The sequence below is a fragment of the Candidatus Microbacterium phytovorans genome (assembly GCA_029202445.1).
GTDB lineage: Bacteria > Actinomycetota > Actinomycetes > Actinomycetales > Microbacteriaceae > Microbacterium > Microbacterium phytovorans.
The window spans coordinates 1713003-1769380 of the sequence record CP119321.1 but is presented as its reverse complement, the minus strand read 5'-3'; the positions used below and the strand labels follow the sequence as shown (position 1 = coordinate 1769380).

The 56378-nt window shown below is 70.7% G+C and carries 50 protein-coding genes; 33 read left to right on the top strand and 17 right to left on the bottom strand.

The annotated features are described in order from the left end of the window. Positions 1-52: 52 nt before the first annotated feature. The 4 genes from nusG to rplA all read left to right on the top strand — a co-directional run bounded on the left by nusG (position 53) and on the right by rplA (position 3784). Positions 53-1099, top strand: a complete 1047-nt coding sequence (nusG, locus tag P0Y48_08440; protein ID WEK12505.1) for a transcription termination/antitermination protein NusG — start codon at positions 53-55, stop codon at positions 1097-1099. 310 nt (positions 1100-1409) lie between these two features. Beyond that, positions 1410-2240, top strand: coding sequence for a DUF559 domain-containing protein (locus tag P0Y48_08435; GenBank protein WEK12504.1), 831 nt, complete (start codon positions 1410-1412; stop codon positions 2238-2240). A gap of 409 nt (positions 2241-2649) precedes the next feature. Continuing rightward, positions 2650-3081 carry a 50S ribosomal protein L11 gene (gene rplK / locus P0Y48_08430; GenBank protein ID WEK12503.1) on the top strand — a complete coding sequence of 144 codons (432 nt, stop codon included), beginning with the start codon at positions 2650-2652 and terminating at the stop codon, positions 3079-3081. 13 nt (positions 3082-3094) lie between these two features. Continuing rightward, positions 3095-3784, top strand: a complete 690-nt coding sequence (rplA, locus tag P0Y48_08425) for a 50S ribosomal protein L1 (protein ID WEK12502.1) — start codon at positions 3095-3097, stop codon at positions 3782-3784. 66 nt (positions 3785-3850) lie between these two features. Here the strand turns inward: rplA and P0Y48_08420 are convergent, their stop codons facing one another. Beyond that, positions 3851-4132, bottom strand: coding sequence for an acylphosphatase (locus P0Y48_08420; GenBank protein WEK12501.1), 282 nt, complete (start codon positions 4130-4132; stop codon positions 3851-3853). Positions 4133-4178: 46 nt separating this feature from the next. Between P0Y48_08420 and P0Y48_08415 the strand changes: the two genes are divergently transcribed. Next, positions 4179-4526: a DUF1801 domain-containing protein gene (locus tag P0Y48_08415; protein ID WEK12500.1), complete on the top strand. Its 348-nt coding sequence runs from the start codon at positions 4179-4181 to the stop codon at positions 4524-4526. Between the two features lie 45 nt (positions 4527-4571). Here P0Y48_08415 and P0Y48_08410 read toward each other — a convergent pair whose 3' ends face one another. Next, complete coding sequence (locus tag P0Y48_08410; protein ID WEK12499.1) at positions 4572-5222, bottom strand: LysE/ArgO family amino acid transporter; 651 nt, start codon at positions 5220-5222, stop codon at positions 4572-4574. Positions 5223-5292: 70 nt separating this feature from the next. Between P0Y48_08410 and P0Y48_08405 the strand changes: the two genes are divergently transcribed. Then, positions 5293-6174 carry a LysR family transcriptional regulator ArgP gene (locus tag P0Y48_08405; protein ID WEK12498.1) on the top strand — a complete coding sequence of 294 codons (882 nt, stop codon included), beginning with the start codon at positions 5293-5295 and terminating at the stop codon, positions 6172-6174. Between the two features lie 20 nt (positions 6175-6194). On the opposite strand, the gene P0Y48_08400 is transcribed toward P0Y48_08405, so the two are convergent. After that, positions 6195-7226 (bottom strand): NADP-dependent oxidoreductase, encoded by a 1032-nt coding sequence (locus P0Y48_08400; protein WEK12497.1) that lies wholly within the window; start codon positions 7224-7226, stop codon positions 6195-6197. A gap of 107 nt (positions 7227-7333) precedes the next feature. Then, on the bottom strand, positions 7334-8530 hold the full coding sequence (locus P0Y48_08395) for an ROK family transcriptional regulator (protein ID WEK12496.1): 1197 nt from the start codon (positions 8528-8530) through the stop codon (positions 7334-7336). A gap of 115 nt (positions 8531-8645) precedes the next feature. Here P0Y48_08395 and P0Y48_08390 point away from each other — a divergent pair, with 115 nt between their 5' ends. The 8 genes from P0Y48_08390 to P0Y48_08355 all read left to right on the top strand — a co-directional run bounded on the left by P0Y48_08390 (position 8646) and on the right by P0Y48_08355 (position 17242). Then, a complete protein-coding gene (locus P0Y48_08390) occupies positions 8646-9755 on the top strand; it encodes a Gfo/Idh/MocA family oxidoreductase (GenBank protein WEK12495.1) in 1110 nt (369 codons plus the stop codon). Next, positions 9752-11347, top strand: coding sequence for a sugar ABC transporter ATP-binding protein (locus tag P0Y48_08385; protein WEK12494.1), 1596 nt, complete (start codon positions 9752-9754; stop codon positions 11345-11347). Before P0Y48_08390 ends, P0Y48_08385 begins: the two co-directional genes overlap by 4 nt. Beyond that, positions 11344-12423 carry an ABC transporter permease gene (locus tag P0Y48_08380; protein WEK12493.1) on the top strand — a complete coding sequence of 360 codons (1080 nt, stop codon included), beginning with the start codon at positions 11344-11346 and terminating at the stop codon, positions 12421-12423. Before P0Y48_08385 ends, P0Y48_08380 begins: the two co-directional genes overlap by 4 nt. After that, positions 12420-13517: an ABC transporter permease gene (locus P0Y48_08375; GenBank protein WEK12492.1), complete on the top strand. Its 1098-nt coding sequence runs from the start codon at positions 12420-12422 to the stop codon at positions 13515-13517. Before P0Y48_08380 ends, P0Y48_08375 begins: the two co-directional genes overlap by 4 nt. Continuing rightward, positions 13517-14731, top strand: a complete 1215-nt coding sequence (locus tag P0Y48_08370) for a substrate-binding domain-containing protein (GenBank protein ID WEK12491.1) — start codon at positions 13517-13519, stop codon at positions 14729-14731. Before P0Y48_08375 ends, P0Y48_08370 begins: the two co-directional genes overlap by 1 nt. Positions 14732-15058: 327 nt before the next feature. Further along, entirely contained in the window at positions 15059-15940 is an 882-nt protein-coding gene (locus P0Y48_08365; GenBank protein WEK12490.1) for a sugar phosphate isomerase/epimerase, read from the top strand. Then, complete coding sequence (locus P0Y48_08360) at positions 15933-16949, top strand: sugar phosphate isomerase/epimerase (GenBank protein WEK12489.1); 1017 nt, start codon at positions 15933-15935, stop codon at positions 16947-16949. The genes P0Y48_08365 and P0Y48_08360 overlap by 8 nt, the downstream gene beginning before the upstream one ends. Continuing rightward, a complete protein-coding gene (locus tag P0Y48_08355; GenBank protein ID WEK12488.1) occupies positions 16946-17242 on the top strand; it encodes a Dabb family protein in 297 nt (98 codons plus the stop codon). Before P0Y48_08360 ends, P0Y48_08355 begins: the two co-directional genes overlap by 4 nt. A 4-nt stretch (positions 17243-17246) precedes the next feature. On the opposite strand, the gene P0Y48_08350 is transcribed toward P0Y48_08355, so the two are convergent. From P0Y48_08350 to P0Y48_08340, 3 genes are all read right to left on the bottom strand, one after another. After that, positions 17247-17705 carry a MarR family transcriptional regulator gene (locus tag P0Y48_08350; protein ID WEK12487.1) on the bottom strand — a complete coding sequence of 153 codons (459 nt, stop codon included), beginning with the start codon at positions 17703-17705 and terminating at the stop codon, positions 17247-17249. 10 nt (positions 17706-17715) lie between these two features. Next, positions 17716-19407, bottom strand: a complete 1692-nt coding sequence (locus tag P0Y48_08345; protein WEK12486.1) for an MDR family MFS transporter — start codon at positions 19405-19407, stop codon at positions 17716-17718. Between the two features lie 172 nt (positions 19408-19579). After that, positions 19580-20269, bottom strand: coding sequence for a YqaJ viral recombinase family protein (locus tag P0Y48_08340; protein ID WEK12485.1), 690 nt, complete (start codon positions 20267-20269; stop codon positions 19580-19582). 137 nt (positions 20270-20406) lie between these two features. On the opposite strand from P0Y48_08340, the gene P0Y48_08335 reads away from it, so the two are divergent. The 3 genes from P0Y48_08335 to rplL all read left to right on the top strand — a co-directional run bounded on the left by P0Y48_08335 (position 20407) and on the right by rplL (position 22608). Beyond that, positions 20407-21366: a DUF4349 domain-containing protein gene (locus P0Y48_08335; protein ID WEK12484.1), complete on the top strand. Its 960-nt coding sequence runs from the start codon at positions 20407-20409 to the stop codon at positions 21364-21366. A 292-nt stretch (positions 21367-21658) separates the two neighbouring features. Then, complete coding sequence (gene rplJ, locus P0Y48_08330; GenBank protein ID WEK12483.1) at positions 21659-22174, top strand: 50S ribosomal protein L10; 516 nt, start codon at positions 21659-21661, stop codon at positions 22172-22174. 44 nt (positions 22175-22218) lie between these two features. Then, positions 22219-22608, top strand: a complete 390-nt coding sequence (gene rplL / locus P0Y48_08325) for a 50S ribosomal protein L7/L12 (protein ID WEK12482.1) — start codon at positions 22219-22221, stop codon at positions 22606-22608. Between the two features lie 72 nt (positions 22609-22680). Here the strand turns inward: rplL and P0Y48_08320 are convergent, their stop codons facing one another. Continuing rightward, positions 22681-23736 carry a LacI family DNA-binding transcriptional regulator gene (locus tag P0Y48_08320; protein WEK12481.1) on the bottom strand — a complete coding sequence of 352 codons (1056 nt, stop codon included), beginning with the start codon at positions 23734-23736 and terminating at the stop codon, positions 22681-22683. A 237-nt stretch (positions 23737-23973) separates the two neighbouring features. Here P0Y48_08320 and P0Y48_08315 point away from each other — a divergent pair, with 237 nt between their 5' ends. From P0Y48_08315 to P0Y48_08305, 3 genes are all read left to right on the top strand, one after another. Further along, positions 23974-25311, top strand: coding sequence for an ABC transporter substrate-binding protein (locus tag P0Y48_08315; protein ID WEK12480.1), 1338 nt, complete (start codon positions 23974-23976; stop codon positions 25309-25311). 103 nt (positions 25312-25414) lie between these two features. Further along, positions 25415-26554 carry a sugar ABC transporter permease gene (locus P0Y48_08310; protein WEK12479.1) on the top strand — a complete coding sequence of 380 codons (1140 nt, stop codon included), beginning with the start codon at positions 25415-25417 and terminating at the stop codon, positions 26552-26554. Beyond that, a complete protein-coding gene (locus P0Y48_08305; GenBank protein ID WEK12478.1) occupies positions 26554-27510 on the top strand; it encodes a carbohydrate ABC transporter permease in 957 nt (318 codons plus the stop codon). Before P0Y48_08310 ends, P0Y48_08305 begins: the two co-directional genes overlap by 1 nt. A gap of 145 nt (positions 27511-27655) precedes the next feature. Here P0Y48_08305 and P0Y48_08300 read toward each other — a convergent pair whose 3' ends face one another. Both P0Y48_08300 and P0Y48_08295 read right to left on the bottom strand, forming a co-directional pair. Beyond that, entirely contained in the window at positions 27656-28312 is a 657-nt protein-coding gene (locus P0Y48_08300) for a DUF305 domain-containing protein (GenBank protein WEK15041.1), read from the bottom strand. Between the two features lie 76 nt (positions 28313-28388). Next, positions 28389-29120: a DUF3105 domain-containing protein gene (locus P0Y48_08295; protein WEK12477.1), complete on the bottom strand. Its 732-nt coding sequence runs from the start codon at positions 29118-29120 to the stop codon at positions 28389-28391. A gap of 211 nt (positions 29121-29331) precedes the next feature. Here P0Y48_08295 and P0Y48_08290 point away from each other — a divergent pair, with 211 nt between their 5' ends. From P0Y48_08290 to P0Y48_08270, 5 genes are all read left to right on the top strand, one after another. After that, a complete protein-coding gene (locus P0Y48_08290; GenBank protein WEK12476.1) occupies positions 29332-30657 on the top strand; it encodes a multidrug effflux MFS transporter in 1326 nt (441 codons plus the stop codon). Between the two features lie 34 nt (positions 30658-30691). After that, positions 30692-31321: a phosphatase PAP2 family protein gene (locus P0Y48_08285; GenBank protein ID WEK12475.1), complete on the top strand. Its 630-nt coding sequence runs from the start codon at positions 30692-30694 to the stop codon at positions 31319-31321. 4 nt (positions 31322-31325) lie between these two features. Further along, positions 31326-33254, top strand: coding sequence for a DUF853 family protein (locus P0Y48_08280; protein WEK12474.1), 1929 nt, complete (start codon positions 31326-31328; stop codon positions 33252-33254). A gap of 124 nt (positions 33255-33378) precedes the next feature. Next, complete coding sequence (locus tag P0Y48_08275) at positions 33379-34971, top strand: SDR family oxidoreductase (protein ID WEK12473.1); 1593 nt, start codon at positions 33379-33381, stop codon at positions 34969-34971. 9 nt (positions 34972-34980) lie between these two features. After that, entirely contained in the window at positions 34981-35577 is a 597-nt protein-coding gene (locus tag P0Y48_08270; GenBank protein WEK12472.1) for an N-acetyltransferase, read from the top strand. An 11-nt stretch (positions 35578-35588) separates the two neighbouring features. On the opposite strand, the gene cydC is transcribed toward P0Y48_08270, so the two are convergent. The 5 genes from cydC to P0Y48_08245 form a co-directional block, all read right to left on the bottom strand. Continuing rightward, complete coding sequence (gene cydC / locus P0Y48_08265) at positions 35589-37262, bottom strand: thiol reductant ABC exporter subunit CydC (GenBank protein WEK12471.1); 1674 nt, start codon at positions 37260-37262, stop codon at positions 35589-35591. Continuing rightward, positions 37259-38965: a thiol reductant ABC exporter subunit CydD gene (gene cydD / locus P0Y48_08260; GenBank protein WEK12470.1), complete on the bottom strand. Its 1707-nt coding sequence runs from the start codon at positions 38963-38965 to the stop codon at positions 37259-37261. Before cydD ends, cydC begins: the two co-directional genes overlap by 4 nt. Before the next feature lie 84 nt (positions 38966-39049). Beyond that, entirely contained in the window at positions 39050-40081 is a 1032-nt protein-coding gene (gene cydB / locus P0Y48_08255; protein ID WEK12469.1) for a cytochrome d ubiquinol oxidase subunit II, read from the bottom strand. Between the two features lie 9 nt (positions 40082-40090). Beyond that, the gene (locus tag P0Y48_08250; GenBank protein ID WEK12468.1) at positions 40091-41536 is read right to left on the bottom strand and encodes a cytochrome ubiquinol oxidase subunit I; all 1446 of its coding nucleotides are present in this window, start codon (positions 41534-41536) and stop codon (positions 40091-40093) included. A 99-nt stretch (positions 41537-41635) separates the two neighbouring features. Further along, a complete protein-coding gene (locus P0Y48_08245) occupies positions 41636-42259 on the bottom strand; it encodes an ArsR family transcriptional regulator (GenBank protein WEK12467.1) in 624 nt (207 codons plus the stop codon). Positions 42260-42487: 228 nt separating this feature from the next. On the opposite strand from P0Y48_08245, the gene P0Y48_08240 reads away from it, so the two are divergent. From P0Y48_08240 to P0Y48_08220, 5 genes are all read left to right on the top strand, one after another. Continuing rightward, complete coding sequence (locus P0Y48_08240) at positions 42488-45289, top strand: lamin tail domain-containing protein (GenBank protein ID WEK12466.1); 2802 nt, start codon at positions 42488-42490, stop codon at positions 45287-45289. 126 nt (positions 45290-45415) lie between these two features. After that, on the top strand, positions 45416-48112 hold the full coding sequence (locus P0Y48_08235; GenBank protein WEK12465.1) for a hypothetical protein: 2697 nt from the start codon (positions 45416-45418) through the stop codon (positions 48110-48112). Then, positions 48109-50808 (top strand): FtsX-like permease family protein, encoded by a 2700-nt coding sequence (locus P0Y48_08230; protein WEK12464.1) that lies wholly within the window; start codon positions 48109-48111, stop codon positions 50806-50808. Before P0Y48_08235 ends, P0Y48_08230 begins: the two co-directional genes overlap by 4 nt. After that, complete coding sequence (locus tag P0Y48_08225) at positions 50808-51815, top strand: ABC transporter ATP-binding protein (GenBank protein WEK12463.1); 1008 nt, start codon at positions 50808-50810, stop codon at positions 51813-51815. The genes P0Y48_08230 and P0Y48_08225 overlap by 1 nt, the downstream gene beginning before the upstream one ends. Next, positions 51808-52488: an ABC transporter ATP-binding protein gene (locus tag P0Y48_08220; protein ID WEK12462.1), complete on the top strand. Its 681-nt coding sequence runs from the start codon at positions 51808-51810 to the stop codon at positions 52486-52488. Before P0Y48_08225 ends, P0Y48_08220 begins: the two co-directional genes overlap by 8 nt. A gap of 169 nt (positions 52489-52657) precedes the next feature. Here P0Y48_08220 and P0Y48_08215 read toward each other — a convergent pair whose 3' ends face one another. Next, positions 52658-53686 carry an LLM class flavin-dependent oxidoreductase gene (locus tag P0Y48_08215; protein ID WEK12461.1) on the bottom strand — a complete coding sequence of 343 codons (1029 nt, stop codon included), beginning with the start codon at positions 53684-53686 and terminating at the stop codon, positions 52658-52660. Positions 53687-53813: 127 nt separating this feature from the next. Between P0Y48_08215 and P0Y48_08210 the strand changes: the two genes are divergently transcribed. Together P0Y48_08210 and P0Y48_08205 are read left to right on the top strand one after the other, a co-directional pair. Then, positions 53814-54773 (top strand): aldo/keto reductase, encoded by a 960-nt coding sequence (locus P0Y48_08210; protein ID WEK12460.1) that lies wholly within the window; start codon positions 53814-53816, stop codon positions 54771-54773. 35 nt (positions 54774-54808) lie between these two features. Then, positions 54809-55609, top strand: coding sequence for a methyltransferase domain-containing protein (locus P0Y48_08205; protein WEK12459.1), 801 nt, complete (start codon positions 54809-54811; stop codon positions 55607-55609). Between the two features lie 30 nt (positions 55610-55639). Here the strand turns inward: P0Y48_08205 and P0Y48_08200 are convergent, their stop codons facing one another. Next, complete coding sequence (locus P0Y48_08200; protein WEK12458.1) at positions 55640-55789, bottom strand: hypothetical protein; 150 nt, start codon at positions 55787-55789, stop codon at positions 55640-55642. 65 nt (positions 55790-55854) lie between these two features. Here P0Y48_08200 and P0Y48_08195 point away from each other — a divergent pair, with 65 nt between their 5' ends. Beyond that, the gene (locus P0Y48_08195) at positions 55855-56340 is read left to right on the top strand and encodes a GNAT family N-acetyltransferase (protein WEK15040.1); all 486 of its coding nucleotides are present in this window, start codon (positions 55855-55857) and stop codon (positions 56338-56340) included. Positions 56341-56378: the final 38 nt, after the last annotated feature.

The window sequence follows — 56378 nt, the reverse complement described above, 5'->3', positions numbered from 1 at the left end:
GCCCCACGCGCCGCACCTGACGGCATCCGACCAACCGACGGAAGAGAACCAATTGTCTGAGAAGTACACGGACGACGCCGACTGGGCGACCGCTGCCGAGCAGTCCAGCGAGGACGATGAGGCCCAGGAGGGCAACTACCTCGCCGACCAGGAGCGCTCCGTGGAACCCGCCGAGCACCTCGCGCTCCACGTCGTCGACGAGGACTCCGATGACGAGCCCGACGCGGACGCCGACCTGGACGACATCGACATCGACGACCCGGAGGCCGACGCCATCGTGAACGACGCACTCGAGATCGACAGCACCGACGAGGCGGAAGCCGCCGCCGAGGTTCTCACCGACTCGCTCGCCGAGGAGCAGGCCGAGGCTGCCGCCCAGGCTGCCGACGAGGTCGCCCCGTACGACGGACCCGAGCTCGGTGACGACGACGAGACCGCCGAGGTGGCCGACGCCGACGAAGAGACCGCTGACGAAGACCTCGACCCGTACGAGGCCTACCGTGCCGAGCTGCGCAGCCTTCCGGGCAAGTGGTACGTCATCCATTCCTACGCCGGCTTCGAGCGCAAGGTGAAGGCCAACATCGAGCAGCGCAAGTCGACGCTCGAGGTCGAGGAAGACATCTACCAGATCGAGGTCCCCATGGAGGACGTCGTCGAGATCAAGAACGGTCAGCGCAAGATGGTCACGCGCGTCCGGATCCCCGGCTACGTGCTCGTTCGCATGGAGCTCAACGAGGACACCTGGTCGGTCGTGCGCCACACGCCCGGCGTCACGGGCTTCGTGGGCAACGCCCACAACCCCACGCCGCTGCGTTTCGAAGAGGCCTTCAACATGCTGAAGTCCCTCGTGCAGGTCACCGAGGCGGCTCCCGCCAAGGGCGGCGCCGCCAAGGGCCAGGCCACGCAGTCGCGTGCGATCCCGGCCGAGGTCGACTTCGAGGTGGGCGAGACCATCACGATCAAGGAGGGCTCGTTCGCGGGTCTGCCCGGCACGATCAGCGAGATCAAGCCCGAGAGCGGCAAGCTCACGGTGCTCGTGTCGCTCTTCGAGCGCGAGACCCCCGTCGAGCTGTCGTTCGACCAGGTCACCAAGCTCTGACACACCGCTCTTCGCACGCGCCCCGTCCGGTTTCGGACGGGGCGCGTGTGTTTTGTGCGTGCGCGGGTGGCGCGTGCGCGGGTGGCGCGGGCGCGTGGGTCACGGGGGTGCGAGATCGCGGAGATGTGCGCGATTCGCGGATGCCGCGGCCGCATCCGGTCCGCGATTCGGCACATCTCCGCGATTTTGCGCAGCCGGCGCGTGCCGAGGTGGCGCACGCGCCTCCTCCCCAGCGGTGCAGATCGACATGTCCCTCACGGATGGCAATCGCGCCGCGATGCGGGAGGCGAAGGTCGCCCAGCATGAGGGAATGACCGATCTGTTGGCCGCCGTCCGGGATGCCGGGGGAGTAGCGCGCGTGTCGACCCTCCGAGCGCGGGGCCAGCCGCGTCGCGCGATCGATCATGCCGTCGCGTGCGGTGCCCTCGAGCGTCCTCGCAATGGCTGGGTCGCCGTACCGGAGGCGGACCCCCTGCTCGTAGCGGCGGCGCGAGCGGGTGTCGTCCTCACCTGCCTCACCCAGGCGCGGCGGCTCGGTCTCTGGGTGTTGCACGAGCCGGAGGTGCACGTGGCCGCGCCGCCGCATGCGCACGCGGGCGAGGTACGAGCGGGCACGCGAGTTCACTGGGCGCGGCCGGTGGTGCCCCGGCATCCGGATTCCCTTGTCGACCCCGTCGAGAACGTGCTGTCGCTGGTGGCGGGCTGCGTTCCGCACGAGGAAGCGCTCGCCATCTGGGAGTCGGCGCTGCGCCAGGGTGTGGTCACGCGCGAAGCGCTGCGGCGCCTGCCGATGCCGACGGCGTCTCGCATGCTGCTCGAGGAGTGCTCGTTGATCTCGGACTCCGGCCTCGAGACGTTCATCCCGCTGAGGCTGCGCTTCCTCCGGCTGCCGATTCGCCAGCAGGTGTGGCTGGCAGGCCATGCGGTGGACTTCCTCATCGGCGACCGGTTGGTGCTGCAGATCGATGGCGGTCACCACGTCGGTCCGCAGCGGCGCAGCGACATCGGTCACGATGCGAGGCTGACGCTCCAGGGCTATCACGTCATCCGCGTCGACTTCGCGCAGGTCGTGGCGGGGTGGCCGGAGGTGCACGACCTGATCGTCCGCGCCGTGGCCCAGGGCCTCCACCTCGCACGGTGAGTGGGGTGCGCGGGCGTGGCGTGGTGCGGGTGCGCGGGTGTGGGTGCGCGGGTGCGGCATGGGGTGGTGCGGGTGCGCGGGTGTGGGTGCGGCATGGGGTGGGGCGGGGCGGGCAAACCCGCGGAGATGTGCAGAATGACGGATGCCTCGCGCGGCAGCACTCCGCGATCCTGCACATCTCCGCGATCCTGCTCGGCAGGCGGCAGGCGGCAGGCGGCAGGCGGCAGGCAGCAGGCAGCAGGGGGCAGAGGGCAGGGGCGAGAGCGGATGCCGTGGCATCCGGGATCGGGTAGACTTGAGCGGTTGCGCGCGTGTCGCGCGACGACCCCACCACCGTCAGGAACCGCCTGATCCGTGGAAGCGCGCCCGCTGAGCATCCGCTCGCAGGCGCTCGACAGAAGGAAAGAGAATGGCACCGAAGAAGAAGGTGACCGGCCTGATCAAGCTCCAGATCAACGCCGGTGCCGCCAACCCGGCGCCGCCGATCGGCCCCGCGCTCGGTCAGCATGGCGTCAACATCATGGAGTTCTGCAAGGCGTACAACGCGGCGACCGAGTCGCAGCGCGGCAACGTCATCCCCGTCGAGATCACCGTCTACGAGGACCGCAGCTTCACCTTCATCCTGAAGACCCCGCCCGCGGCGGAGCTCATCAAGAAGGCCGCCGGTCTGCAGAAGGGTTCGGCCACGCCGCACACGACCAAGGTGGGCAAGCTCACCAAGGACCAGGTGCGCCAGATCGCCGAGACGAAGCAGCCCGACCTGAACGCGAACGACCTCGAGGCCGCCTCGAAGATCATCGCCGGCACCGCCCGTTCCATGGGCATCACGGTTGAGGACTGAGGGGAAGACGCACATGGCTAAGTCCAAGGTTTACGAAGCAGCCGCGGCCAAGATCGACCGCGACACGTTCTACACGTCCACCGAGGCTGTCGTCCTCGCCAAGGAGACGGGCTCGAAGAAGTTCGACTCCACCGTCGAGGTCGCCCTGAAGCTCGCGGTCGACCCGCGCAAGGCCGACCAGATGGTCCGCGGCACGGTCATCCTGCCGCACGGCACGGGCAAGACCGCCCGCGTTATCGTCTTCGCCACGGGCGCCGCGGCCGAGGCCGCGATCGCTGCGGGCGCCGATGAGGTCGGCGGCGCCGAGCTCATCGAGAAGGTCGCCGCAGGCTGGACCGCGTTCGACTCGGCCGTCTCGACGCCCGAGCTCATGGGCCAGGTCGGCCGTCTCGGTAAGGTGCTCGGTCCCCGTGGCCTCATGCCCAACCCGAAGACCGGCACCGTGACCCCCAACCCGGCCAAGGCCGTGGAGGAGATCAAGGGCGGCAAGATCGAGTTCCGCGTCGACAAGCACGCCAACGTGCACTTCGTCGTCGGCAAGGCCTCGTTCTCGGCCGAGCAGCTCGACGAGAACTTCAAGGCTGCGCTCGAGGAGATCATCCGCCTCAAGCCCTCCAGCTCGAAGGGTCGCTACATCCAGAAGGGCGCCGTGTCGACCACGTTCGGCCCCGGCATCCCGCTGGACGTCAACTCGCTCGCCTGATCCCACGGGTTCAGGAACAGCGCGAAGGGCCTCACCCACGGGTGGGGCCCTTCGTCGTGCGTGCCGTCAGCCGTCGGTGCGCACCTCGAACGTCGTCGCAGCGGATGCCGAGGCCTCGAGTTCGGTGACGCGCGCACGCGTCACCGACGATCCCGGCGGGCCCTCCGCCATCCACGCGACCACCTCGTCCACCTGCGACCCGGTGCCCTGCACCTCGGCCTCGACGGACCCGTCGCGGAGGTTCCGCACCCAGCCCGTGACGCCCGCCTCTCGCGCGACCAATCGCATCGTGTAGCGGTAGCCGACGCCCTGAACGGAGCCTTCGACGATGACGTGGACGCGTCTCATCGCTCCATCCTGGCATCCACTGGCGCGCCGGTGGGAGGATGCCATCATGGGCACGATCGATGACTACCTCGCCGCACTCGACCCCGCTGACGCCGCCGTGATCGGTCACGCGTATGACCTGGCGCGCGAGGTCGTACCGGATGCCGCGCAGGGACTCGGGTACGGGATGCCGGCGCTCATCCACCGCGGGAAGCCGCTCCTGTCGCTCATGCGCGCGAAGGCTCACATCGGCGTCTATCCGTTCAGCCCCGCGGCGATCGTGGAGATCGATGATCTCCTCGACGGTGTCGATCGAGCGAAGGGGACGATCCGTTTCGACCCCGCCGCTCCGCTTCCGGACGCGACGGTGCGAGCGCTCGTCGAGGCGCGGCGACGCGAGATCGACGGCGCCTGAGCCGTCCCCACCCGCAGCGCCAGACGGCGTCAGTGCCAGACGGCGTCAGTGCCAGACGAGGCTGACGGCGATCGCGATCATCACGACCGCGATGACACCATCGAGGATCCGCCATGCGCGCGGGGTGGCGAGCCACCGGCCCAGGTAGCGTGCGCCGACGGCGAGACCGAAGAACCAGACGACGCTGGCGATCACCGCTCCCGTGGCGAACCACCAACGCTGGTCGCCGTGCGTGCTGGCGACGGAGCCGAGGAGGAACACCGTGTCGAGGTACACGTGCGGGTTGAGCCACGTCAACGCCAGGCACGTCAGCAGAACGGGCGCGAGCCGCGTGGCGGTCGCGGTGCCGCCCTGCCCGTCCTCCGCGCGGTCCGCGCGCGGCGCCGCCGGCTCGACGCGCAGCGCCGCCCCGCTCGGGCGAAGGGCCCGCCGGGCGGCGAGCAGCCCGTAGACGAGGAGGAACGCGAATCCCGCCCACCGCACGACATCGACGAGCCAGGGCACGGCGTGGAGCACGAGGCCGAGCCCGGAGACGCCCAGCACGATGAGCGCGGCATCCGACACGGCGCACACCGCCGCGACGGCCAGGGCGTGCTCTCGCCGGATGCCCTGGCGCAGCACGAACAGGTTCTGCGCGCCGATCGCGACGATGAGGGAGAGGCCGAGACCGAGGCCGGCGACGAGGGAGGGGAGCACGTCGACGACGCTACGGTGTCGTCTGGGATGAAGTCCAGTTCATGATTCTTCAGTCGCGTAAGCTGTGCTCATGCATCTCTCGGCGGAGTGCGCTCGCACGCTCGCCGTCGTGCTCGACGAGGGCAGCCTGGATGCCGCGGCCCGCCGCCTGCACATCACGCCCTCGGCCGTGAGTCAGCGCATTCGCGCGCTCGAGGAGCAGGTGGGGCGTGTCCTGCTCGTGCGGGCGCGACCCGTGCGCCCGACCGACGCCGCGCACGCCGTGGTGCGCTACGCGCGGCAGCTGGCTCTCCTCGAGCACGACGCCCTGGCGGAGCTGGGTTCGGAGGACGATCAGGTGACGATCCCGCTCGCCGTCAACGCGGACTCGCTGGCGACCTGGTTCCTCGCTCCACTCGCGCGGCTGACGGCATCCCGCTCCGTCGTGTTCGATCTGCACCGCGACGACCAGGATTTCACGGCCGCGCTCCTGGAGGCGGGCACGGTGATGGGCGCGGTCACGTCGCGGGCGGATGCCGTCGTCGGCTGTCGTGTCGTGCCGCTCGGCGTCATGCGCTACGAAGCGGTCGCCACCGCCCCGTTCGTCGCGCGGTGGTTTCCGGACGGTGCGGATACGGCATCCCTCTCTCGCGCACCGCGCGTCGACTTCGACCGGCGGGACGACTTGCAGCGTCAGTGGCTCTCGGCCCGTGGTGCGGGAGGCGACGGCGGACCCCGTCACTTCGTGCCCGCCTCGCACGACTTCGCCGTCGCGATCGGGCTCGGTCTCGGGTGGGGTCTGCTCCCGGGCTTCCAGTCTGCCGAGGCGCTGGCCGACGGCCGGCTGGTGCGCCTGGGCGGGGCGCCGATCGACGTTCCCCTGTACTGGCAGCAGTGGAATCTCCGCTCCCCGCTGCTCGACGCCGTCGCCGACGAGATCGTCGCCGAGGGGCGCCGCGTGCTCGCGTCCTGACAGGGGCGACGAGGGTCGGGTCAGGCGTCGCCGACGCGCAGGACGATCTTGCCGCGCGAATGCCCGCGCTCGAGCTCGACGTGGGCCTCCGATGCCTCGGCCAGGTCGAAGACCCGGTCGATGTAGACCTGGATGGCGCCGGAGTCGAGCAGCCGGGCGAGAGTCGAGAGCACGCCTCCGTCGGGGACGACCTTGTACGACGTCGCCCGCACCCCGGCTTCGGCGGCCGCCTCGGCGTAGCCGGGCCAGGAGCCGCTGGGCACCATGATGTAGAGGCCGCCGCGCCGCAGTACCGAGAGCGAGCGGCTGCCGGTGTCGTCGTGGACGTTGCCGACCAGGTCGATGACGACGTCGACCTCTCCGACGACATCCTCGAAGCGGGTCGTGGCGTAGTCGATCGTCACGGCCGCGCCGAGTTCGCGCAGCCACGGGAGGTTCCGCTCCGAGCCGGTGGCCGTGACGTGCGCGCCGAAGTAGGCGGCCAGCTGCACGGCGAAATGCCCCACCCCGCCGGAGCCCGCGTGGATGAGCACGCGCTGACCTTCGTGCGCGTGGGCTGTCTCCACGACGAGCCCCCACGCCGTGAGCGCGGCCAGGGGCACCCCGGCGGCTTCCACGTGGGAGAGCGAGGAGGGTTTGCGGGCGACAGACAGCGTCGGTACGACGACGTACTCGGCGTAGCTGCCGCCGGAGCGCGGGAACGGCACCATGCCGAACACCTCGGTGCCGGGCGGCAGCGGGTGGGCCTCGTGCGGCGCGGAGATCACGATGCCGCTGAAGTCGAACCCGAGGGTGCTCGGATGCCGGTCGATCCCGCCGTGGACGCCGGCACCGGCGCGGGTCTTCGCGTCGATGGGGTTGGTGCCGGCCGCGACGACGCGCACCAGCAGCTCGCTCATCACGGGCGACGGCACGGGCACCGTGCGCACCTGCAGGGCGTCGGCTGCCCCGGGCGCGTCGAACACGATCGCCCGCATCTCGTCGGGTGGGACGACCACCTCGGCGGCGCCGGTGACGGCGTGGGGTGAGGTGCGCAGGGGACGGAACTTCATGGGACGCTCCTTCCGCGCGCATGTCTACGTCGGCAGCACTCGTTGCTGGTGCAGACAGTCAATCGCGGGATTGTCTCAGTCGTGTTACGCCGGTGCTACCACCTGCGTCAGGTGCGAGCGGCTGTGGCGAGGGCCTCGACGTGGGCGGGGGAGAGCACGTGCTGGGTGACCATGATGGCCGCGCCGCGTACGCCCGCCGTCTCGCCCGCCTGTGACTGCACGATGCCGAGGTGCTGGGTCGCGAGGGGGATCGACCGTCGGTACACGACCTCGCGGACGCCGGCGAGCAGGTGCTCTCCCGCGCGGGCGATGCTGCCCCCGAGGACGATGATGGAGGGGTTCAGGAGGTTGACGACGGTCGCGAGGACCTCGCCGACTTCTCGCCCGGCCTGACGCGTTGCGGCGATCGCTGCCGGATGGCCCTGGCGCACGAGGCGGACGACGTCCGCGCTCCCTGCGGCGTCGAGACCCTCGGCGCGCAGCGCTGAGGCGATCGCCGTTCCGCTGGCGATCGCCTCGAGGTCGCGGTCGTCGTCGGGCGGCCGGGGGGAGTCGTGGCTGTACGGCACGTGCACGTGGCCCATGTCACCGGCGGAGCCCTGCGCGCCGCGTTGGAGCACACCGCCCGAGATGATGCCGGCGCCGATGCCGGTGGCCACTTTCACGAAGACGAGGTCGTCGACACCCGACCAGCTGAGCGACTGCTCGCCGAGGGCGAGGATGTTCACGTCGTTGTCGACGAGGACGGGCACGTCGAACGAGCGCCGTACGTAGGCGGGGACGTCGAAGCGGTCCCATCCGGGCATGATCGGCGGGTTCGTCGGCATCCCGGTGGAGTGCTCCACGGGACCGGGCACCCCGATCCCGATGCCGACGAGACTGCCGGGTTCGAGGTGGTGCGCGGCGAGCAGCGCGGAGCCTTCGGCGGTGACGGCGTCGAGCACCGTTTCGGGGCCGGAGCTGATGGCGAGCTGATGCGTCCGCGACGCGATCATGCGCCCGGCGAGGTCGGCGATAGCGATGGTGGCGTGCGTCGCGCCGAGGTCGGCGGCCAGCACGACGCCGGCCGCGGGGTTGAAGGCGACCCGCGCAGGGGGGCGGCCGCCGGTGGATGCCGCTTCGCCCGCCGGTCGCAGGAGCCCGGCGGCGAGGAGCGTGTCGACGCGGCTGGAGACCGTGGAGCGGGCCAGGCCCGTGACAGTGGCGAGCTCTGCCTTCGTGCGCGCACGGCCGTCTCGCAGGATCTGGAAGAGTTCTCCTGCACCGGGAACGGGCGCACCGGCGGCGCGGACGGCGTCGACCATGCGCACAGTAAAGCACAGCGACCTTTGTCGACACACGTGCGACTTTCGGTATCGCTCAGATAACTTTTGACGAAGCGCTAGCAAAAGTCGTCAATGCCGTGTCAGACTCACCCCCATGACTACGGAAGTCACCGACATCGGCGTCGGGACCATACGCGCGGGGCTGCTGGGCGGCGGGTTCATGGCCCGTGTGCACACCGCGGCCGCGCGCGCTGCCGGCGCCGACCTCGGGTCCATCGCGACCTCATCGGTCGCGGGCGGCATCGACGCCGCCCGTCGCCTGGGCTACCGTCGCGCGGGCGCCGACGCCGACGAGGTCCTGAGGGACGCCGACATCGACGTCGTCCACATCTGCACCCCCAACGCGACGCACGCCACGTATGCGCGGACGGCTCTCGCGGCCGGTCACCACGTCGTGTGCGAGAAGCCGCTGGCCACGACGACGCAGGAGGCGCGCGCGCTCGTCGATCAGGCCGCCGGGCTCGGTCTCGTGGGCGCTGTGCCGTTCGTGTACCGGTACCACCCCATGGTCCGCGAAGCGCGGGCGCGAGTAGCCGACGGCACCCTCGGGTCGGTCCTCACCATCGACGCGGCTTACCTCCAGGACTGGATGCTGCTGCCCACGGACGACGACTGGCGCGCCGATGGCGACGCGGGCGGTCCGTCGCGCGCATTCGCCGACATCGGCTCGCACCTCTTCGATCTCATCGAGTTCATCACCGGCCAGCGGGTCGTGAGGGTGTCGGCGCGCACGCGACGCGTCTTCGACCACCGCGGTGACGGTCGTCCCGTGCGCAACGAGGACATCGTCGCGGTGCTGTTCGAACTGGGATCGGGCGCCGTCGGCACCGCGCTGGTCAGCCAGATGGCGGCGGGCCGCAAGAACGCGCTCACCGTGGAGGTCCACGGGCAACGGCAGAGTCTCCGCTTCGAACAGGAGCGCCCGGAAGAGCTGTGGATCGGCGACCGCTCCGCGTCGTCGCTGCTGCTGCGCGACCCGTCGACCGCCAGCCCGGACGCTGCCCGTGTGCAACGTCTGCCAGCGGGTCATCCCATGGGGTACCAGGATGCCTTCGACGCGTTCGTTGCCGACGTGTACGCGGCGGTCGCCGGCGCCGCACCGGACGGACTGCCCACCTTCGCCGACGGCCTGCGTGCCGCGGTGCTCACGGAGGCGGTCCTCGCCTCCGCCGCCACCGACCGCTGGATCGAGGTGCCCTCATGACCGACACCGGACTGACCGACACCGGACCGACCGACACGGCTCTGGACGGTGCGCCGCTCGATTCCGCCGACAGCGCGGCGCTCGTGCTCCGCGCGCGGGGGGTGGGCAAGTCGTTCTTCGGGGTGCGGGTGCTGGAAGGCATCGATCTCGACGTCCGCCGCGGCGAGCTGCATGGTCTCGTCGGGGAGAACGGCGCGGGCAAGTCGACGTTCATGAAGATCCTCGCCGGGGTCCACCCGGCCGACGAGGGGACCGTCGAGTTCGAGGGGCGCACCGTGGCCTTCCCGCATCCGCGACAGGCGATGGATGCCGGCCTCGTCACGGTGTTCCAGGAGTTCACCCTGCTGCCGGAGCGCACCGTCTCGCAGAACGTGTTCCTGGGCAGGGAGCCGCGCCGCGGCGGATTCGTCGACACCCGAGGAATGGTCGCGCGCACGCAAGCCCTCCTCGACGACCTGGGAGTCGGGTTCATCGATCCGGGAGCGCGTGTGGGCTCGCTGACGGTCGCCGAGCAGCAGATCGTCGAGATCGTGAAGGCGTTGTCCTTCGACGCGCGACTCATCTCCATGGACGAGCCGACGGCCGCCCTCAGCGATCACGAGGTCGAACTGCTCTACGCCATCGTGCGCCGGCTGACGGCGCGGGGCGTGGCGGTCGTCTACGTCTCGCACCGCCTGAAGGAGATCTTCGAGCTCTGCGATCGGATCACGATCCTCAAGGACGGGCGTCGCGTGTCGACGGATGCCGCCGCCGACCTCACGCCGGACGAGCTCGTTCGTCGCATGGTGGGCAGGCCGCTGCAGACCTACTTTCCCGGGCCCGTCGACGGGACGACCGTCGGCCCCGCACTGCTCGAGCTCGAGGACTGCGGCAACGAGTTCGTCGACGGCGTCGGGCTCACCCTGCGCGCCGGCGAGATCGTCGGAGTCGCCGGGCTCCAGGGTTCGGGGCGTACGGAGCTGGTCGAGGGCGTCTTCGGCATCCACCCGTTCTCGCGCGGCACCGTTCGCGTGGGTGGTGCGCAGGCACGGTTCCGTCACGCGCGCGACGCCGTGCGTGCGGGCCTCGCCCTCGTGACGGAGGATCGCAAGGCGCAGGGACTCGCGCTGGGGCAATCGGTGCTGGACAACGCGCTCCTGGTCGTCCGCAGTGTGTTCGCCGGGCGCACCCGCGGCGCGCGTCGCGACATCCCCGGCATCCTCAGTGCCCTCGAGGTCAGCTCCCGCGGCCTCGACCAGGAGGTGCGCTTCCTCTCCGGCGGCAACCAGCAGAAGGTCGTGCTCGCCAAGTGGCTCGTCACCGAACCGAAGATCGTGCTGTTCGACGAGCCGACGCGCGGTATCGACGTCGGAGCGAAAGTCGCCGTGTACCAGCTGATGCGGCAACTCGCCGCCGAAGGGAAAGCCGTGCTCATGGTCTCGAGCGAACTGCCGGAGGTCATCGGGATGAGCGACCGCATCCTCGTCATGCGCGACGGTGAACTGGTCGCCGAGCTGACGGCCGGAGCGGCGGAGCAGGACGTCCTGGCTGCAGCGACCGGAGCGGCCCGCGACCACGACGACGCGGCGATGGACGAGGGGGATGCGCGATGAAGCGCCTCCGCCTCGATTCCACGGTCATCGTCCTCGGCATCCTGCTCCTGACGATCGCCGTCGGAGCGGTGCTCGTAGCGACCGTCGGACGAAGCTTCTTCAGCCCCGGCAACATCCGCGACATCCTCACGGGGATGAGCGTGCTCGGTCTCGTCGCGATCGGTCAGACGCTCGTCGTGCTCGGAGCCTCTCTCGACCTCTCGGTCACCTACGTCATGAGCCTGTCGAGCCTGCTGGCCGCGACGACGATGGCCGGCGACCCCGCGAACATCCCCTGGGCGGTCACTTTCACCCTCCTGGTGTGCGCGGCGATCGGCCTGGCGAACGGTCTCATCGTGACCGTGCTCAAGGTCAACGGCTTCATCGCGACGCTCGGTGTCGGACTCATCCTGCAGGGCGTGCTCAACACCAACTTCCAGGGCAGTGCTGGCTCGGTGCCCTGGGACTTCCAGCTCCTCGGCGCGACCGGCGTCGGACCCGTTCCGATCTCGACGCTGATCATGCTCGCGCTCGCCGCGCTGGTCTGGTTCCTCCTGGGGCGCACGCGCACGGGTGCGCACCTGTTCGCCGTCGGCGGCGACCCCGAGGTCGCTCGTCTGTCCGGCGTGCGTACGCGTCCGCCGCTCATCGCGGCGCACGTGATGTGCTCGGTGTTCGCGGGCCTCGCCGGCCTCCTGCTCGCCAGCAGGCTCGGTGTGGGAAGTCCCACCGTGGGCCAGCAGGGAGGGTACGCCCTCCTGTCGATCGCCGCGGTGGTGCTCGGCGGCACGCTGCTCCTCGGCGGGCGCGGCTCCATCTGGGGCACGATCGCGGGGGTCGCGATCTTCGCGGTGCTCGACAACGTCATGAGCGTCATGCAGGTGAACCCGTTCCTCAAGGACGTGGTCCGCGGCATCGTGATCGTCGCGGCCGTCGCCGTGTACAGCCGTCGGGCGATCGTGCGTCGCCGATCGCGTTTCGGGCCCGGCGGCACGCGAACGGGCGAGGATGCCGCGGCCCGCGCGGCCGCACCGGCCATGGCGGCGGCCTCCGCGGCCCTCGATCCCGGCACCCCGGCAGAAGGAGCCTCCCGATGAACGCGCTGCGCACCCTCGTGAGCCCTCGCGGCGCCGTCTTCCTGCTGCTCGTCGTGCTGCTCGTGACGGTGACCGTCCTCAACCCGAACTTCGCCGAGCCCGGCCAGTTCGTGCGCTACATCCAGCGCGTCGCGCCCGTCGCGATCATCGCGATCGGTCAGTACTTCGTGATCATCGCGGGGGAGTTCGATCTGTCGCAGGGGTCGCTCATCACGGCGCAGGTGATCATCGCGGGAAACCTCGTGGGGCAGGACGACGCCCGCACGGTGCCCGTCCTCCTGCTCATGCTCGTCTTCGGGGTGCTCGTCGGGCTCGTCAACGGACTGATCACGACGCTCCTGCAGGTGCCTTCGTTCATCGTGACGCTGGGGATGATGCTCGCCCTCCTGGGCGCGGTCATGTGGTGGACCGGCGGCGCCGCAACGGGCAACCCCGCCGACAGCTTCCGTCAGATCGGTCGCGGCGGCATCCGAGGGCTCCCCGTGCTCGACATCCTCCCGTGGTCGGTGCTCGTCCTCGCGGGCTGGCTCGCGCTCGGGATCTGGCTGACGAAGCGGCCGTACGGCAAGGTGCTCCTCGCCCTGGGTGACAACGCCCGCGCCACGCGGTACGCCGGAGCCCGCTCCTGGTGGATCACGACGCGCGCCTTCATCATCTCCTCCGTCTCGGCGACGGTTTCGGGCGTGCTGCTGGTGGGGTATGCCGGCGTCCACCCGTCTGTCGGTCGCGGCTACGAGTTCATCGCGATCACCGCCGTCGTGCTCGGCGGCGTGGTGCTCGGCGGGGGACGCGGATGGATCGTCGCTGCCGTCGCGGGCGCTTTCGTCCTCGAGGCCCTCTTCCTCGTCCTCAACATCTCCGGTGTCCCGTCGTCGCTGCGCGACGCCGTTCAGGGCGTCATCATCATCGCTGCCGTCGCCTACTCCGGCGTCGTCTTCCGGGCCCGCCGTCGAGCGACGCCCGCACCCGCTTCCCCCGATCCGGGGAAGGAGCCCGACCCGCCCGTGGGCGTCTCGGCTCGCACGTCCGCACCACCTGCCCTCACGGTCGAGGGTGCCGCAGAAAACAGAGCAGAAACCAGAGGAGACCAGTAATGCGTCGATCGACGACGATCGCCACCGCTGCCGTGGCGCTGATCGGGGTGTTCGCCCTCGCCGGGTGCACCACCGACCCGAGTGTGACCCCGCCGGCCGAGACCGACCCCGCGCCCAGCGAGTCGGCGGCCGCGAACGAATGGTTCGACCAGACCCTCTTCGACACGCAGGACGAACAGCGCGGCATCGCGCCGGAAGGTCCCGCCGACGAGCCATACCTGCAGTACATCAACGCCGAGATGGTGGACACGTCGGAGTTCGCGAGCGAGGGTGCCAAGAAGGCCTGCTTCGCGAACGCCTCGATCTCCAACCCGTGGCGTCAGACGGGCTGGATCACGATGAACCAGCAGCTCAAGGTGCTGCAGGACGAGGGGGTGATCAGCGAGATGGAGACCCGCGACGCGCAGGACTCCGACGACACGCAGATCGCCGACATCGACTACTTCATCGCCGAGGGAGGGTGCGACGTCTTCCTCATCTCGCCCAACAGCACCGCGGCGATGACCCCGGCCGTCGAGCGGGCGTGTGACACGGGCAAGCCGGTCATCGTCTTCGACCGCGGCGTGCAGACCGACTGCCCCGTCACGTTCATCCACCCGATCGGCGGGTTCGCGTGGGGCATCGACACCGCTGAGTTCCTCATCGAGAACCTCGAGCCGGGCGACAAGGTGGTGGGTCTGCGCATCCTCCCGGGTGTCGACGTGCTGGAGCAGCGCTGGGCGGCGGCGGATAAGCTCTTCACCGAGGCCGGCATCGACGCGGTGGACTACTTCACGGGCGCCGACCCCGCGGAGATCAAGAGCATCATCAGCGACGAGCTCGCCAAGGGCGACGTCAAGGGCATCTGGATGGATGCCGGTGACGGTGCCGTCGCGGCGATCGAGGCGTTCGAGGATGCCGGAGTCGACTACCCCGTCATGACGGGCGAGGACGAGATGAGCTTCCTGCGGAAGTGGAAGGAGACGGGACTCACGGGGCTGGCGCCGGTGTACTCGAACTTCCAGTGGCGCACCCCGCTGCTCGCGGCGCAGAAGATCTTCGCCGGTGAAGAGGTCCCGAAGGAGTGGGTGCTCCCGCAGAGCCCCATCACGGTCGACGAGCTCGACCAGTACCTGGCGGCCAACGAGGGTATGCCCGACGGCCACTACGCGAAGTTCGGCGGCGAGAACCTGCCGGGCTTCCCCGAGGTTTGGCAGCAGCGCCAGATCCCGTAAGCCGGAACGCGTGCGGCGTTTCGTCTCGCTGCGCTCGCTCAACGACCGTGGGTCCTCGACCCGCCCGGTCGTTGAGCGAGCCGCGGGCGACCTTCCCGGTCGTTGAGCGAGCCGCAGGCGACCCTCCGGTCGTTGAGCGAGCCGCAGGCGAGACGAAACGCAGTACGCCTCCGGTCGTTGCGCGAGCCGCAGGCGACCTTCCGGTCGTTGAGCGAGCCGCGGGCGGGCACGCCTCCGGTCGTTGAGCGAGCCGCAGGCGACCCTCCGGTCGTTGAGCGAGCCGCAGGCGAGACGAAACGCAGTACCACCGTCGAGGAAGAGAGACACATGACTCGCAGGATCGGGGTCAACACGTGGGTGTGGACGTCGCCGCTGAGCGACGACACCCTGGACACCCTCACGGCCAAGGCGGCCGCTTTCGGCTTCGATGCGATCGAGCTGCCGCTGGAGAGCCCGGGAGACTGGGATGCCGTGAATGCACGCGATCTCCTGCAGGAGCGCGGCCTCGAACCCGTCGTCGTCGGCGCGATGGGGCCGGGGCGCTCGCTCCTGTCGCGGGCGGGCGATGTCGCCGCGACGCAGGAGTATCTCCGCGCGTGCCTCGCGGCTGCCGTGACTGTCGGCGCGACGCGCGTCGCCGGTCCGTTCTACGCGCCCACGGGAGTCACGTGGCGCATGGATGCCGACGAGCGGGATCGTGCGGAAGCCGAGCTGCGCGAGAACCTGGCGCCGCTGGTCGAAGAGGCCGGTGCCGCCGGCATCCGCCTGGCCGTCGAACCTCTCAACCGTTACGAGACGAGCCTCCTCAACACGGTCGACCAGGCGCTGCATGCGCTCGGCCCGTTGCTGGGCGACGGCCTCGGAATCGCGCTGGACACGTATCACCTCAACATCGAGGAGAAGCGACCGGACGAGGCGATCCGCCGCGCCGGCGACGCCATCGCGCATGTGCAGGTGTGCGGCAGCGACCGCGGCGCCGTCGGTGCCGATCACACCGACTGGCCCGGCATCCTGACCGCTCTGGACGCGGTCGGCTACGACGGCGTGCTGGGGCTGGAGAGCTTCACGGGGGACAACGCCACCATCGCCGTCGCGGCGTCGGTGTGGCGCCCGCTGGCATCCACGCAGGACCAGCTGGCCACCGATTCGCTCGCGTTCCTGCGAGAGTGGGAGAACACCCGCGTCCGTGCGAAGGAGCATGATGGCTGAGCATCCGGTGACCCTGTTCACGGGGCAGTGGGCCGACCTCCCCTTCGAGGAGGTCGCGGCCCTGGCGGCCTCGTGGGGGTATGACGGGCTCGAGATCGCGGCGTCGGGCGACCACCTCGACCTGAGACGCGCCGACGAGGACGACGCGTACCTGCGCTCGCGGCGGGAGATCCTCGACAGGCACGGGCTCCGCGTGTTCGCGATCTCCAACCACCTCGCAGGGCAAGCGGTGTGCGACGCGCCCATCGACTTCCGGCATGAAGCGATCCTCCGCGACTACGTGTGGGGAGACGGGGATCCGGAGGGGGTGCGCACGCGGGCCGCGGAGGACATGAAGCGCGCGGCGCGCGTCGCGCGCAAGCTCGGGGTGGACACCGTCGTCGGGTTCACCGGATCGTCGATCTGGCCCTACCTCGCGATGTTCCCGCCCGTGCCGCCAGAGGTGATCGACGCGGGGTACGACGATTTCGCCGCCCGGTGGAACCCCATCCTCGACGTCTTCGACGGTGAGGGGGTGCGGTTCGCCCACGAAGTGCATCCGGGGGAGATCGCCTACGACTACTGGACGTCGAAGGCGGCTGTCGCAGCGATCGACCACCGCGAGGCCTTCGGGTTCAACTGGGATCCGTCGCACATGATGTGGCAGGGGATCGACCCCGTCGGGTTCATCGTCGACTTCGCCGACCGCATCTACCACGTCGACTGCAAGGACACACGGATGCGGCCCCGCACCGGTCGCTCCGGCGTGCTCGGCTCGCACCTCGCCTGGGGGGATCCCCGCCGCGGCTGGGACTTCGTCTCGACCGGGCACGGCGACGTGCCCTGGGAGGATGCGTTCCGCGCGCTCGACGCCATCGGGTACGCCGGCCCCATCTCGATCGAATGGGAGGATGCCGGCATGGACCGTCGTCATGGCGCGGCCGAGGCCCTGGCCTTCGTGAGATCACTGCTGTGGAAAGCGCCCGAGGCATCCTTCGACGCCGCCTTCTCGAACCAGGAGAACCCGTGAGCATCCGCCACACCGTCGTGTTCCGACTCGTCCATGCGCCCGGCTCCTCGGCAGAGAGGGCATTCCTCGCCGACGGCCGCCGCATTTTGTCGTCGATCCCCGGGGTCGAGGGCTTCGAGGTGAACCGCCAGGTGAGTGCGAAGAGCGAACTCGGTTACCAGTTCGCGATGGTGTTCTCCGACGAGAGCGCCTACGCGGCCTACGATGCTCACCCCGACCATGTCGGGTTCGTGCAGGGTCGCTGGGTGCCCGAAGTCGCCGAGTTCCAGGAGTACGACTTCGTCGCGTACTGATCGCCTACGGACGTGACCCCGTGGTGAGCGCGTGCAGCAAGCGCGTGAGGCTTCGGATGTCGTCGACGGGCCAGTCTTCGAGGTTGCGCAGCAGCAGGTCTTCCTGCGGCAGGCGCGCGGCGGAGAGCCGTTCCAGACCCCGTGCGGTGGGGGAGAGCAGGCTGGACCGCCGGTCGCGCGGATCGGGGGCGCGCTCGATGAGGCCGAGTTCCTCGAGCTCCCGCACGGTGCGCGAGAGCTGCCCCTTGTCGACGAGCAGGTCGTCGGCCAACGCCGACTGCGTGATCGACTCCCGGCGGACGATGGTCGTGAACACCTTGTACGCGCCGGGCAGCATGCCGGGACTCACTCGATTCGCATTCTCGGTGAGGATGCGGCGGAAGTGATTGATGAGCTCCCCGAACTGGGCCTCGAGGGCGCGCACCGCGTCGGTGCGCGCCTCTCGGGTATCGGTGGTCGACATCGGATCGACCCTAGCGCGTCGCCTTGCCGCGACCGGTGGCTGCGGCATCCACGGTCGGGACGGCGCCGGTCGCGGTCAGCGTGCCCATGGCCTGCGGCGCGGACACGGTCGCGAGGTCGGCTTCGCCGGCCTGCAGCCGTTCGGTCGTGGTCATGGTCGTGAGCGGCTTGTTCGGGAGGAAGACGATCGCCAGCAGGCTCAGCACCGCGAACGGCACGGCGATGAGGAAGGAGTGCGAGATGCCGTTGGCGTAGATGTCCTCGAACACGACGCGCAGCGCCTCCGGCATCGCCGACACCTGCGGGAGGGTTCCCGACTGCAGCTGCTCTGCCCACGTCTGCGCATCGGCGCCGAGGGATGCCAGTGCGGTGCGGATGTCGTCGGCCCGCTCGGTCACGAGCTCGGTGACGCGCGTGGCGAGTGCCGCGCCCATGACCGAGACGCCGACGGTGCCGCCGAGGCTCCGGAAGAACGTGACGCCGGAGCTGGCGACGCCGATCTGGGCGGGCTCGGTGGTGTTCTGCACGACGAGGACGAGGTTCTGCATCGTCATGCCGACACCGGCACCGAGGAGGAACATGTAGATCGACACGAGGGTGAAGTCGGTGTCGTAGTGGATGGTCGACAGCAGCGACGATCCGGCGATGAGGAACACGGCGCCCACGACGAGGAACGCCTTCCACTTGCCGAACCGGGTGATGAGCGCGCCGACGCCGATCGAGGCGACGAGCAGTCCACCGATCATGGGGATCGTCATGATGCCCGCTTCGGTGGGCGTCGCGCCGCGCGCGAGCTGCATGTACTGGCTGAGGAACACGGATGCGCCGAACATCGCGATGCCCGTCGCGATCGAGGCGATGACCGACAGGGTGAAGGTGCGGTTGCGGAAGAGCGTGAGCGGCACGAGCGGTTCGCGGGAGCGCAGCTCGACGATGACGAACAGCACGGCGCCGACGATCGCGCCGCCGACCATGAGCACGGTCTCCGTGCTCCACCAGTCGAACGAGTCGCCGGCGAGGGTCACCCAGATGAGCAGCAGCGACACCGACACCGACAGCAGCACGATGCCGATGTAGTCGATCGACGCCTTCTTCTTGGCGCGGGCCGGAACGTGGAGGGTTTGCTGCACCAGGATCAGCGCCACGATGGCGACCGGCAGCGCGACGAAGAAGTTCCATCGCCATCCCCAGGCGTCGGTGATGACACCGCCGAGGAGCGGGCCGCCGATGGTGGCGACGGCCATGACGGCGCCGAACAGGCCCATGTAGCGGCCGCGCTCGCGCGGACTGATGATGTCGGCCATGAGCACCTGGCTGAGGGCCGCGAGGCCGCCGGCGCCGATGCCCTGCACGGCGCGGAAGGCGATCAGCATCTCGGGGTTCTGCGAGAAGCCCGCCGCGGCGGTGGCGAGGACGAAGATGACGATCGCGAGCTGGTACAGCACCTTGCGGTTCGTGAGGTCGGCGAGCTTCCCCCAGATCGGGGTGGAGATCGCGGTCGTCAGCAGGGTCGCGGTGACGACCCACGTGAAGGCGGCCTGGGTGCCGTCGAGGTCGTGGATGATGACGGGGAGCGAGGTGGACACGACGGTCGATGCGAGCATCGACACGAACATGCCGAGGAGGAGGCCGGAGAGTGCTTCGAGCACCTGCCGGTGGCTCATCCGAGGCTTCTCGACGGCGTCGGGAATGGAAGAGGACATGCGGTTCCTTGCGGCTTTTAGTTGATATAGGTCAACGGTTGAGATCGGTCAACTATAAACTCAATCGTTGACACGCGTCAACTATTCCCGCAGGCGTCGCGAATCCTGCCGTGAGCGCGCCGAATGTCGTCGGGTAGCACGTCGGATACCGGCGGACGTCGCGACGGGAAGGTCAGTCCGCGAGGGCGAGCGCGCGGAAGGGCTCACGCGGGCGCGGCGGAACGGCATCCGTCGGCGCAGACGGGGCGCGGCGCAAAGTCGTCCGGCGGTAGAGCTCGTCGATCAGTTCTGTGGCGAGGCCCACGAGGTGGCGGATCTCGCGTTCGTCGCGATCGACCCAGGCGCACCGCGGCTCGTCGCCCACCGGCACGAAGTCGGAGTGCTCTTCCCAGACCACCAGCGTGCGCTCGGCGCCCAGGACGTGCTGCTGCCACCACACCTGCCGCAGATACGTGCGGGGGATCGAGCGCCACGTCTTGTTGGTCGTCTTGATCTCGCACAGCGTGACCCGGCCGGTCGGGTCGACGGAGATGCCGTCGGGGGTCGCGAGGTGGCGCTTCTCGACCTCGGCGTGGAAGAGTGCGGAGGACGGCTGGATGGCGTGGGTCGCGGCCACCCACGCGGCGATCTCGGGCTCGCGGCGGCGCCCGTGGGCCGTGTACGCGTTGCCGGAGAAGCTCGATCCGCCCGACAGCTTCGCGTCGGCCGCGCGCTGGATCGCCTTGCCGCTCGTGAGCTGAGCGACGTCGGTGGCGGTGATGCCGCGGGAGCGCGCTCGCATCCAGCTGACGCGGTCGCGCGAGTCGGCGATGATCCGGGATGCCAGGTGAGGCGCGACGCGTGCGATGGCCTCCGGACTCATGCTTCGAGGGTAGCCCGCGCATCCGACGTGCTCCCGCACGACACCCGGGCGCGCGCACCGCGACGTCCCCGCGGGGGCGCGGCGATCGTTATGGGACCGACACGCGCCGTCTCCCGGCCGCCCAATACGGTCGGAGCATGGGCCTCGATGCGACCTCCACCCGATCCCCCCGACGTCGTCCGCTCGCCGCGATGCTCGTCGCGTCTGCGCTGATCGTGCTGGCACTGGCGGGATGCTCGGCGATGAGCGGTGCGTCGGATGGCGGCGGGGCGCCCGAAGGTGTCGTCGACGACGGCGGGGTGGAAGGCGGCGGCGAGACCGCGGAGGAGGGGCGCTCGGTCATCGTCGAGGGCTGGATGGCGATCTCGGTCGACGATGTCGTGGCGGCATCGGCCGACGCGCAGGGGATCGTCTCGAGAGCCGGTGGCCGCATCGATGCCCGTGAGGAGTCGACCGAGGAGGGCGGGGAATGGTCGACGTTGACTCTCCGCGTGCCCGCAGCAGCGCTCGACGCCGTCGTGGAGGATCTCCGCGGCCTCGGCGAGGTGGACCGCGTGTCGACGTCGTCGACCGATGTGACGGGCGCCGTCCGCGACGTGGACGCCCGCATCGCGGCGCTCGAGACGACTCTCCAGCGGCTCACGGCCTTCCAGGACAAGGCGACGCGCGTCGACGACCTCCTCGAGATCGAACGTGAAGTGAGCGCCCGCCAGGCCGAACTGGAGAAGCTCCGGGCTGAGCAGCAGTCGTACGCCGAACGGGTGGACTACTCCTCCCTCGAACTGGAGCTGCACCCGGTCGGAACGGCCCAGCCGCTGCCCGGCACGTTCGGCGACGGCTTCGTGACGGGGTGGAACGCACTCGTCGCCTTCGTCGGCGTCCTGCTCGTCGTGTTCGGCGCGATGCTGCCGTGGCTCGTCGTCGCGGGACTCCTGACGGTTCTCATCATCTGGCTCGTCCGCCTCCTCGGCCGCGCTGCCGCGCGCCGTCGCGCCGCCCGCGCACCCGAGGTCGCTCCGCAGGGCGGGCCTCCGGCCGGTCAGCCGGTCATGTCGCACGGTGAGCGAGAGCCGTCCGAGGCTCCGCCGGCATCCTGACCCGGGCGCTCCGGCATCCGGGCGGCTTCGGCGCTGCCGCCGATTTTGGCTCGACCGTCTCGTGCCGTAGACTTCGGGTAAGCCAAAGACCGCTGGTCTCGGTGGTGCCCGCGAGGGTGCCGTCGATGAAGCTCTGCATCGCAGGGGCCCGCGCAGGTACACGAACTCCTCGGGAAACCGAATCGAAGCTCCGTGCGCTTGCGCCGGAGCTTTTGTCATGTGCGGGGTCGACCAGCGTGCGGAGGCTGACGCACCGCCACCGCGGCGCGTCACGCACACACAAGGAGTGGCCATGGCGCAGAAGGAAGCATCGGTCGCCGAGCTCACGAAGCACTTCGAGGACTCGACTGCCGTTCTGCTCACCGAGTACCGCGGTCTGACGGTTGCCCAGCTCAAGGAGCTGCGCAACACGATCCGTCAGGACGCGGAATACGCCGTGGTGAAGAACACGCTGACCAAGATCGCCGCGCGCAACGCGGGGGTCGAAGGTCTGGATGACGAGCTCAAGGGCCCGTCCGCCATCGCCTTCGTGCACGGTGACCCGGTCGCCGTCGCGAAGGGCCTGCGTGCCTTCGCCAAGGCACACCCTCTGCTGGTGATCAAGGGCGGGTACTTCGACGGTGCCGCCCTGACCGCCGACGAGGTGAACAAGCTCGCCGATCTCGAGAGCCGTGAAGTCCTGCTGGCGAAGCTCGCCGGTGCGATGAAGGCCTCGCTGACCAAGGCGGCCTACGTCTTCAACGCGCTCCCGTCGAAGGCCGTTCGCACGGTCGACGCGCTGCGCGAGAAGCAGGAGTCCGCGGCCTGAATCCGGGCTTCGGCATAGTACAACCCCAATCAAGGAGAATCATCATGGCAAAGCTCAGCACTGAGGAGCTGCTCGAGGCGTTCAAGGAGCTCACGCTCATCGAGCTCAGCGAGTTCGTCAAGGCGTTCGAGGAGACCTTCGACGTCACCGCCGCCGCTCCCGTCGCGGTCGCCGCTGCCGGCGCCCCCGCCGGTGGCGCCCCCGCCGAAGAGGCCGAGGAGAAGGACTCGTTCGACGTCGTTCTCGAGGCCGCCGGCGACAAGAAGATCCAGGTCATCAAGGTCGTCCGCGAGCTCACCTCGCTCGGCCTGGGTGAGGCGAAGGCCGTCGTCGACGGTGCTCCCAAGGCTGTCCTCGAGGGCGCCAACAAGGAGACCGCCGAGAAGGCCAAGGCCGCTCTCGAAGAGGCCGGCGCTTCGGTGACCCTGAAGTAATCTCGCTCACGCGAATCGAAGGCCCCCGGGTTCATCCCGGGGGCCTTCTGCGTGCGGTCACTGTCCGTGTGGTTACTCCGTGGCCGTGCCGCGGATGAGGTCGGCGTCGAGCACGGCGGAGCTCTGTGCGTCGACGGCCGAGGTGGTGCTGCGCACGATGAGGCGCGCGTGCATCTGCACGTGGGTGATCGGACGGTCCGGGTCGGCGATCTGCGCGAGCAGCATCTCTACGGCGGCGCGCCCCTGTTGCCGCGGCACCTGCTGGAGGGTCGTCAGCGAGAACATCTCCGCGTACTCGTGGTCGTCGATGCCGACCACGCTGAGCTCGCTCGGAACGTGGATGCCGAGGCGTCGTGCCGCGATGATGGCACCGACGGCGACCTCGTCGCACACCGCGACGATGCCGGTCGGCCGCTGCCGCGCATCGCCCAGCAGGTCGACGGCGGACTGGTAGCCGCCGGGGAGCGAGACCTCGGAGCGCACGTGGCGGATGCGGTCGCTCATGCCCGCTTCGGACATGGCGCTCTCGTACCCGGAGAGCCGCTGACGGTCGACGTGGGCCCAGTGCACCCCCGTGCCGCCGCCCAGGAAGGCGATCTGCGTGTGACCGAGCCCCAGCAGGTGCTCGGTCGCGCGCCGCGCCGCGTAGTCGTCGTCGATCGCGATGAGACTGGCATCCTCACCCGAGCCGACCACGCTGACGATGGGGCGTCCGATCTGCACGAGCTGCTCGAGCTCGTGATCCTGCGGTTCCAGTCCGACCGCGATGAGACCGTCGAACCGCTTGCGCGCCAGGAAATCGCCGAAGATGCGGTCGCGACCCGGCGTTCCCGGTTTCGCGTCGTACAGAGTCAGGTCCAGCCCCCGCTCCAACAGCGTCTGCTGGATGCCTTCGAGCACTTCGGCGAAGAACCAGCGATTGACGTAGGGCATGACCACGCCGATGTTCTGCGTGCGGCCCGTCGCGAGGCTCACGGCGCTCGTGGAGGGCACGTAGCCGAGCTCGTCCGCCACCTCCCGCACACGCTGCCGCGTCGCGTCGGACACGTAGCCGCTGCCGGTCAGAGCGCGACTGGCGGTCGCCTTCGAGACGCCCGCGCGAGCGGCGACCTCAGCGATGCCGGCCATGAACTCCCCTTCGAGTCGGAACGGGGGAACTCTATCCGATTTTCCCTTGCTTATGGAACCGGTTGCGTTGCCGGTCGTCGCCATACTTCCGCGGAATCACGGGCCGTTATCGGGTTGTGATGTGGGTGATGTTGTGAGTTCCCTGGCCGTTCCCCTAGCCTGTGCTGGAAGCGGTTCCCTATCGGGGAATCGGCGTGCGCCCGGAGGCTTTCCGGGCACTCAATGAGGAGGAATCACATGGGGATGGCACAGCGACGTCTACTCGCCCCGCTCGCCGTCATCGGCGTTGCCGGCATCGCGCTCGCAGGCTGCAGCGGCGGCCCGGGATCGGGCAACAACGGCAACAACGGCTCGGAGGGTACCGACGACAACGTCGTCACCGTCTACGGCACGATCGCCGACACCGAGGCCGAGCTGCTCGAGCAGTCGTGGGCCGACTTCGAGGCGGAGTCCGGCATCGACATCAAGTACGAGTCGTCGAAGGAGTTCGAGGCGCAGATCGCCGTCCGGGCGCAGGGAGGCAGCGCACCCGACATCGCGATCTTCCCGCAGCCGGGACTCATGGCCGACATCGCCAACCTCGGCTACCTGAAGGAAGCCCCCGACGCCGTGAAGGCCAACGTCGAATCCGGCTGGTCCGAGGACTGGGCCAACTATGGCACGGTCGACGGCACGCTCTACGGCGCGCCGCTCATGGCATCCGTCAAGGGCTGGATCTGGTACTCGCCGTCGTTCTTCGCGGACAACGGCTACGAGGTTCCGACCGACTGGCAGGGCCTGCTCGACCTGACGGCGCAGATCCAGGCCGACACCGACCAGCCGCCGTGGTGCATCGGCTTCGGCTCGGATGCCGCGACCGGCTGGCCGGGCACCGACTGGATCGAGGACCTCGTCCTGCGTCAGTCGGGCACGGAGGTCTACGACAAGTGGATCGCGAACGAGACGCCCTTCACCGACCCGGCCATCAAGTCGGCGTTCGACGAGTTCGGCAAGATCGCGCTGAACCCCGACTACGTCAACGCCGGATTCGGCGGCACCGACACGATCGTGACGACGCCGTTCGGCGACCCGGCACAGGCTCTCGTCGACGGTGACTGCGCGCTGCACCACCAGGCATCCTTCTACGACGGCTTCGTCACCGACGCCGGCGGCGAGGTCGCCGAAGACGGCGACATCTGGGCCTTCCTGATGCCTCCGTTCGAGGCGGGCGGCGCCAGCGACGGCGCAGTCGTCACCGGTGGTGGCGAGATCGTCGCCGCGTTCGACGACGCCGAGTCGACCCAGAAGGTGCAGGAGTACCTCTCCAGCCCCGAGTGGGCCAACTCGCGTGTGTCGCTCGGCGGTGTCATCAGCGCCAACAAGGGCCTCGACCCGGCCAACGCCTCCAGCAACATTCTGAAGGCGGCCATCGAGATCCTCCAGGCCGAGACCACCACGTTCCGCTTCGACGCGTCCGACCTCATGCCGGGCGCCGTCGGTTCGGGCACGTTCTTCAAGGGCATGGTCGACTGGGTGAACGGCACCGACACGGACAGCGTGCTCCAGCAGATCGAGTCCGGCTGGCCGTCCGAGTGATCTGACACCGAGTGGGACCGTCCCGGAAGGGGCGGTCCCACTCCCCACTCTCCCGGCGGTAGCCCGCCGCCGCCGAGTCCGATGTCGCACTCGAAAGGCTTCCATGACCATTCAAGACTTCTTCCGGTGGCTGTCCACCCTCAACCCGTGGCTGGAGATCGTCGTCATCATCGGCGTGTTCCTGGCCGTGGTGGCACTCATCCTGTTCCTCATCGAGATCGCGCCGCGACCCGGGCGCGTCTACACGATCATCCGATTGATCGCCTGCGTGGTGGGCCCTGCGCTCGTCCTCGTGATCATGCAGTCCTGGGTCGAGGCGGCGGCAGCCGCCGCGGTGCTCGGTCTGCTGTTCTTCTTCCTCGATAAGCGCGCCAAGGGCGGCGCGGGATCGATGTTCCAGCTCGTCGGATTCCTGACGCCGGCGCTGGCGCTGCTGATCGTCGGTCTCGTCATCCCGACGATCCAGACGATCTTCCAGGCGTTCATGAACCGCACGGGCGACACGTTCGTGGGCTTCGAGAACTTCGCGTGGATCTTCACGCAGCCGCAGAACGTGCGCGTCATCATCAACACGATCCTGTGGGTGCTGATCGCGCCGGTCATCTCGACGATCGCGGGACTCGCCTACGCGTACTTCATCGACAAGACGCGCGGTGAGAAGTACTACAAGATCCTCGTGTTCATGCCGATGGCGATCTCGTTCGTCGGGGCATCGATCATCTGGCGCTTCATGTACACGGCGCGTCCCGAGGGACAGAACCAGATCGGCTTCCTGAATCAGGTGATCGTGTGGTTCGGGGGAGAGCCCTACAACTTCCTCGCCGACGACCCGTGGAACACGTTCTGGCTGATCGTCGTCTTCATCTGGATTCAGACCGGTTTCGCGATGGTGGTGCTGTCGGCCGCGATCAAGGGAGTGCCCGGTGAGCAGCTGGAAGCTGCGGAGCTCGATGGCACGAACGCGTGGCAGCGTTTCATCAACGTCGTCGTCCCCGGCATCCGGCCCGCGCTGATCGTCGTCCTGACGACCATCTCGATCGGATCGCTGAAGGTGTTCGACATCGTCCGGACGATGACCGCCGGTGCCAACAGCACCTCGGTGCTCGCGAACGAGATGTACACGCAGTTCCGCAGCTTCGAGCAGGGCCGGTCTGCGGCCTTCGCGCTGATCCTGTTCGTGCTGGTGCTCCCGATCGTGATCTACAACGCCGTCCAGCTCAAGAAGCAGAGGGAGATCCGCTGATGACCGTCGCACCCGCAGCCCTGTCGGTCGACGACCAGACGGCACGTCGCGTGAAGCGCGGCGAGAAGAAGATGTTCACCGGTACGAAGAAGCGTCTCAGTTCGCCGTGGGCGACGGCGGCGGCGCTCATCATCGCCGCCGTGTGGACGGTCCCGACGTTCGGACTCTTCCTCACCTCGTTCCGTCCTCGCGAGTTCATCAACACCACCGGTTGGTGGACGATCTTCGAGAACTGGGGCTTCACGCTCGACAACTACGCGACCGCGCTCCAGACCGGCAACAGCCAGCTGAACATGGCGGGGGCGTTCGTGAACTCGTTCGCGATCACCCTTCCGGCCACGGTGCTGCCGATCGCGATCGCCCTCCTGGCGGCCTACGCGTTCGCGTGGATGGACTTCCGCGGCAAGAACATCCTCTTCATCGGGGTGTTCGCGCTGCAGATCGTGCCCATCCAGATGGCTCTCATCCCCGTGCTGCAGTTCTTCGCGCGGGGCGAGATCCTCGGGTTCCCCGTCATCGAGGCGTTCGGCTCGGTCGGGTACGCCCAGGTGTGGATCGCCCACACCATCTTCGGCCTGCCGCTGGTGATCTATTTGCTCCACAACTTCGTCTCGGAGATCCCGGGCGAGGTCATCGAGGCGGCACGCGTGGACGGTGCCGGTCACGGACAGATCTTCTTCCGGATCATCCTGCCCCTGACCGCTCCCGCCATCGCGTCGGTCGCGATCTTCCAGTTCCTCTGGGTCTGGAACGATCTGCTCGTCGCGCTCATCTTCGCCGACGGCAACGTGGCGCCGATCACGAAGCTGCTCGCCGAGATGACCGGCAGCCGCGGTCAGGACTGGTATCTGCTCACGGCCGGTGCGTTCATCGCGCTGATCGTGCCACTGATCGTGTTCCTGTCGCTGCAGCGCTTCTTCGTCCGCGGCCTCCTGGCCGGGTCGACGAAGGGCTGACGCAGAGGCAACAGCCCGGCACCATCCGCATCGGGGTCGCACACATCACGTGTGCGGCCCCGATGCGGTGTGCGGCACATGTGTCGGCAGGGCCGACCCGGGAACCCTGCACGTGTCGCCCGTGGCGATTCCCCGCGCGGCGGCCTCAGCCGGTGCAGCCGAGTCGCTGCTGCATCGAGGTCATGGCGTCGATCTCGAACTGCTGCGCGTTCTTCATCCGCTCGGCCACCGCGAGCACCTGCGGGTCGCTGCCGAGTTCGAGCACGGCGTCGGCCATGGGAATGGCGCCCTCGTGGTGGCGGATCATCAACGTGAGGAACGTGCAGTCTGCGGCCCCGCCCGTGGCGTCGGCGAGCTCCGCCAGTTCGGCGTCGCTGGCCATGCCCATCGCGACGCGCGCCTCTTCCTCGGTGAGCGGGGCGTCGCTCGTCCCGCCGTGCTCGTGACCGGCCTCGGATGCCGACATCCACTGCATCGTCGGTCCACCGATCTGGGGGAGACCCCACTGCACGAGCCAGCCGTACAGGAGGCCCTTCTGCTCCGACTGCCCCGTGGCGATGTCGTACGCGAGCGTCCGCAGGTCACCGTCGGACGTCTTCCGGTAGATCGTCATCGCCATGTCGATCGCCTGGGCGTGGTGCACCTGCATGTCGCGGGCGAAGCCGGCCTCCGCCGAGGTGTCGGCGGGCGTCGTGGGGGCGATATCGAAGGCGGAGAATCGGCCGATCGCGAACGCCGCCCCGGCCACCGCGAGAGCGACCAGCAGCACGGCCCACCACGGCGGGAGGGTGCGCGTCTCCAACGTCGCGGCATCCGTCGTCGCGGCATCCGTCGTCTCGGGTTCTGGCGCCTCCGGTTCCTTCACGATCGTCGCCGGGTCAGGACTGCTTGCCGGGGGCGTCGAGCGCTCCCGTGCAGGCGGCGTTGGGCTCGGGCGCGCTCGTGCTGCGCCAGTACGCGCTGAGGAACTCGCCGATGCGGGCGTCGTCGGCCGAGTCGACCGTGATCTGGGCGTTCCAGGCGCTCACGACGATGGGCGAGGGGAGGCCGTCGTACGGCGAGAGGATGACGTAGCTCGACGGCAGCTGCGACCGAAGGGCGGACACCTCGGACTCGCCGACGCGGGCGGGGTCGTACGTGACCCACACGGCACCGTGCTCGAGCGAGTGGACCGCGTTGACGTTGGGAACGGGCTCGGAGTACACGCCGCAGTTGAGCCAGACGGGGTTGTGGTCCCCGCCGGCCGGCGGGGTCTGCGGGTAGGTCACATCGCCCTCGACGTGGGTGGCGGTGTTGGTGAAGGTCTCCAGGCCCGTGATGCCCGCGCCGTCGCCGTCGCCGCGCTCGAGGGTCACCGGTCGCGGCGTGAAGAGGATCGACGCGACGACGAGGGCGACGACGGCAAGACCGGCGGTCGACCCGACGACCCACCAGAGGAGCTTGCTGCGGCGGCGCTTCTCGAGCTGACGCTGGTACTCCGCGAGCTTGGCCTGCTTCTGCGCCTCGCGCTGCTGCTTGGCGGTCTGGGCGATCTTGGCCTGCGTCGCGGGGTTTCCGCTCGCACGCTGGTTCGACGAAGAAGGCTGGCCGGACGAAGAAGTCGGGGTCATGTGCGTGATCTCGGCTCGGGGGGCGATGGGAGCGTCCGCGCGATGCGCAGGGGCGGGTCAATTCTATGCACCGGCATGAGCCCGGATGCTGGGAAAGCGCTAAGATCGATATGCCTTCGAATCGATTCGGCACCGCCCCCGCAGGAACTTCTCCGCTTATCCGGGCGCTCATGCTCTTCGATCCTCCGTCTCCTCCCCTCGTCAGGACCTCGTGCGCGACAACGCTTCCCCCTCCGATCCGGCCGCCCGTCCCACCGCCACCGGCGCCATCCGCACCCTCGGCGCGCACCCCGCGACGGCGCCCATCGTGCTGCACCCTGGTGACCGCATCCCCACCTCGCGTCGGGTGCTCTACGTCATCCTCCTCGGCGCCCTCACGGCGCTCGGCCCGTTCACGATCGACCTCTACCTGCCGGCCTTCCCCGTGCTGCGCGAGGACTTCGGGACGACGGATGCCGCGATCCAGCTCACCCTGACCGGCACCATGATCGGCTTCGCGCTCGGGCAGCTGATCGTCGGCCCGCTGAGCGACAAGGTGGGGAGGCGGCTGCCGCTCCTGGCGGTGACGGCTCTGCACGTGCTGGCCAGCACGGCGGCGGCGCTTGCGCCGTCGCTCGAGCTGCTGTCGGCGGCGCGCGTGCTCATGGGCGCGGGCGCGGCGGCGGGCGGTGTCGTGGCGGCGGCGATCGTCCGCGACCTGTTCGGCGGACGACGGCTGGTGGTCATGCTGTCGCGGCTCGCGCTCGTCTCGGGGGTGGCGCCGGTGCTCGCCCCGCTCGTGGGGTCGGGCCTGCTCCTGGTCACCTCGTGGCGCGGGATCTTCGGCGTGCTCGCCGTCTACGGCGCGGTCATGCTGATCTCGGCCATCGTGTTCATCCCGGAGACGCTGCCCAAGGCGCGGCGGCAGGATCGCGGGGCGACCACCGTGTGGCAGCGCTACCGGAGCGTCTTCAGCGACCGCGTGTTCATCGGCGTGCTCATCATCGGCGGCATGACCTTCTCGGGTCTGTTCTCCTATCTCTCGGCGTCGTCGTTCCTGTTCCAGGAGTCGTACGGCTTCGACGCGCAGCAGTACGGTCTGCTCTTCGCCGCGAACTCCCTGGGCGTCGTGCTCGGTGTGCAGGTGGCCGCGCGTCTGGCGGCTCGGTTCGGTCCGCAGTGGGTGCTCGCCTGGTCGACGGCGGTGCTCGCCGTGGCCGCGGTGGCCATCATCGTCACCGATCAGCTCGGCCTCGGGCTCTGGGGCACCGTGGTGCCGCTGTTCTTCTTCATGACCGCCTGCGGGTTCACCTTCCCCTGCGTGCAGGTGCTCGCTCTCGACCGGCACGGGAACGCCGCCGGTACCGCGCAGTCGATCGTCGGCGCCACGAACTTCGGCGTCGCCGGCATCATCTCGCCGCTCGTCGGCTGGATCGCGAAGGATGCCGGCATCACCGCCACCACGATGGCATCCGTCATGGTCGGCTGCGCCGTCATCGGTTTCGCGTCGCTGTGGCTGATCGTGCGGCCCCGGTCGGTGGAACGCCTCGCGCCCTGACGCTGCGCGCGGCGGCATCCTCTACGCTGAGGCGATGCGCGTGACGGACGTCGAGATCACCTGGGGGCTGCAGCGCCTCGTCATCGGACTCGTGCTGGCTACGGCCGCCGTCGTCCTCGGCATCGCGGTGGCGCTCGAGACCGACATCGACATCGACCTCTGGTGGAACACGACGGTCGGATCGATCCTGCCGGCCTTCACCGAGCTCTCCTACCTGCTCGACTTCCTCGGCGGCGGCTGGTTCGCCACCTACGTCGTGCCGCTCGGCGGATGCCTCGCCCTCGTCGCGGCGCGGCGGTGGCGATCGGGCCTGTACTTCTTGACGGCATCGGCGGTGAGTGCCGCGATCGTCCAACTCCTGAAGGCGATCTTCGGACGCCTGCGTCCCGAAGACATCCTCGTCATCTCCGACCACGGCTCCTTCCCTTCGGGACATACCGCCAACGCGGCGACGATCGCCGTCGCGGCCGCGATCATCTTCCCCCGGTGGTGGGTGGCGCTGATCGGAGCGGCGTGGGCCCTCGTCATGGCGTTCAGCCGCACGCAGGTGCACGCGCACTGGCTCAGCGACACCCTCGGAGGAGTGCTCATCGGCACGGGCGCCGCCCTCATCGTCGCTGCCGCGTTCACCCTGCCGCTGGCGAGGGAGCGCTCGCTAGGCTGAGCGCATGACCGCGCCCGACGAAGCCGCTGCCGCCGAGATCGCCCGACTCCAGGCCGAGGCGGAGGCCGCCGAAGCGGCGCTGAAACTCGCGCAGGCCAAGGCCGCGCTCGCCGCCGCGCAGGCCGCCGCCGCGCAGGGAGGCGCGACGCCGGCAGCCGAGGCGGCACCGGCGCCGGAGGCGGGGGCGGTACCCGAAGAGGTCCCCGCGTCCGAGGCGGCACCGGCGCCCGAGGTCGCACCGGCATCCGAGGCGGCACCGGCACGGGCACCCGAGGCCGCCCCGGCACCGGCCGCGGCAACCGGACCGCTGGATGCCGACGAGATCGCGGCCATCGTGAAGGGCTACACGTTCGACGGCGAGACGCTCGACCTCGGCGCGCTCATGAACGCCGAACCCGTCCCGAGTGCACAGATCCGCATCCCGCTCGGGATGATGAACCGCCACGGCCTCGTCGCGGGCGCCACCGGAACGGGCAAGACGCGCACCCTGCAAGGACTCGCGGAGCAACTCGCCGCCAAGGGCGTGCCGGTGTTCGCCGCCGACATCAAGGGCGACCTGTCCGGTGTCGCGACGCCGGGGGAGCCGAGCGACAAGCTGCTGGCGCGCACCCGCGGGATCGGACAGGACTGGATGCCGACGGCATCCGTCACGGAGTACTTCGCCCTCGGCGGCATCGGCAAGGGCGTTCCGGTGCGGGCGACCGTCTCGGGATTCGGCCCGCTGCTGCTCAGCAAGGTGCTGGGGCTCAACGCCACGCAGGAGTCGAGCCTCGGCCTCGTCTTCCACTACGCCGACGAGAACGGCCTCGCCCTCGTCGACCTGTCCGATCTGCGCGCCGTGCTGACCTATCTGACGAGCGACGACGGCAAGGCGGAGCTGAAGGGCCTCGGCGGCCTGTCGGCGGCGACCGCCGGGGTGATCCTGCGCGAACTCATCACCTTCGCCGACGACGGCGCCGACGTCTTCTTCGGCGAGCCCGAGTTCGACGTCGCCGACTTCCTGCGGACGGCGCCCGACGGGCGCGGAGTGCTCTCCCTGCTCGAGGTGCCCGGCGTGGCCGACAAGCCCGCGCTCTTCTCGACGTTCCTCATGTACTTGCTCGCCGAGCTGTTCGAGATCCTCCCCGAGGTCGGCGACCCCGACAAACCCAAGCTCGTCTTCTTCTTCGACGAGGCGCACCTGCTCTTCCGCGACGCGTCGAAGGACTTCCTCGCGGCGATCACGCAGACCGTCCGCCTGATCCGGTCGAAAGGCGTCGGCGTCTTCTTCGTGACCCAGACGCCGAAGGACGTCCCCGGCGACGTGCTCGCCCAGTTGGGCTCCCGTGTGCAGCACGCTTTGCGCGCCTTCACGCCCGACGACGCCAAGGCCCTCCGCGCCACTGTGGGCACCTACCCGAAGAGCGGCTACGACCTCGAACGCACTCTGCAGGAGCTCGGCACGGGCGAGGCGATCGTCACGGTCATGAGCGAGAAGGGTGCGCCGACGCCTGTCGCCTGGACGCGGTTGCGCGCACCGCAGGGCCTGATGTCGCCCACGCCCGATCCCGACATCGAGCGGGCCGTGCACGCCTCGCCCCTGCTGGCGAAGTACGGCACGGCGATCGACCGGGAGTCGGCGCGGGAAATCCTGACGGCCAAGATGAACGCCGCCGCCGAGAAGGACGCCGCCGAGACCGCCGCGGCGGAGAAGGCGAAGGCGGATGCCGAGTACGCCCGGCAGCAGGCCGCCGTCGCGAAGGCCGACGCGGCAGCCGAGAAGGAGCGTCAGCGCGAGTACGACCGCATCATGAAAGCCACCGGCGGCAGCACGCGCACCCGTACGACGCGGAAGAAGGAGGCGTCGCCGCTCGAGCAGGTGCTGAACTCCAAGGCGACCCAGTCGATCCTCACGTCGGTCATCCGCGGTGTGTTCGGCAACGGCCGCCGCTGACCGACCGACGCCGTCGCCGCGCCGGCGCCATACCCCGGGCCGGCGTGCGTTGGGTCGCATGCCTTGTCAGCGCGCCGTGCGCAAGGGGTTGGGCGGTCCGCTCTCCACGACGTAGGGTCTCGACATGGCTGAGACCGACCCGAGCGCGCACGACGACGACACGACGCTGTCATCGCCGACCGGACGCGAACCCGCACTGCGCGCGATCACGCGTCCCGACGGGTCGGCCCCGCGAGCTCTCGTCCTCGGGGCGACCGGCTATCTCGGCGGCCGGCTCGTGCCGCGCCTCCTCGCCGCCGGCTACCGGGTGCGCGTGCTCGTCCGGCATCCGGGACGACTGCCGGCGTTCGCGTGGGGCGACGACGTCGAGGTCGTCGAAGGGTCGGCATCCGACGCTGCGGCGGTCGCCGAGGCCGTTCCCGACGTCGACGTGCTCTTCTACCTCATCCACTCGATGGGGCAAGGCGCGGGCTTCGAGGAGAGCGACCTGGCAGCGGCCCGCACCGTCGCGGCCGCGGCGGCCGCGGCATCCGTGGGGCGCATCGTGTACCTCGGCGGGCTCCACCCCGACGCCACCGAGCTGAGCCCGCACCTGCGCTCGCGCGTGGCCGTCGGCGAGGAGTTCCTGCGCAGCGGCGTGCCGACGCTCGTGCTGCAGGCCGGCGTCGTGATCGGATCGGGCTCGGCATCGTTCGAGATGATCCGCCACCTCACGGAGGTGCTTCCCTACATGCCCGCGCCCCGGTGGGTGCGCAACCGCATCCAGCCGATCGCCGTGCGCGACGTGTTGCACTACCTGCTCGGCGCCGCCCGGGTCGCCGCCGATGTCAACCGCACGGTCGACATCGGCGGGCCCGATGTGCTCCGCTACGGGCAGATGATGAACGGCTACGCCGTGGAAGCGGGGCTGCGGCAGCGTCCGATCGCCGCGCTGCCCGTGCTGACCCCGGGGCTCGCGTCGCACTGGGTCAACGTGGTCACGCCCGTGCCGCGATCGATCGCTCGCCCGCTCATCGCCTCCCTCGTGCACGACTGCGTCATGCACGACCACGATGTCGACGAACTGATCCCGCGCCCCGACGGCGGCCTCACCGGCTATCGCGAAGCCGTCGCGCTCGCCCTCGGGCGCGTCGAGGGCGACGCCGTGGAGACCAGCTGGCAGGATGCCGCGGTCTCGGGCGTGCCGTCCGACCCGCTCCCGAGCGACCCCGACTGGGCGGGACGCACCGTCTACACCGACGTGCGCACCGCGCGTACGACCGCGTCGCCCGCCCGGCTGTGGGAGGTCATCGAGGGGATCGGCGGTGAGAGCGGGTGGTACTCCGCCCCGGTGCTGTGGGCGCTGCGCGGTTGGATGGACCGGCTCGTCGGCGGCGTCGGGCTCTCACGCGGACGCCGCAGCCGTTCGCGCGTGGCAGTCGGTGACGCCGTGGACTTCTGGCGGGTCGAGCGCGTCGAACCCGGCCGCCTCCTGCGCCTGCGGGCGGAGATGCGGGTGCCGGGACTCGCGTGGTTGGATCTCGCGTGTGACCCCGGGGATGCCGGTGGCGCCCTCTACCGGCAGCGGGCGGTGTTCTTCCCGCGCGGCCTCGCCGGGCGGCTGTACTGGCTCGCCGTGCTCCCGTTCCACGGCTTCATCTTCCGCGGGATGGCCAACCGGATCACGGCGGCGGCGGAAGCCCTCCCCGACGCCCCGGCGGCCGTCGCGGCTCCGTAGACTCGGGCCGTGCCTCGCATCCGTCCGTTCCGTCCCGGCGATGAGCCCGCCCTGGCGGAGATCTGCCTGCGCACCGCCGATGCCGGCGGCGACGCGACCGGCGTGTTCGACGACGACGACCTCTGGGCGGAGGTGTTCGTCCTGCCGTATGTGTCACGGCATCCCGACCTCGCGTTCGTCGTCGAGGACGACGCGGGCACGCCGAGGGGCTACGTCGTCGGCACTCCCGACACCCGCGCCTTCGAGGACTGGTTCGCCACGCAGTGGTGGCCGCGGTTCGCTGCGCGCTGGCCCCGGCCGGATTCCGAACGCACGCGCCAGGACGGCACGCTGATCTACGCCTACGGGCGACGCGCCGGGGCGGAGCCGTACGGTGACGACCACCCCGCCCACCTCCACATCGACCTGCTCCCGGAGCTCCAGGGACAGGGATGGGGGAGGCGCCTCATCGACACCCTCGCCGACGCGCTGCGGGAGCGCGGCGTGCCCGGTCTCCACCTCGTCGCCTCGTCGGACAACACCGGAGCGCTGGCGTTCTACACCCGGCTCGGGTTCGCGCCCCTCCCGTCGCACGCGGGCGTGCAGGCCTTCGCCAAGACGCTCTGAGACGAGCGGCGTCAGCCGACGATCCGGCCGCGGTCGAGACGCACCGTGCGGTCGACGAGACCCTCCGGCACCGTGACGTGCGAGATCAGCACGACGGCGCGATCGTCGCCGACGGCGAGGAGCAGATCGCGCAGGAGAGCATCGGACGCAGCGGGGTCGACACCGGCCGTCGGCTCGTCGAGGACGAGTACGTCGAACCCGCGCAGGAGGGCCCGCGCCAGGGCGATCCGCTGCGCCTGACCGCCCGAGACGAGGGCGCCGCGCTCGCCGACCCTCGCGTCGAGTCCGCCGCGTTCGCGCACCCACGCGCCGAGCCCGACCCGCTCGAGCACACCCAGGAGATCGTCGTCGCGGGCGGTGTCGCGCGCGAAGAGGAGGTTCTGCCGGATGTCCTCGTCGAAGAGCATGGGGCTCTGCTCGCACAGACCCACCGTCAGCCGGACGTCGTCGGGGGAGAGGGCGCGCGCATCCGCACCGCCGATCGTGTACGACCCGTCGATCTCCAGGAAGCGGACGAGGACGTGCGCGAGCGTCGTCTTCCCCGCGCCGCTCGAGCCGACCACGAGCACCCGCTCGCCCGGGGCGACATCGAGATCGACATCGTGCAGAGCGGACCCCTCGGCATCCGGCCAGGAGGCGGACACCCCACGCAGCCGCAGGCCCGACCCCGCGGGGGACGCGAGAGGAGGTGCGATCCCGGTGCCGGCGGTCTCGCGCGGCAGCTCCGGGGGTGCCTCCGCCGGCAGCGCGTCGGCGATACGGCCGGCGGAGGCGCGCACCTGACGCCAGGCGGCGGCGGCGAGCGGCACCGCCGTGAAGACCTCGAACACCGCCATCGGGACGAGGACGGCGACCGCGAACTCCGGCCCGAGCAGTGCTCCGGATGCCACGGCCGGCGCGGCGATCCAGACGGCGAGCACCGAGGCGGCACCGGCCAGGAGCGACACCAGCGCCGTCGTGCCCGCCTGCGCCCCCGCACGACGGACGACCACTCGCCGCAACCGCGCGTCGGCGGCGGCGATGCGTGCCCGGCTCTCCTCCTCCGCGCCGTATGCGACCAGCACGTCGAGGCTGCCGAGATGATCGAGGACGGCGCCGGCGAGGTCGGCACGGAGCGGAGCGATCGTCCGCTCGGCACGCGACCCCGTCGCCCACCCCCAGAAGACCGCGGCAACGCCCGCGGCCACGAGGCAGGCCAGGAGCGTGAGGGCGGCGGGCCACCAGATGACCGCCACGAGAATCACGGCGCCCACCGCGACCGCCGTCGACGACACGAGCGGGAGGACGACGCGCAGCGGCAGATTCTGCAGCTCGTCGACATCGTCGACGAGCGCCCCCAGCACCGAACCGCGACCCGTCCGGCCCAGACCGTCCGGAGCGAACGGCACGATGCGACGAACGAGGTCGGTGCGCGTGGATGCCAATTGCCGCAGCGCCGCGTCGTGGCTCGCGAGGCGCTCCGTGTAGCGGAACGCGGCGCGAGTGAGGGCGAAGAGGCGCACCCCGACGACGGCCGCCGACAGGTACATGAGCAGCGGCTGCTCGCTGGCGCGCACGATGAGCCAGGAACTCACGGCCAGCAGCGCCACCGCCGACGCCTCCGAGGTGAACCCGGCGGCGGCACCGGGCCAGAATCGGCGGGCGGGCGGCATGGCCGAGCGCAGGATCTCCCGCGAGGTGGTCATGCGACGGCCTCCGCGGGGGAGAGGGAGACGACGGCGTCGGCGATCTCGCGGGCCGACGGGCGGTGCGAGACGAGCAGGACGGTCGCGCCGCCATCGGCGATCTCGCGCACCGACGCCCACAGGCGGGCTTCGGTCTCGGCATCGAGGGCGGCGCTGGGCTCGTCCAGGGCGACGACCGATGCCCGCCCGCGCAGATGACGGTGGATCGCCCGCGCGACGGCGACGCGCTGCGCCTGGCCGCCCGACAGCCCCGACCCCTGCACGCCGAGGAGGCGGTCCGGATCGAGGTCGTCGGCACCCGCGAGGCGCAGAGCCCGGGCCACGAGATCGTCCGAGCCGTCGGTACCGGTGCTGTCGGACTCGCCGGCGTCGCCGAGCCTCACGTTGTCGGCGATCGTGCCGGCCACCAGTCCCGGCTGCTGACCCGCCCACGCGAGCCACGTGGAGGATGCGAGCGTCGCGGCATCCGTCCCGTCCACCGTGATGTCACCGCGGTAGGGCGCGGCCGCGCGGAGCGCCGCGAGCAGGCTCGACTTGCCGGAGCCGCTGGGCCCGTCCACGAGGGTGACCGTGCCGGGGCGCGCCTCGAACGAGACCGGCGGGAGGTCGCGCACCGCCACCTCGCGCATCACCAGGACGCCGCGCAAGGAAGCGCCCGCGGCATCCCCGCCGTCATCGGCGGCTGCCGGGCGCCCGCCAACCGCGCGGCGGTGATCGTCGAGTACGGCGAAGACGTCGTCGGTGGCTGCGACACCCTCCGCTGCGGCGTGGAACTGCACGCCCACCTGCCGCAGCGGCAGGTACGCCTCGGGTGCGAGCAGCAGCACGAACAGGCCCACGGTGAGGGTCAGCAGGCCGTCCATCAGGCGGAAGCCGATCGAGACCGCAACGATGGCGACGGCGATCGAGGCCAGGAGCTCCAGCGCGAAACCGGAGAGGAACGAGACCCGCAGCACCCGCATCGTCTCTTTGCGGTAGGTGTCGGTGACCGTGCCGATCGATGCCACGGCGCGGTGATGCCGTCCGAACACCTTCAGGGTCGACAGCCCCCGCACCGTGTCGGAGAAGCGGGCGGCGAGCCGTCCGAGCGTCTGCCACTGTCGCTGCTGGACCGACCGCGTCGCCAGGCCGATCAGCACCATGAACAGCGGGATGAGCGGGAGGGTCAAGAGCACGGTGAGGCCCGAGATCCAGTCTTGCCACCACATGACCGCCAGCAGTACGGGGGTCGCTATCGCGGTCTGCACGAGCTGAGGGAGGTAGCGCGAGAAGTACGCGTCGAGGGCCTCCAGTCCGCGCCCCGCCGTCACCGCGAGCCGCGCGCTGTTCTGCGACGCGATCCACCCTGGCCCCAGGAGTCCGACGGCGGAGAGGAGATGGCGGCGCAGCTGGCTCTGCACGCGGGCGGCGGCGCGAGCGGCGACGGTCTCCCTCGTCCACAGCAGAACCGCCCGCAGAACGATCACCCCCACCAGCAGGAGCAGCGTCTCCCCGAGCGCGCCGTCGAGCGGCTCGCCGGCGATCGCCCCCGTGACGGCCTGCGTGAGGAGCCACGCGAAGGCGACGATGACGGCCGTCTGCGCGAGTCCGATCACGGCGATCGCAACGAAGAACCCGCGCGACGCCGACGCATACCGCAGCAGGCGCGGATCGACCGGGCGCGTCCGGGTGCGCGCGCGACCTTCGCCTGCAGTGGTGGTCATGGTTCTTCGACCCTACTTCGGTTCCGCGCAGCGCCCCGGCGGCAGGTCACCGGCGCCGGCCAGGGCACCGGGCGCGGCGGCCGGTCAGTGGGCGACGGCGTTGGCCTTCTCGATCACGGCGCGCGTCACGCGCTTGCGGAACACCCAGTACGTCCAGCCCTGGTACAGCAGCACCATCGGCAGGAAGATGAGGGCCGCCCAGCTCATGATCTCCAGGGTCAGCTGGGTGCTGGACGCGTTGGAGATCGTCAGGCTGTTCGCGACGTCGGTCGAGGAGGGCATGACGAACGGGAACAGGGCCAGCCACAGCGTGAGGACGGCGAAGACGATCGTCACGGCGCCCGCGGCGAAGGCGCGGCCGTCGCGGTCGACCCAGTTGAAGGCGACGGATGCCAGCAGCGACACGGCCGCGATGACACCGCACGCGATGACCGCCCACAGGAGCGGAGCCTCACGGCCCGCGGCGATCAGCACGGTCCACACGACCGTTCCGGCGGCGAACAGCACCGTGGGGATCGAGAGCTTCTTGGCGAGCGCCTGCGCGTCGTGGTGCACCTGGCCGTCGGTCTTCAGCCCCACGAAGTAGACGCCGTGGAGGAAGAAGAGGAGGAGCGTCGTGACGCCGACCCACAGGCCGTAGGGGTTCAGCAGCGTGAGGAACGAGCCGGTGAACTCGTGGTCGGCATCGATCGGCACGCCCTGGACGATGTTGCCCACCGCGACGCCCCACAGGAGCGCGGGCACGGCCGATCCGATCGTGATCATCCAGTCGAAACGACGCTTCCAGCGCGGGTCGTCGCGCTGGTGGCGGTACTCGAACGACACTCCGCGCGCGATGAGGGCGAGCAGGATCAGCAGGAGAGCGAGGTAGAACCCGCTGAAGAGCGTCGCGTACCACTCGGGGAACGCGGCGAACAGGCAGGCGCCGGCGACGATGACCCAGGTCTCGTTGAGGTCCCACACGGGGCCGATCGTGTTGATGACCTGACGGCGCGACACCTCGTCCTTGCCGAGAAAGGGGAGGGACATGCCCACGCCGAAGTCGAATCCGTCGAGCACGAAGTAGCCGACGAAGAGCACTCCGACGATGAAGAACCAGAGGTAGGCGAGATCCATGGCGTACTCCTAGTAGACCGTCGTGGGGGTCTCGTCGATCGACAGCTCCGAGGGCTGTGGATCGTCGGGTCCGGGAAGGGGATCGGGTCCGGTCTGCACGGTCTTGAAGATGAGGCCGAACTCGACCACCGCGAGGATCAGGTAGATGAGTGTGAACGCCACGAGCGAGATCAGCACGCTCCAGCCGGGCACGCTCGGTGAGACACCGTCCTCCGTGAGCATCAGGCCGAAGACGATCCACGGCTGGCGTCCCATCTCCGTGAAGATCCAGCCGACGAGGATGCCGAGCAGCGCGAGGGGCGCCTGCCAGATCGCGATCTTCCACATCCAGCCCGCCACGGGGCGCTTCGCGTTCTTGCGCGTGACCCAGAGGCCGACGACGGCGATGAGGGCGGCGAGGCCGCCGAAGCCCATCATCCAGCGGAACGACCAGTAGGTGACCCACAGGATGGGCGCGAAGTTGCCGTCGACCTGGTCGGCGAACTGCGGGAAGAGCTCGGTCGTGTACTGCAGGTTGAGGTCGTTGATGCCCTCGACGCAGCCGTTGAAATCGTGCGTGGAGAGGAAGGCGAGCAGGTAGGGCACGCGCAGCGACCAGATCTCGCTCGTTCCGTCGGGGGTGCCGATCGAGAACAGGGAGAAGGAGGCGTCGGCGCCGCACGCAGAGTTGAACATCGCTTCGGCGGCGGCCATCTTCATCGGCTGGGTCTCGACCATGACCAGGCCCAGCTGATCGCCCGAGAGCGCGACCCCGGCGAAGGCGATGATCATCGACCAGAGGCCGAGCTTGAGGGCGGGGCGCATCATCTCGTCGTGCTGCCGGCGGGAGAGGTGCCACGCGGCGACGGCGATCATGACCCCGGCGGCGAACATGATCGCCGAGAAGATCGTGTGCGGGAACTGCGTGAGGGCGACGGGGTTGGTCAGGACGGCGCCGAAGTCGGCCATCTCCGCGCGGTGCCCCTCGGTCGACATCCGGTAGCCGACGGGGTTCTGCATGAAGGCGTTGGCGGCGAGGATGAAGTACGCCGACAGCCACGTGCCGAACACCGTGATCCAGATCGTGGCGAGGTGGATGCCGCGGGGCAGGCGGTTCCAGCCGAAGATCCACAGCCCGATGAAGGTCGCCTCGAAGAAGAACGCCATGAGGCCCTCGAAGGCGAGGGGGGCGCCGAACACGTCGCCGACGAAGCGGCTGTAGGACGACCAGTTCATGCCGAACTGGAACTCCTGCACGATGCCCGTGACGATGCCCATCGCGAAGTTGATGAGGAAGATCTTCCCGAAGAACCGCGTGAGGTGGAGCCACTTCACGTCGGCCGTGCGGAACCACATGCTCTGGAAGATCGCGACGAACAGCGACATCCCCAGCGTCAGGGGGACGAAGATGAAGTGGTACAGCGTCGTGAGCCCGAATTGCCACCGAGCCAGCAGCAGCGGATCCAGAAAGTCCATGCGAGTCCCTCCCGAGCGTGGGTCTTCCTGTTGACTGAAGGTACAGACGTCACGCGCGAGCCGATCGCGTGTGCGCCGTGAATAACGGCAGGCGGGCGATCAGTCGCCGGTGGCCGCGTGGATGAGCTGCACGACGCACTGGCGCGGGTCGCACGAAGAGCGCATGCCGTCGACCGACAGCGGGCCGCCGGCCTCGCTCAGCACGCTCTGCATGAGGCCGAGGTGCACGCTGCACAGCACCTCGCGGTGCGCGGCCTGGGCTTCCGCCTGCGCACACGGCGTGAGGTCGACGGTGAGCTCCGTCTCGTCGACGAGGGGATCGAATCCGGCGTCGATCAGATCGTCGATCAGCGCGTCGACCTGGTGGAGCGCTTCGGTGTCGAGTTCGGGAGGGGCGCCGGGGAGCACCCGACGCATGAGGTCGCCCCGCTCGGCGGCGGCCTTCACCTTCCGGCGCTGCACGGGGCTCGACGCGCGGAGGCCGTCGGCGACGCTGTAGAGCACGCGCGGCCGGCCACGCGTGGTGCGCAGCTCGGGGAGGGCCACGACATAGCCGTCGTCGATGAGGCGCTGCAGATGCTCGCGCACCGTATTGGGGTGGAGGCTCGTGGCATCCACGAGCTCGGTGATCGTGCGCTGCGGTCGCTCCTGGATGAGGTGCAGCAGCTCGACGCGGGAGTAGCTGGAGATTGCGCTGTAGCCGACGGGACGCCCTGTGGTCATACCACTATTATTCCCGGTCATTCTCAGGAAGGGAAGAGGCTGCGCCGGGGGATTTCTCCGGCCCCCCGGAAGGCCGTCTCGCCCCCCTCTCCGACGTCCGTCTCCGGGACGACCGCCCTCCGTCGCCCGCCGTTCGTCGGCCGTTCTCCCGCCGTTCGCCGAGGGTCGGGACGATCGCTTCGGCGACCCGCATCGCCGCCCTCCACCGCCTCCCGACCCTGGAGAGACATGCCTTCCACCGTCCCGCACGCTCGTTCCCGAACCCGACACGGTTCCCCGCTCGCCGGTGCCCTCGTCGTCGCCCTCGGTCTCGGCCTGCTCGTCGCCCCGTTGGCCGCGCTGCCCGCCGTCGCGGCGGACGAGCCCGGTGTCGTGCTCAACGAGATCGAGTCGGACGGCGACACCACCGACTGGATCGAGCTCGTCAACGCCTCGTCCGCGTCGGTCGACATCTCCGGCTGGGTCGTGAAGGACAACGACGACACGCGCACCGACGCGATCCCGGCCGGGACGGTCCTGGCGGCGGGGGAGTTCTACCGGTTCGATCAGCCCGCGATGACCTTCGGTCTCGGACGAGAGGATGCCGCGCGCCTCTATCTCGCCGACGGCGTCACCCTCGTGGACGAGTACGCCTGGACGCAGCATGCCGCGACCACCTACGGGCGCTGTCCCGACGCCACCGGGGCGTTCGGCCTCACGGCGGTCGGCACGCCGGGCGCCGCGAATGACTGCACGCCCGCGCCGACGCCCACCGCGACGCCGTCCGACGGTCCCGCCGCCGACGTGATCGTCGTCAACGAGGTCGAGTCCAACGGCGACGACACCGACTGGCTCGAGCTGTACAACCTCGGCGACGTCGATGTCGACCTCAGCGGCTACGTGCTGCGCGACAACGACGACACGAAGGCGTACGTGCTGCCGAGCGGGTCGGTCGCGCCGGCGCACGGCATCCTGCTGATCGACCAGCTGACGGCGCACTCGCCCGGGTTCGACTTCGGTCTCGGCGGCGCCGACATGGTGCGCCTGTTCGCTCCCGACGGAGTGAGCCTGGTCGCCTCGTACGGGTGGTCGGCGCACGCAGCGACCAGCTTCGGCCGGTGCCCCGACGGCACGGGCGAGATGCGCGAGACCACCGTCACGACCAAGGGTGCGCCCAACAACTGTGCGCTGCCGGTGAAGATCAACGAGGTCGAATCCAGCGGCGGGACGCCCGGAGACTGGATCGAGCTCGTGAACCTCGCCGACGCGTCGATCGATGTGAGCGGTGTCGTCGTGACCGACTCGGACACGGCCGGCCACCGCTACGCGGTTCCGGCGGGCACCGAGATCGCCCCGAAGGGGTATCTCGTACTGGAGGAGGCCGCGTTCGGCTTCGGGCTCGGGAGCGCGGATGCCGTGACCCTCTTCGACGCCGACGGGACGACGGTGCTCGACACCGCTTCGTGGACGGCCCACGCCGCGACGTCGTGGGGCCGCTGCACCGACGCGACCGGATCGTTCGGCGAGACGGCGCTGCCCACGAAGGGGACGGCGAACCGCTGCGCCGGCGAGGTCGTCGTGGAGACCTGGCCCGGCGGTGCGCAGGTGCGCGTGCTCGACGACGAGAGCGCATTCGGCGGCGACCTCAGTGGACTCGACTACGCGACCGGCGCGAACGGCGCCGAGCTCTGGGCCGTCGAGAACGGCAACGGGCTGCTCTATCGACTCGTGCCCTCCGGCGAGGACTGGGTGCCGGCGGCGGGATGGACCGCGGGGCGTACGCTCCGGTACCCGGACGGCAGCGGCACGGTGGATGCCGAAGGCGTCACGGTGCAGGGCGGCAGCGTCTATGTCTCCAGTGAGCGCAACAACGCCCAGAGCTCCGTGAGCAGGCCCGCTGTGCTCCGCTTCGACGGCGCGGCGACCTCGGCCGGCTCGGAGCTCGTGGCATCCGCCGAGTGGAACCTGGCATCCGATTTCCCCGGGCTCGGCGCGAACGCCGGTCTGGAGGGGATCACCTGGGTACCCGACGCCGACCTGGTCGCCGACGGTTTCCGCGATGAGCGCACCGGCGCGGCCTACGACCCGGCCGACTACCCCGGTCACGGCGATGGCCTGTTCTTCGTCGGCGTCGAGGGGACCGCGTCGGTGTACGCGTACGCGCTCGCCTCCGACGGGTCGTTCGACCGCGTCGCGACGATCGCGACGTCGTTCGCCCTCGTCGCCGACGTGCAGTACGACCGAGGGCTCCTCTGGGTCGTGTGCGACGAGGCGTGCGACGGCCGCACCGCGACGTACGAGGTCGACGGCACCGGCGTGTTCGCGCCGACGCACGTGTACGCGCGTCCGGCCGGGATGACCAACGTCGCGAACGAGGGATTCGCGATCGCCTCGACGTGTGTCGACGGCCACGCCCAGACGTTCTACGCGGACGATGCCGACACCGACGGGTTCTCGCTGCGCGCCGGCACTCTCGACTGCACGACGGGAACGCCGGAGCCGACCCCGACACCGGAGCCGACGCCGACCGTCTCGCCGACACCGGAGCCGACGCCCACCGCCACGCCGACGCCGGAGCCCACCGCGACGTCGACGCCCGAGCCGACGCCCGAGCCGACGAGCACGCTCCCCGGGACGCCTGACGCACCCGACGAGGGCGACCTGACGGACGAGAACCGCGGCGTGATCGACGCGCCCTCCGAGGTGCGCGCGGGCGGCAGCATCCGGGTGGAGCTGGACCCCGCGCTCGCCGGCACGACCGTGAATGTGTGGCTGTTCTCGGAGCCGACCTCCCTCGGTGCGGCGGTCGTGGCCTCCGACGGTGGCATCACGGTGCGCATCCCGGCCACCGTTCCGGCAGGCGAGCACCGCCTCGTCGTGACGGATGCCGACGGCGCGATCCTCGCGTGGACGGAGCTCACCGTGACGGGCGCCGAACTGGCCGTGACCGGCGGGGATGCCACGGCATCCGCACTGTCGGTGATCGGCGGTCTCTTCGCCCTGGCGGTGGGCATCGCGCTGCTGCGCCGAGGGCGTCGCACCGCCGTCTGACGGCGAGCAACGGAGGCCGGGTCCCGAGCGGGACGTCCCCGTCCGGCGTGTTCTCCTGCGCGCTCCGCGCCCGGGCGTGGCCGACGCGGTCGGTTAGGGTGCAGATGTGAGGCAGAGGAGCGCGGGGTGATCGGGGGCGCTCGCTTCGCGGTCGCCCGCGCGCGCGCCGCGCTGCCCGCTCTCGTGACGCTCTTGGCGGTCTGCGTCGTGGCGGCGGGACTCGTCGTCGGAATGGCGGTCGCGTTGCGTGCCGTCGAGGCGGAGGACGTCCGCGCGGCCCTCGCCGCCGCGACCGACAGCCGCGGGCAGGCGGTCGTGACCGTCGCCGACGGCTCGACCGACGCCCTCCGCGACGCGGTCGAGACGACCCTCGCCGCTCACGGCGCCCCGCCGGTGACGATCGCCGTGACGGCGGATGCCGTGACGATCACACCTGATGCCGCCCGGTTCACGGGCGACGACGTCGGCGCGCTGGACGAGGCGCTGCGCGACCTCCCCGCCGACGCGCGCGAGATCGTCGGCGCCCGCGTGCAGGTCGCCGGGAGCCTGGAGACGACGCTGGGGGCCATCAGCGACGGCATCCAGGCGCGGCGCGGTCCGACGGCGGTCGCTGTCGGCTTCCTCGGACTGATCACCGTCGTGGTCGTGGGCGCGGTGGCGTGGGAGCCGGTGCGTGCGCGGGCGGGCGAGTCGCTGTTGCTGCGGGCCCGGGGCGCGCGGGCGCGGAGCCTCGCCGCCCTGTCGGGCACCGAGACGGCGGTGGTGTCGCTCCTCGGGGCCGTCACGGGTGCCGCCCTCGCCCTCGCCGTGGCCGCCGCGGGCGGATGGCCCTCGCCCGGCATCCTCTTCGCTGTCGTCGCCGCGGTCGGTGTGACCGCGGCGGCGACGCTGACGGCGGTCGTCATCACCGCCCGCACCGCCGACCGTCGACCCGGTCGCGCACAGCTCGTCGCGGTCGGCGCCGCCGCCGTGGTGCTCGCGGTCGTCACCGGTCTCGCCGCGTGGCAGTTCGCCCAGTCGGGCACGCCCGTCGTGACGCGCGGCGACGGCACGGCCGTGCTCGACCCCCTCGTGGCGATCGCGCCCGCCCTCATTCTCGCGCTCGCCGCCGTCGTCGCGGTGCTCGTGGCGACGCCCGCCGCGCGAGCGGTCGCCGCGACGCTCGGCGCGACCCGCGGCGTGCAGCCGATCACCCCGCTGCGGCTCGCGTCGCGTCGCCCCGGCCGCCACGCCCTCCCGCTCACGGTCGTCGCGTTCGCCGTCGGCATCGCGACGGTCGCGGGCGCTTATCAGGGCACGACCTCGGCCCTCGGCGACGCACCGGAGGCGCTGCGGGTGGGCGCCGACGTGCGCGTGACCACCATCCCCGACACCGTGGACGCCGCCGACGTCGCGCGAGCGGCCGCCGACGCCGGAGCCGCGTCGACGGCGGCGGCGCGGGGGTTCACCGCGCTCGGCCCCGGGTCGCGTCTTCCCGTCATCGCCATCGACGGCGGCCGCCTCGGCACGGTGATGCTCGACGCCGGGGGGACGATCGCCCCCGCCGAGCTCGGCGAGGCCATTCGGCTGCCCGCTGCCGGCATCCCGCTGGCGGGGGACACGCTGGAGCTCCGGGTGCGGGCACCGCTGCCGCCGCCGATCGATTTCGACGGAGAGCTGTTCCAGCCCGACCCGCTGCTGGCGAACGTGCAGCTCTCCTTCGTATCGGCGCGCGGTGAGCTGTGGACCACGTCGTTCGTGAACGGCGACCCGGGTTCGGGCGGCGAGGACGGCAGCGAGTTCGTGCCGCCGGTCGTCGACCCCGACGTGCGGGAGCGGATCGCCCTTCCCGGCGGCGACGAGTGGTCGCTCCTGGCGGTGAGCGTGTGGTCGGCGTCGTGGGCCGGCGAGGGCGACGTGATCCTCTCCGATGTGGTGAGCGGGGGTGAGCCCGTCGACGTGTCGACGCTCGTCCTCGCGCCCGGCACCGCAGGCACCGCCGAGATCGGCGGCTCGGACGTCGGCGGCTCGCTGCGGTTCATCCCCGCGTTCGACGACACGGGCGACAGTCTCGTCACCCGGGTCGTGGCCCCCGGTGCCCCCGCGACCGCACCTGTCGTGCTCACGGCGGCCCTCGCCGCCGACCTCAGCCTCGACGTCGGCGACACGATCGCCCTCGAGTTCGACGGTCCCGACTTCGAGGCGCAGGTGGAGGTCGTCGACATCGTGCCGGTGCTCCCCGGCACGCCGTCGGGGCAGGGGCTCCTCGCCGACATCGGCACGCTGACGCTGCTTTCCCCCGTCCCGGTCGTGCCCAACCAGGTGTGGGTCGAGGCGGACGATCCGGATGCCGTGGTCGCCGCCCTCGCCGAGCAGTTCACCGGCACGACGGTGCTCGCCGCCGATCCCCGGCAGGGGCGTGCCGCGGCGGCGACCGCCGCCGGCTTCGTGGTGGCGGCAGTCGGTGCGCTCGCCCTCGCGCTCGTCGTGCTGATGCTGCGCCGCTCCCGCACGCGCGCCGACGCGCGGGAGCTCGCCCTCCTCGCCGTCCTCGGCCTCGGTCGCCGCCGCGCGGCTCGCGTGCGCACGGCGGAAGACCTTGTCGCGCTCGCGTTCGGTGCGCTGGGCGGCGTCGCAGCCGGCATCCTCACCGCGATGCTCGTCGTCCCGGCCCTCGTCCGTGCCGCGTACGGCACCGTGCCCGACGCGTATCCCGTCCCGCTGGTCTGGCCCCTGCTGCCCCTGGGGGTCGCGATCGCGGCGATGCTGGCGGCGTGTGTGCTGGTAGTCGCGACGGTGCGCGCACCGCGAGGTCTGGCCGCCGCACTCCGGGAGGACGAATGACGGCCCGCTCTCCGGGGCTGTTCGCCCTCACCCGGCGCCGCTTCGCCACGCCGCGCAGCGCGGCGATCGTCATCGTCGCCCTCACGGCGCTCGCCGCGTTCGTCATCGCCGCCGCCCCGCGCGCCCTCGTCGGCGTGGTGCGCGCGGAGGTGGCGCATCAGATCTCCGGCGTCGCGGCGACCTCGCGCGACCTCACCGGCTCGTCGATCAACGTCCCCGTCTTCGCGCCCGCACCGGACGCCGCGCTGACGGACGGCTGGGATGCCGGGGCGCCCGAGATGTTCGGCGCTCTCGCCGGGCAGCTCGCGGCGGCCCGCGAAGACTTCGACCCCGTCCTTCGCGACCTGACCGCGCCTGCGGAGTTCGCCGAGCACCTCTCGGCGGGAGCCGCCGCCGATCCGACCGGCATCCCGGCCGACGTTCCGCTGCCGTTCGTGCAGGTGATCTCCGAACCTGCCGCCGCCACGCACGTGCGCGTCGTCGACGGCGCATGGCCGGAAGCCTGGAGCGGTGACGGGCCGATCCCGATCCTCCTCACCGTGTCCGCGGCCGAGACGATGGCCTGGACGGTAGGGGAGGAGCGCACCCCGTTCGTGCTCGCGGGCATCGGCGAGGCGGTCGATCCCGACGCCGACCGGTGGCTGCACCTCATCACGGCGCTGACGGCATCCGTCTACGACGACGGCAACCGGCGACCCACCGCGACGAGCGCCGGGTGGGTGGCGCCGGAGACCTGGGCCGCCCTCACCCAGTCGGGCGAGCTCGGGCGCACGCAGCTCAGCCTGTGGTACCCGGTCGACGGTGCGGGCGCGCGCGATGCCGACCCGACCGCGCTGCTGTCGGCGGTGCGCGGTGCCACGACGGCGTCGGTCGCACTCGACCCGTCGGGCCAGCTGCGCACGCGCCTGTCGAGCGACCTCGTCTCGGTGCTGTCCACGGGGCTCTCGCGCGCCAACTCCGCGAGCGCGATCCTCGCGGTCGCCGCCGTGGGGCCGCTCGCCGTCAGCGTCGCGCTCATCGTGCTCGCGTCCGCGCTCATCGTGCGGCGGCGGCGCAGCGATCTCGCGCTCCTCTCGGCGCGCGGTGCGCCGCTCGCGCGGCTGCGACGCCTCCTGTTCGGCGAGGGCCTGCTGCTCGGCGCGCCGGCGGCGGTCGCCGGTGCCCTCGCCGGCGTGCTGCTGACGGCGAACGACGCCGGGTGGATGCCGACCGTGTGCGCCGTGCTCGTGGGATTCGCCCCCGCGGCCGCGCTCGCCGCGACGCTCCGGCGCGCGCTCCTCACACGAGCGCGCGCCGATCTCGACGCCCCCTCGCGCGGTCGCTGGGTGCGGGTGGGCGAGCTGATCGTCGTGCTCGTGGCGGTGGCGGCGGTCGTGCAGCTCGTGCTCCGCGGCATCGGCACCGACACGACCACGATCGACCCGCTCGTCATCATCGCGCCGCTCCTGGCGACGGTCGCACTCGCGCTGCTCGTCGTGCGGCTGCACCCGGTGCCGCTGGCGGCGGCACTGGCGGCCTCGCGCCGCCGCCGCGGCGTGGTCGGTCTCGTCGGGGCGGCCCGCAACCTCCGCGACCCGTCCGCCGGCACCACCGCCGTGCTCGCGATGGTCGTCGCCGTCGCGATCGCCGTGTTCTCCTCCGTCGTGCTGGCGACGGTCGACCGGGGCGCCGTCGTCGCGGCGCAGCGCGACGTGGGCGCGGACGTGCGCCTGGCCGGGCCGTACTTCGACGAGGGCACGGTGGAGCGTCTGCGCGCGGTGGACGGCGTCGCGGATGCCGTCGGCATCCTGCGCGGTGACTTCCTCACGATCGCGGGGGAGTCGGGGTCCGGCGCGGGCCAGGCCACGGACAGCGTGCTCGCGTTCGTCACCGAGACGGATCGCGCCGCCGAGGCGCAGCGCGGATACGTCGGCGCGTTTCCCGGTGGCGTGAACTCCGGCGCGGACCCGCTCGAGATCGTCGCCTCCACCAGCGTCGCCGCCGAGGTGGGGTCGGGTGACGTGACACTGCTCGATCGTCCGGCGCGCGTGGTGGGGACGATCCCCGCGCTCCTCGGTGCCACCGACACGACCGAGTTCGTCGTGCTCGACGCCGCCGACTACACGGCGCTCACGGGGCTCGGCTTCTACCCGCGCACCGTGCTCGTCGACCTGGAAGACGGCATCGACCCCCGCGACGTGCTGCCCGCCATCCAGGATGCCGTCGGGCAGACCCACACGACACGGGTGCTGGCCGACTCGACGGCGGAGATCCAGGCGTCGCCGGCGGTGACGGCCCTGAGGTTCGTGCTGTTCGGGGCGCTCGGGATCGCCGCGCTCCTGTCGGTGATCGCGCTGCTGCTGGTGGCCGGGGTGTCGCGCGACGCCCGCTCCCGCGTGATCGCGCTCCTGCGGACGATGGGGCTCGATCGGGCGCGAGCCCGCGGCATCGTCGCCTGGGAGTTCGCCCCGCTCGGCATCACGGCCCTCGTCGGCGGGGTGCTGCTGGGGGCCGCCCTGCCGCTGCTGGTCGTGGCATCCATCGACCTGCGTCCTTTCACCGGCGGCGGTGCCCAACCGTCGCTCACCGTCGACCCCGCCCTCAGCGGGGCCCTCATCGCCGTCGTGGTCGTCGCGCTGGCGCTCGCCGTCGTGGCGGGCGTGCTCAGCGCGCGGACCGTCTCGATGGCGACCGTGCTCCGAACGGAGGAGGATTGATGAACGATCCCGACATCGTCTGCGAAGGTCTCGTGCGCATCTTCGCGGTCGCAGACATCGAGGTGCAGGCGCTCCAGGGCCTCGACCTCGTCGTCGAACGCGGCGGCCTCGTGGCGCTCGTCGGCGCCTCCGGCTCCGGGAAGTCGACCCTCCTGTCGATCCTCTCCGCGCTGGATGCCCCCACCGCGGGCAAGGCCACCGTCGCGGGCCGCGACCTCACGGCGCTCACCGCGCGACAGCGCGTGGACTACCGACGCGAAGTGGTCGGATTCGTCTGGCAGCAGACCGCCCGCAACCTCCTGCCGTACCTGTCGGCGGAGGAGAACGTGCACCTGGCCCGGGCGATCGGCGGCGACCGCTCCCGCTCCGCCCGCGCGCGCGAGCTCCTGGAGCTCACGGGCGTCGCCGACGTCGCGGCGCGGCGTCCTGCGGAGCTCTCGGGCGGTCAGCAGCAGCGGGTGGCCATCGCCGTCGCGCTCGCGAACGACCCGCGCGTGCTGCTGGCCGACGAGCCGACGGGCGATCTGGACGAGCACGCGACGGCGGACGTCCTCGCCACCTTCGAGACGGTCAACCGCGAGCTCGGCACGACGGCACTCATCGTGACCCACGACCCCGCCGTCTCGGAGCACGTGCGACGCACGGTGCAGATCCGCGACGGACGCACCGCGACCGAGGTGCTGCGCTCCACCCACACCGACGACGAGGGCCGCGAGCACGTCGTCGCCCAGGAGTTCGTGGTGCTCGACAAGGTCGGCCGGATGCAGCTGCCCACCGACTACATGACCCAGCTCGACCTTCGCGACCGCGTGCGCCTCGAACTCAACCCCGACCACGTCGGCGTGTGGTCCGGCACGGCGGCGGTGCCGCGACCGGACGCGGCTATCGCGGTTCCAGGATCCGGTGTCGAGGGACCGGAATCGGAGGCCGCGGTCCGGGCATCTGGGGATGCCGCCCCGCCCACGAGGCGGAGTCTGCGCGAACGGAAGGACGATTCCGATGACTGAGACCCTGCTCGACGCGCGCGGCCTCTCGGTCGTGCACCGCACGCCCGCCGGTGAGGTCGCGGCGCTCGCCGACGCGTCTCTCACCCTCTCGCCCGGCGAGTTCGTCGTGCTGGTGGGGCCGTCGGGGGCGGGCAAGACGACGCTGCTGCACGTGCTCGGCGGCATCCAGCCCGTCACGACCGGCACGGTCCGCATCGGCGAGGTCGAGATGACGACGGCATCCGAGGCGCAGGTCGACCGCGTGCGGCGCGACGACCTCGGCTACGTCTTCCAGTCGTTCGGCCTCATCAGCGCGCTGACCGCGGAGGAGAACGTGGAACTCCCGCTGCGCATCCGAGGGACGGATGCCGGTGAGCGCGCCGCGCGCGTGTCGCACCTGCTGGAACGGGTGGGGCTCGCGGCGCACGCGAAGCAGCGCCCCGGAGAGCTGTCGGGCGGTCAGCAGCAGCGCGTGGGCATCGCCCGGGCCCTCGCCGGCTCGCCGCGCATCCTGCTCGCCGACGAACCGACCGGACAGCTCGACTCCCACACGGCCGTGCAGATGATCGACCTCATCTCCTCGATCGCCCACGACGACGGCCTCGCCGTGCTCCTTTCCACCCACGACCCGTCGGTGCTCGCGCGCGCCGACCGTGTGCTGGAACTCCACGACGGTGTACTGCGCGCGGGCTGACCTCTGCGTTTCGACTCGCTGCGCTCTGCGTTTCGACTCGCTGCGCTCTGCGTTTCGACTCGCTGCGCTCGCTCAACGACCGGGTGGGCGCTGTGCGTTTCGGCTGTGCGTTTCGACGCTGCGTTTCGACTCGCTGCGCTCGCTCAACGACCGGGGGGGATGAGGGGGGCTAGGGGCGGGTGCTCACCCAGCCGAGGGCGGGGGCGACGTGCGTCGCGAACGACTCCACGATGCGGAGGTTGAACTCCACCCCCAACTGCGAGGGGATCGTCAGCATGAGCGAATCGGCCGACATCACGGCGGCATCCTGCTTCAGCTGCTCGACGAGCACGTCGGGTGCCGCGGCGTAGGTCTTGCCGAACGTCGAGCGGAAGCCGTCGATGTAGCCGATGCCGTCGCCCTCGGCGGAGTGGCCGAAGTACAGCTCGTCCTCGGCGGTCGTGATCGGGAAGATCGACCGGCTCACCGAGGTGCGCGGCGTGCCGGGGTGACCGGCATCCCGCCACGCGGCGCGGAACAGGTCGAGCTGCTCGGCCTGGAGGAGATCGAACGGGCGGCCGTCGGCCTCGGTCACGAGCGTCGACGACATGAGGTGCACACCCTGCCGACCGGCCCACTCGGCCGTCTCCCGTGTTCCGGCACCCCACCAGATGCGGGAGCGCAGACCCTCCGAGTACGGTTCGATGCGCTGTCCGCCGCTGCCGCCGCCGAACGGGCTGCTCGCGTCGCGCTCGGCGAGTGGCTGGCCCTCGATGGCGCGGAGGAACAGCTCGAACTTGTCACGAGCCATGTCGGCGCCGCGAGGGTCCTGCGAGCCGGTGTAGCCGAACGCCTCGTACCCGCGGACGACGGTCTCGGGTGAGCCGCGGCTGACGCCCAGGGCGAGGCGACCGTCGGAGAGGAGGTCGACGGCTGCTGCCTCCTCGGCGAGGTACAGCGGGTTCTCGTAGCGCATGTCGATGACGCCCGTGCCCATCTCGATGCGCTCGGTGGTGGCGGCGATCGCAGCGAGCAGCGGCATCGGCGACGCCTGCTGCCGCGCGAAGTGGTGCACGCGGAAGGCGATGCCGTTGACGCCGAGGTCGTCCAGGCCCTGGGCGAGATCGATCGCCTGCTTCATGGAGTCCTGGGCGGTGAGCTGACGACCGTTGCCGAGCGGACCGTAGTGGCCGAAGGAGAGCGTTCCGAAACTGCGCATGATGCCGCCAACGATACGCCCGGCGGATGTATTCCGACGCATGCATCGGAGTCGTGACGGCGCTCGCGGTTTCGCGCCGTGACACGCTCTGCGGAATAGCTCGGGCGCGGTGGGTATTGTCCCCAGCATGACCCGCATCGGAAACAGTGACCTCGACGTCTTCCCCCTGGCCCTCGGCGGCAACGTATTCGGCTGGACCGCCGACCGCGACGCGTCCTTCGCCGTCCTCGACTCCTTCCGTGCCGGCGGCGGTGACTTCATCGACACCGCCGACTCCTACAGCGCGTGGGTCGACGGCCACACCGGCGGCGAGAGCGAGACGATCATCGGCGAGTGGCTCGCGGCGCGCGGGCTTCGCGCGGGCGAGGACGTCACCGTCGCCACCAAGGTGAGCCAGCACCCCCAGTTCAAGGGGCTCTCGGCATCCACCGTGCGGGCCGCCGCGGAGGCATCGCTCGGCCGCCTCGGCGTCGAGACGATCGACCTCTACTTCGCACACTTCGACGACGCCGACACTCCGCTGGAGGAGACCGTCGCCGCGTTCGGTGCGCTCGTGAAGGACGGGCTCGTCCGCTACACCGCCGTGTCGAACTACTCGGCCGACCGCATCCGCGAGTGGGTGCGCATCGCGCGCGAGCTGGGCGTCGCCGAGCCGGTCGCCGTGCAGCCGCACTACAACCTCGTCCACCGCGAGATCGAGGCGGACATCGTCCCGGCCGCGCAGGAGCTCGGCCTCGGACTCGTGCCCTACTTCGCGCTGGCGAAGGGCTTCCTCACCGGGAAGTACCGGACGACGGATGCCACGGGCGCCTCGTCTCCGCGTGCCGCCGCCGCCGTGACCTACGCGACCCCACAGGGCCTCCAGATCATCGACACCCTCGAGCGGATCGGCCGCGCGCACGACGTGTCGATCGCCGCGACGGCGCTCGCCTGGCTCCGCGCCAAGCCCACCGTCGTCGCCCCCATCGCGTCGGCGTCGAAGGAGGCGCAGGTCGCCGATCTCCTCGACGGCGGAAAGACCGACCTCACCGCCGACGAGGTCGCCGAGCTCGACGCCGTGTCGGAATGGACGCCCGCCGACCAGTGAGCGCGTGGCCCTCCAGCGTCGGCGATGATGGGGAGATGGCCGACGACTACACGCACGGGCACCACGAGAGCGTGCTGCGCGTGCACCGGAAGCGCACGGTGGGCAACTCCGCCGCGTACCTCCTGCCCGAACTCCGACCCGGCAGCCGCGTCCTCGACGTGGGCGCCGGACCCGGCACGATCAGCACCGACCTCGCGGCCATCGTCGCGCCGGGCCCCGTGCACGCGGTCGACGCCTCGGCCGACGTCGTCGCGCACGCCGAAGCCGATCGGGTCGAGCTGGGCATCGAGAACCTCTCGTACGCCGTCGACGACGCGTACGCGCTGTCGTCGGAAGACGGCGCATGGGACGTCGTGCACGCCCACCAGGTGCTGCAGCACCTCGCTCGGCCCGTCGACGCGCTCCGCGAGTTCCGCCGCGTCGTCGCGCCCGGCGGTGTCGTCGCGGTGCGCGACGTCGACTACGAGGGCACCATCTGGTGGCCCCGGGTCCCCGGCCTCGACGAATGGCGCGAGGTGTATCTCGCCGCCCACCGCGGCACGAGCGGCGACCCGTCGGCAGGGCGGCAGCTGAAGTCGTGGGCGCGGGCGGCGGGCTTCACGGATGTGCGGTCGTCGGCATCCGTCTGGCTCTTCGAATCGCCCGAGGCGCGGGAGTGGTGGGGCGGCGCGTGGGCGGAACGGGCGCTCCACTCCTCGTTCGCCGACAACGTGCTGCGGCTCGGCATCGCCGATCGCGACGCGCTGGAGCGGATCAGCGCCGGGTGGCTCGAATGGGCGGCGGCAGAGGACGGCTGGCTGCTCATGCCGCACGGCGAGGTGCTCGCGCGCGACTGACCGTCAGTCCTGGGCGGGTCGCAGCCCTGTCTAGATGACGATGCGGCCGCCGACGATGACGCCCGGGCCGTCGCCGGGGACCGGTGCCGGCGCCGGCAGGATCTGCTCGGCATCCCACGCGGCGTGCGCTTCCGCAGCGGAGGGCCGCCAGACCTCGTCGAAGCCGAACGTGCCGCCCATGCGTCCAGGGTACGCTCGCGACCGTGACTACAGTCGAGAACCCCACGATCCTCACAGACGGCGCCGTGCTCCGCGAGGCCCGTCCGGGCGACGAGGCCGGCATCCTGGCCCTCATCCACGCGCTCGCCGTCTACGAGCGCGAGCCGGAAGCCGTGGAGAACACGGCGGATGCCCTCGCGGCGAGTCTGTTCGGCTCCCACCCGCAGGTCTTCGCCCACGTCGTGGAGCGAGACGGCGCGATCCTCGGCATCGCCGTGTGGTTCGTCACGTACTCGACCTGGACCGGCCGACACGGGATCTGGCTGGAAGATCTGTACGTCGACGAGGCCCATCGCGGTGCGGGCTACGGCAAGGCGCTCATGCGCGCGCTCGCCGAGGTGTGCGTCGCCCGGGGCTACAGCCGCTTCGAGTGGACGGTGCTGGACTGGAACGCGCCGTCGATCGCGTTCTACCGTGCGATCGGCGCCGAGGCGCAGGACGAGTGGACGACGCAGCGTCTCTCGGGTGCGGCCCTCGAGGCGCTCGCAGGGGAGGCTTCGGCGGAGGGCTGACGTCGGCGGCTCCGACTGCCTACGATGGCGGCAGACGA

Bases quoted from the DNA above. Each gene is read 5' to 3' on its own strand.
- P0Y48_08210 (WEK12460.1), top strand. From the start codon at position 53,814: ATGACCCGCATCGGAAACAGTGACCTCGACGTCTTCCCCCTGGCCCTC.
- P0Y48_08220 (WEK12462.1), top strand. From the start codon at position 51,808: ATGACTGAGACCCTGCTCGACGCGCGCGGCCTCTCGGTCGTGCACCGC.
- rplL (WEK12482.1), top strand. From the start codon at position 22,219: ATGGCAAAGCTCAGCACTGAGGAGCTGCTCGAGGCGTTCAAGGAGCTC.
- cydB (WEK12469.1), bottom strand. From the start codon at position 40,081: ATGGATCTCGCCTACCTCTGGTTCTTCATCGTCGGAGTGCTCTTCGTC.
- P0Y48_08240 (WEK12466.1), top strand. From the start codon at position 42,488: ATGCCTTCCACCGTCCCGCACGCTCGTTCCCGAACCCGACACGGTTCC.
- P0Y48_08315 (WEK12480.1), top strand. From the start codon at position 23,974: ATGGGGATGGCACAGCGACGTCTACTCGCCCCGCTCGCCGTCATCGGC.
- P0Y48_08375 (WEK12492.1), top strand. From the start codon at position 12,420: ATGAACGCGCTGCGCACCCTCGTGAGCCCTCGCGGCGCCGTCTTCCTG.
- P0Y48_08305 (WEK12478.1), top strand. From the start codon at position 26,554: ATGACCGTCGCACCCGCAGCCCTGTCGGTCGACGACCAGACGGCACGT.
- P0Y48_08405 (WEK12498.1), top strand. From the start codon at position 5,293: ATGCATCTCTCGGCGGAGTGCGCTCGCACGCTCGCCGTCGTGCTCGAC.
- cydC (WEK12471.1), bottom strand. From the start codon at position 37,262: ATGACCACCTCGCGGGAGATCCTGCGCTCGGCCATGCCGCCCGCCCGC.
- P0Y48_08345 (WEK12486.1), bottom strand. From the start codon at position 19,407: ATGTCCTCTTCCATTCCCGACGCCGTCGAGAAGCCTCGGATGAGCCAC.
- P0Y48_08390 (WEK12495.1), top strand. From the start codon at position 8,646: ATGACTACGGAAGTCACCGACATCGGCGTCGGGACCATACGCGCGGGG.
- P0Y48_08400 (WEK12497.1), bottom strand. From the start codon at position 7,226: ATGAAGTTCCGTCCCCTGCGCACCTCACCCCACGCCGTCACCGGCGCC.
- P0Y48_08295 (WEK12477.1), bottom strand. From the start codon at position 29,120: ATGACCCCGACTTCTTCGTCCGGCCAGCCTTCTTCGTCGAACCAGCGT.
- P0Y48_08335 (WEK12484.1), top strand. From the start codon at position 20,407: ATGGGCCTCGATGCGACCTCCACCCGATCCCCCCGACGTCGTCCGCTC.
- P0Y48_08275 (WEK12473.1), top strand. From the start codon at position 33,379: ATGGCTGAGACCGACCCGAGCGCGCACGACGACGACACGACGCTGTCA.
- P0Y48_08280 (WEK12474.1), top strand. From the start codon at position 31,326: ATGACCGCGCCCGACGAAGCCGCTGCCGCCGAGATCGCCCGACTCCAG.
- P0Y48_08420 (WEK12501.1), bottom strand. From the start codon at position 4,132: ATGAGACGCGTCCACGTCATCGTCGAAGGCTCCGTTCAGGGCGTCGGC.
- P0Y48_08245 (WEK12467.1), bottom strand. From the start codon at position 42,259: ATGACCACAGGGCGTCCCGTCGGCTACAGCGCAATCTCCAGCTACTCC.
- P0Y48_08225 (WEK12463.1), top strand. From the start codon at position 50,808: ATGAACGATCCCGACATCGTCTGCGAAGGTCTCGTGCGCATCTTCGCG.
- P0Y48_08435 (WEK12504.1), top strand. From the start codon at position 1,410: ATGACCGATCTGTTGGCCGCCGTCCGGGATGCCGGGGGAGTAGCGCGC.
- P0Y48_08350 (WEK12487.1), bottom strand. From the start codon at position 17,705: ATGTCGACCACCGATACCCGAGAGGCGCGCACCGACGCGGTGCGCGCC.
- P0Y48_08285 (WEK12475.1), top strand. From the start codon at position 30,692: ATGCGCGTGACGGACGTCGAGATCACCTGGGGGCTGCAGCGCCTCGTC.
- rplA (WEK12502.1), top strand. From the start codon at position 3,095: ATGGCTAAGTCCAAGGTTTACGAAGCAGCCGCGGCCAAGATCGACCGC.
- P0Y48_08360 (WEK12489.1), top strand. From the start codon at position 15,933: ATGGCTGAGCATCCGGTGACCCTGTTCACGGGGCAGTGGGCCGACCTC.
- P0Y48_08205 (WEK12459.1), top strand. From the start codon at position 54,809: ATGGCCGACGACTACACGCACGGGCACCACGAGAGCGTGCTGCGCGTG.
- P0Y48_08385 (WEK12494.1), top strand. From the start codon at position 9,752: ATGACCGACACCGGACTGACCGACACCGGACCGACCGACACGGCTCTG.
- P0Y48_08230 (WEK12464.1), top strand. From the start codon at position 48,109: ATGACGGCCCGCTCTCCGGGGCTGTTCGCCCTCACCCGGCGCCGCTTC.
- P0Y48_08215 (WEK12461.1), bottom strand. From the start codon at position 53,686: ATGCGCAGTTTCGGAACGCTCTCCTTCGGCCACTACGGTCCGCTCGGC.
- P0Y48_08310 (WEK12479.1), top strand. From the start codon at position 25,415: ATGACCATTCAAGACTTCTTCCGGTGGCTGTCCACCCTCAACCCGTGG.
- cydD (WEK12470.1), bottom strand. From the start codon at position 38,965: ATGACCACCACTGCAGGCGAAGGTCGCGCGCGCACCCGGACGCGCCCG.
- rplK (WEK12503.1), top strand. From the start codon at position 2,650: ATGGCACCGAAGAAGAAGGTGACCGGCCTGATCAAGCTCCAGATCAAC.
- P0Y48_08250 (WEK12468.1), bottom strand. From the start codon at position 41,536: ATGGACTTTCTGGATCCGCTGCTGCTGGCTCGGTGGCAATTCGGGCTC.
- P0Y48_08370 (WEK12491.1), top strand. From the start codon at position 13,517: ATGCGTCGATCGACGACGATCGCCACCGCTGCCGTGGCGCTGATCGGG.
- P0Y48_08365 (WEK12490.1), top strand. From the start codon at position 15,059: ATGACTCGCAGGATCGGGGTCAACACGTGGGTGTGGACGTCGCCGCTG.
- P0Y48_08320 (WEK12481.1), bottom strand. From the start codon at position 23,736: ATGGCCGGCATCGCTGAGGTCGCCGCTCGCGCGGGCGTCTCGAAGGCG.
- rplJ (WEK12483.1), top strand. From the start codon at position 21,659: ATGGCGCAGAAGGAAGCATCGGTCGCCGAGCTCACGAAGCACTTCGAG.
- P0Y48_08200 (WEK12458.1), bottom strand. From the start codon at position 55,789: ATGGGCGGCACGTTCGGCTTCGACGAGGTCTGGCGGCCCTCCGCTGCG.
- P0Y48_08340 (WEK12485.1), bottom strand. From the start codon at position 20,269: ATGAGTCCGGAGGCCATCGCACGCGTCGCGCCTCACCTGGCATCCCGG.
- P0Y48_08380 (WEK12493.1), top strand. From the start codon at position 11,344: ATGAAGCGCCTCCGCCTCGATTCCACGGTCATCGTCCTCGGCATCCTG.
- P0Y48_08415 (WEK12500.1), top strand. From the start codon at position 4,179: ATGGGCACGATCGATGACTACCTCGCCGCACTCGACCCCGCTGACGCC.
- P0Y48_08395 (WEK12496.1), bottom strand. From the start codon at position 8,530: ATGGTCGACGCCGTCCGCGCCGCCGGTGCGCCCGTTCCCGGTGCAGGA.